The organism is Psychrobacter sp. T6-6, assembly GCF_052258185.1.
Classification (GTDB): Bacteria; Pseudomonadota; Gammaproteobacteria; order Pseudomonadales; family Moraxellaceae; genus Psychrobacter.
Genome location: NZ_JBQQEX010000001.1, coordinates 572,595 through 630,265 on the forward strand (window position 1 = coordinate 572,595; position 57,671 = coordinate 630,265).

52 protein-coding genes and 2 tRNA genes (2 of these 54 cut by a window edge) are annotated in these 57,671 nt (G+C 44.1%); 26 read left to right on the forward strand and 28 right to left on the reverse strand.

What is annotated here, in order from left to right:
- The 18 genes from ACTXGL_RS02455 to ACTXGL_RS02540 form a co-directional block, all read left to right on the forward strand.
- Positions 1-276: the 3' portion of a hypothetical protein gene (locus ACTXGL_RS02455; RefSeq protein WP_443524616.1), read on the forward strand. The gene continues 90 nt to the left of window position 1, outside the view; only the last 276 of its 366 coding nucleotides appear in the window; its start codon lies beyond the left edge, outside the window; it ends in the stop codon at positions 274-276.
- Between the two features lie 62 nt (positions 277-338).
- The gene (locus ACTXGL_RS02460) at positions 339-605 is read left to right on the forward strand and encodes a phage tail assembly protein T (RefSeq protein WP_443524618.1); all 267 of its coding nucleotides are present in this window, start codon (positions 339-341) and stop codon (positions 603-605) included.
- A gap of 61 nt (positions 606-666) precedes the next feature.
- Positions 667-1,053: a surface-adhesin E family protein gene (locus tag ACTXGL_RS02465; protein ID WP_443524619.1), complete on the forward strand. Its 387-nt coding sequence runs from the start codon at positions 667-669 to the stop codon at positions 1,051-1,053.
- 268 nt (positions 1,054-1,321) lie between these two features.
- Positions 1,322-1,525 carry a hypothetical protein gene (locus ACTXGL_RS02470; protein ID WP_443524621.1) on the forward strand — a complete coding sequence of 68 codons (204 nt, stop codon included), beginning with the start codon at positions 1,322-1,324 and terminating at the stop codon, positions 1,523-1,525.
- 24 nt (positions 1,526-1,549) lie between these two features.
- Positions 1,550-4,864: a M23 family metallopeptidase gene (locus tag ACTXGL_RS02475; protein WP_443524622.1), complete on the forward strand. Its 3,315-nt coding sequence runs from the start codon at positions 1,550-1,552 to the stop codon at positions 4,862-4,864.
- Positions 4,865-4,916: 52 nt separating this feature from the next.
- Positions 4,917-5,309: a hypothetical protein gene (locus ACTXGL_RS02480; RefSeq protein WP_443524624.1), complete on the forward strand. Its 393-nt coding sequence runs from the start codon at positions 4,917-4,919 to the stop codon at positions 5,307-5,309.
- Between the two features lie 57 nt (positions 5,310-5,366).
- Complete coding sequence (locus ACTXGL_RS02485) at positions 5,367-5,708, forward strand: phage tail protein (RefSeq protein WP_443524625.1); 342 nt, start codon at positions 5,367-5,369, stop codon at positions 5,706-5,708.
- Positions 5,709-5,717: 9 nt separating this feature from the next.
- Positions 5,718-6,590: a pyocin knob domain-containing protein gene (locus tag ACTXGL_RS02490; protein ID WP_443524626.1), complete on the forward strand. Its 873-nt coding sequence runs from the start codon at positions 5,718-5,720 to the stop codon at positions 6,588-6,590.
- Positions 6,591-6,592: 2 nt separating this feature from the next.
- Positions 6,593-7,405 carry a phage minor tail protein L gene (locus ACTXGL_RS02495; RefSeq protein ID WP_443524628.1) on the forward strand — a complete coding sequence of 271 codons (813 nt, stop codon included), beginning with the start codon at positions 6,593-6,595 and terminating at the stop codon, positions 7,403-7,405.
- Positions 7,406-7,416: 11 nt separating this feature from the next.
- A complete protein-coding gene (locus tag ACTXGL_RS02500) occupies positions 7,417-8,166 on the forward strand; it encodes a C40 family peptidase (protein ID WP_443524629.1) in 750 nt (249 codons plus the stop codon).
- A 7-nt stretch (positions 8,167-8,173) separates the two neighbouring features.
- Complete coding sequence (locus tag ACTXGL_RS02505; RefSeq protein ID WP_443524630.1) at positions 8,174-8,740, forward strand: tail assembly protein; 567 nt, start codon at positions 8,174-8,176, stop codon at positions 8,738-8,740.
- Entirely contained in the window at positions 8,740-12,396 is a 3,657-nt protein-coding gene (locus ACTXGL_RS02510) for a TipJ family phage tail tip protein (RefSeq protein ID WP_443524632.1), read from the forward strand. Before ACTXGL_RS02505 ends, ACTXGL_RS02510 begins: the two co-directional genes overlap by 1 nt.
- A 288-nt stretch (positions 12,397-12,684) precedes the next feature.
- Positions 12,685-13,335: a hypothetical protein gene (locus tag ACTXGL_RS02515; protein WP_443524634.1), complete on the forward strand. Its 651-nt coding sequence runs from the start codon at positions 12,685-12,687 to the stop codon at positions 13,333-13,335.
- A gap of 15 nt (positions 13,336-13,350) precedes the next feature.
- Positions 13,351-13,665 (forward strand): hypothetical protein, encoded by a 315-nt coding sequence (locus ACTXGL_RS02520; protein ID WP_443524636.1) that lies wholly within the window; start codon positions 13,351-13,353, stop codon positions 13,663-13,665.
- Positions 13,666-13,720: 55 nt separating this feature from the next.
- Positions 13,721-14,242 carry a hypothetical protein gene (locus ACTXGL_RS02525; RefSeq protein WP_443524637.1) on the forward strand — a complete coding sequence of 174 codons (522 nt, stop codon included), beginning with the start codon at positions 13,721-13,723 and terminating at the stop codon, positions 14,240-14,242.
- The gene (locus ACTXGL_RS02530; RefSeq protein ID WP_443524639.1) at positions 14,242-14,583 is read left to right on the forward strand and encodes a hypothetical protein; all 342 of its coding nucleotides are present in this window, start codon (positions 14,242-14,244) and stop codon (positions 14,581-14,583) included. Before ACTXGL_RS02525 ends, ACTXGL_RS02530 begins: the two co-directional genes overlap by 1 nt.
- A gap of 64 nt (positions 14,584-14,647) precedes the next feature.
- A complete protein-coding gene (locus ACTXGL_RS02535; protein ID WP_443524640.1) occupies positions 14,648-15,193 on the forward strand; it encodes an N-acetylmuramoyl-L-alanine amidase in 546 nt (181 codons plus the stop codon).
- Between the two features lie 101 nt (positions 15,194-15,294).
- A complete protein-coding gene (locus tag ACTXGL_RS02540; RefSeq protein ID WP_443524642.1) occupies positions 15,295-15,702 on the forward strand; it encodes a hypothetical protein in 408 nt (135 codons plus the stop codon).
- Positions 15,703-15,927: 225 nt separating this feature from the next.
- Here ACTXGL_RS02540 and ACTXGL_RS02545 read toward each other — a convergent pair whose 3' ends face one another.
- Positions 15,928-17,001 carry a serine/threonine-protein kinase gene (locus ACTXGL_RS02545; RefSeq protein ID WP_443524643.1) on the reverse strand — a complete coding sequence of 358 codons (1,074 nt, stop codon included), beginning with the start codon at positions 16,999-17,001 and terminating at the stop codon, positions 15,928-15,930.
- Positions 17,002-17,065: 64 nt separating this feature from the next.
- Between ACTXGL_RS02545 and ACTXGL_RS02550 the strand changes: the two genes are divergently transcribed.
- Positions 17,066-18,007: an ATP-binding protein gene (locus ACTXGL_RS02550; protein ID WP_443524645.1), complete on the forward strand. Its 942-nt coding sequence runs from the start codon at positions 17,066-17,068 to the stop codon at positions 18,005-18,007.
- 71 nt (positions 18,008-18,078) lie between these two features.
- On the opposite strand, the gene ACTXGL_RS02555 is transcribed toward ACTXGL_RS02550, so the two are convergent.
- From ACTXGL_RS02555 to gyrA, 6 genes are all read right to left on the reverse strand, one after another.
- Positions 18,079-19,215 carry a ribonuclease Z gene (locus ACTXGL_RS02555; RefSeq protein ID WP_443524647.1) on the reverse strand — a complete coding sequence of 379 codons (1,137 nt, stop codon included), beginning with the start codon at positions 19,213-19,215 and terminating at the stop codon, positions 18,079-18,081.
- A gap of 32 nt (positions 19,216-19,247) precedes the next feature.
- Complete coding sequence (locus ACTXGL_RS02560) at positions 19,248-19,520, reverse strand: hypothetical protein (protein ID WP_443524649.1); 273 nt, start codon at positions 19,518-19,520, stop codon at positions 19,248-19,250.
- A 127-nt stretch (positions 19,521-19,647) separates the two neighbouring features.
- Positions 19,648-20,316, reverse strand: coding sequence for a glutathione S-transferase (locus tag ACTXGL_RS02565; protein ID WP_443524650.1), 669 nt, complete (start codon positions 20,314-20,316; stop codon positions 19,648-19,650).
- A 286-nt stretch (positions 20,317-20,602) separates the two neighbouring features.
- Positions 20,603-21,673: an EamA family transporter RarD gene (gene rarD / locus ACTXGL_RS02570; RefSeq protein WP_443524652.1), complete on the reverse strand. Its 1,071-nt coding sequence runs from the start codon at positions 21,671-21,673 to the stop codon at positions 20,603-20,605.
- 240 nt (positions 21,674-21,913) lie between these two features.
- Complete coding sequence (rarD, locus tag ACTXGL_RS02575; RefSeq protein ID WP_443524654.1) at positions 21,914-22,984, reverse strand: EamA family transporter RarD; 1,071 nt, start codon at positions 22,982-22,984, stop codon at positions 21,914-21,916.
- Between the two features lie 142 nt (positions 22,985-23,126).
- Positions 23,127-25,913, reverse strand: a complete 2,787-nt coding sequence (gene gyrA, locus ACTXGL_RS02580) for a DNA gyrase subunit A (protein WP_443524656.1) — start codon at positions 25,911-25,913, stop codon at positions 23,127-23,129.
- 469 nt (positions 25,914-26,382) lie between these two features.
- On the opposite strand from gyrA, the gene ACTXGL_RS02585 reads away from it, so the two are divergent.
- Both ACTXGL_RS02585 and ACTXGL_RS02590 read left to right on the forward strand, forming a co-directional pair.
- Complete coding sequence (locus ACTXGL_RS02585) at positions 26,383-26,664, forward strand: hypothetical protein (RefSeq protein WP_443524658.1); 282 nt, start codon at positions 26,383-26,385, stop codon at positions 26,662-26,664.
- Positions 26,665-26,826: 162 nt separating this feature from the next.
- Entirely contained in the window at positions 26,827-27,684 is an 858-nt protein-coding gene (locus tag ACTXGL_RS02590) for a methyltransferase domain-containing protein (protein WP_443524659.1), read from the forward strand.
- Between the two features lie 64 nt (positions 27,685-27,748).
- Here the strand turns inward: ACTXGL_RS02590 and ACTXGL_RS02595 are convergent, their stop codons facing one another.
- The 7 genes from ACTXGL_RS02595 to ACTXGL_RS02625 form a co-directional block, all read right to left on the reverse strand.
- Positions 27,749-29,074 carry an ABC transporter ATP-binding protein gene (locus ACTXGL_RS02595; RefSeq protein ID WP_443524661.1) on the reverse strand — a complete coding sequence of 442 codons (1,326 nt, stop codon included), beginning with the start codon at positions 29,072-29,074 and terminating at the stop codon, positions 27,749-27,751.
- A 121-nt stretch (positions 29,075-29,195) separates the two neighbouring features.
- Positions 29,196-30,872, reverse strand: coding sequence for an ABC transporter permease (locus ACTXGL_RS02600; RefSeq protein WP_443524663.1), 1,677 nt, complete (start codon positions 30,870-30,872; stop codon positions 29,196-29,198).
- Between the two features lie 156 nt (positions 30,873-31,028).
- Complete coding sequence (locus tag ACTXGL_RS02605) at positions 31,029-32,156, reverse strand: extracellular solute-binding protein (protein WP_443524665.1); 1,128 nt, start codon at positions 32,154-32,156, stop codon at positions 31,029-31,031.
- A 263-nt stretch (positions 32,157-32,419) separates the two neighbouring features.
- Positions 32,420-33,142 carry a 16S rRNA (uracil(1498)-N(3))-methyltransferase gene (locus ACTXGL_RS02610; RefSeq protein WP_443524666.1) on the reverse strand — a complete coding sequence of 241 codons (723 nt, stop codon included), beginning with the start codon at positions 33,140-33,142 and terminating at the stop codon, positions 32,420-32,422.
- A gap of 81 nt (positions 33,143-33,223) precedes the next feature.
- A complete protein-coding gene (locus ACTXGL_RS02615; RefSeq protein WP_443524668.1) occupies positions 33,224-34,840 on the reverse strand; it encodes a 3-deoxy-D-manno-octulosonic acid transferase in 1,617 nt (538 codons plus the stop codon).
- A 145-nt stretch (positions 34,841-34,985) separates the two neighbouring features.
- Positions 34,986-36,485 (reverse strand): tetratricopeptide repeat protein, encoded by a 1,500-nt coding sequence (locus ACTXGL_RS02620; protein WP_443524669.1) that lies wholly within the window; start codon positions 36,483-36,485, stop codon positions 34,986-34,988.
- 108 nt (positions 36,486-36,593) lie between these two features.
- Positions 36,594-38,231 (reverse strand): cardiolipin synthase, encoded by a 1,638-nt coding sequence (locus ACTXGL_RS02625; protein WP_443524671.1) that lies wholly within the window; start codon positions 38,229-38,231, stop codon positions 36,594-36,596.
- Positions 38,232-38,512: 281 nt separating this feature from the next.
- Here ACTXGL_RS02625 and ACTXGL_RS02630 point away from each other — a divergent pair.
- The 3 genes from ACTXGL_RS02630 to ACTXGL_RS02640 all read left to right on the forward strand — a co-directional run bounded on the left by ACTXGL_RS02630 (position 38,513) and on the right by ACTXGL_RS02640 (position 39,660).
- Positions 38,513-38,588: transfer RNA gene (locus tag ACTXGL_RS02630), tRNA-Val, on the forward strand.
- 52 nt (positions 38,589-38,640) lie between these two features.
- Positions 38,641-38,717, forward strand: a tRNA-Asp gene (locus ACTXGL_RS02635).
- 460 nt (positions 38,718-39,177) lie between these two features.
- Positions 39,178-39,660, forward strand: a complete 483-nt coding sequence (locus ACTXGL_RS02640) for a hypothetical protein (RefSeq protein ID WP_443524673.1) — start codon at positions 39,178-39,180, stop codon at positions 39,658-39,660.
- 1,140 nt (positions 39,661-40,800) lie between these two features.
- Here ACTXGL_RS02640 and modB read toward each other — a convergent pair.
- From modB to surE, 12 genes are all read right to left on the reverse strand, one after another.
- Positions 40,801-41,502, reverse strand: coding sequence for a molybdate ABC transporter permease subunit (gene modB / locus ACTXGL_RS02645; protein ID WP_443524674.1), 702 nt, complete (start codon positions 41,500-41,502; stop codon positions 40,801-40,803).
- A gap of 46 nt (positions 41,503-41,548) precedes the next feature.
- On the reverse strand, positions 41,549-42,406 hold the full coding sequence (gene modA, locus ACTXGL_RS02650; RefSeq protein WP_443524676.1) for a molybdate ABC transporter substrate-binding protein: 858 nt from the start codon (positions 42,404-42,406) through the stop codon (positions 41,549-41,551).
- Positions 42,399-42,890 carry a molybdenum cofactor biosynthesis protein MoaE gene (locus ACTXGL_RS02655; protein ID WP_443524677.1) on the reverse strand — a complete coding sequence of 164 codons (492 nt, stop codon included), beginning with the start codon at positions 42,888-42,890 and terminating at the stop codon, positions 42,399-42,401. Before ACTXGL_RS02655 ends, modA begins: the two co-directional genes overlap by 8 nt.
- Before the next feature lie 53 nt (positions 42,891-42,943).
- Positions 42,944-43,225 carry a MoaD/ThiS family protein gene (locus ACTXGL_RS02660; RefSeq protein WP_443524679.1) on the reverse strand — a complete coding sequence of 94 codons (282 nt, stop codon included), beginning with the start codon at positions 43,223-43,225 and terminating at the stop codon, positions 42,944-42,946.
- 75 nt (positions 43,226-43,300) lie between these two features.
- Positions 43,301-43,807, reverse strand: a complete 507-nt coding sequence (gene moaC / locus ACTXGL_RS02665) for a cyclic pyranopterin monophosphate synthase MoaC (protein WP_443524681.1) — start codon at positions 43,805-43,807, stop codon at positions 43,301-43,303.
- Positions 43,808-43,846: 39 nt separating this feature from the next.
- The gene (gene mobA, locus ACTXGL_RS02670; protein WP_443524683.1) at positions 43,847-44,608 is read right to left on the reverse strand and encodes a molybdenum cofactor guanylyltransferase; all 762 of its coding nucleotides are present in this window, start codon (positions 44,606-44,608) and stop codon (positions 43,847-43,849) included.
- Positions 44,609-44,626: 18 nt separating this feature from the next.
- Positions 44,627-45,157, reverse strand: coding sequence for a molybdenum cofactor biosynthesis protein B (gene moaB / locus ACTXGL_RS02675; protein WP_443524685.1), 531 nt, complete (start codon positions 45,155-45,157; stop codon positions 44,627-44,629).
- Positions 45,158-45,281: 124 nt separating this feature from the next.
- Positions 45,282-46,379 (reverse strand): GTP 3',8-cyclase MoaA, encoded by a 1,098-nt coding sequence (gene moaA, locus ACTXGL_RS02680; protein WP_443524687.1) that lies wholly within the window; start codon positions 46,377-46,379, stop codon positions 45,282-45,284.
- Positions 46,380-46,502: 123 nt separating this feature from the next.
- Positions 46,503-47,798, reverse strand: coding sequence for a molybdopterin molybdotransferase MoeA (locus tag ACTXGL_RS02685; RefSeq protein ID WP_443524688.1), 1,296 nt, complete (start codon positions 47,796-47,798; stop codon positions 46,503-46,505).
- Positions 47,799-48,275: 477 nt separating this feature from the next.
- Positions 48,276-49,574: a lytic murein transglycosylase gene (locus tag ACTXGL_RS02690; protein ID WP_443524689.1), complete on the reverse strand. Its 1,299-nt coding sequence runs from the start codon at positions 49,572-49,574 to the stop codon at positions 48,276-48,278.
- 109 nt (positions 49,575-49,683) lie between these two features.
- The gene (locus tag ACTXGL_RS02695) at positions 49,684-50,472 is read right to left on the reverse strand and encodes a M23 family metallopeptidase (RefSeq protein WP_443524691.1); all 789 of its coding nucleotides are present in this window, start codon (positions 50,470-50,472) and stop codon (positions 49,684-49,686) included.
- Positions 50,473-50,695: 223 nt separating this feature from the next.
- Entirely contained in the window at positions 50,696-51,574 is an 879-nt protein-coding gene (gene surE / locus ACTXGL_RS02700; protein ID WP_443524693.1) for a 5'/3'-nucleotidase SurE, read from the reverse strand.
- Between the two features lie 631 nt (positions 51,575-52,205).
- Between surE and ACTXGL_RS02705 the strand changes: the two genes are divergently transcribed.
- Positions 52,206-52,640, forward strand: coding sequence for an MCR_0457 family protein (locus ACTXGL_RS02705; RefSeq protein ID WP_443524695.1), 435 nt, complete (start codon positions 52,206-52,208; stop codon positions 52,638-52,640).
- 462 nt (positions 52,641-53,102) lie between these two features.
- Positions 53,103-54,269: a D-alanyl-D-alanine carboxypeptidase family protein gene (locus tag ACTXGL_RS02710; RefSeq protein ID WP_319049978.1), complete on the forward strand. Its 1,167-nt coding sequence runs from the start codon at positions 53,103-53,105 to the stop codon at positions 54,267-54,269.
- Positions 54,270-54,589: 320 nt separating this feature from the next.
- Here ACTXGL_RS02710 and ACTXGL_RS02715 read toward each other — a convergent pair whose 3' ends face one another.
- Together ACTXGL_RS02715 and der are read right to left on the reverse strand one after the other, a co-directional pair.
- Positions 54,590-56,551 (reverse strand): sensor histidine kinase, encoded by a 1,962-nt coding sequence (locus ACTXGL_RS02715; RefSeq protein ID WP_443524696.1) that lies wholly within the window; start codon positions 56,549-56,551, stop codon positions 54,590-54,592.
- A 220-nt stretch (positions 56,552-56,771) separates the two neighbouring features.
- Positions 56,772-57,671, reverse strand: partial view of a ribosome biogenesis GTPase Der gene (der, locus tag ACTXGL_RS02720; RefSeq protein ID WP_319049976.1) — the 3' portion only. 522 nt of this gene lie beyond the right edge of the window; only the last 900 of its 1,422 coding nucleotides appear in the window; the start codon falls outside the window, past its right edge — the gene reads right to left on this strand; the stop codon is at positions 56,772-56,774.

Consider the following 57,671-nt stretch of genomic DNA (forward strand, 5'->3'; position numbering starts at 1 on the left):
GGCGATATCAATGTCAAAATTCATACGGTCGCCGAACGTGAAGAGTTCGAAAAAAAAGCATACTACTCTGATAGCGAACTTAAGCAATACCCACAGCGCGCTGTAACGTTTGCTTATGCGGTCGTAGATGATAAAGGCGAACGCTTATTTACTGACGAACAGATTCCAGAAATTAGCAAATGGCCAGCATATATCACGGTACCGGTGCATCAGAAATACAACGAGCTTAACAATATCGGTCCTGAAAAAATTGAGGCTGCCGCAAAAAACTCTTAAGCCGTCCCAATCGACGCTTCCTGTTTAAACTTGCTTTGCAGCTTGGCAAAACAGTCGCTGAATTGTCAGCGACTCTGTCAAACGATGAGCTCGTTGAGTGGATGGCTTACTACAGATTTGACCCTTGGGGTGGCTATCGTAGCGACGTGCAGACAGCCAGATTAGAGGCCGCAGCTTGCGGGTTCAAAGGGAATCTATCAGAAATACTGGCATTTGACCCTGATCCACTCCCACCCGATGAGATAGAACGTCGAGAACGGTCGGCACAAATCGCTAAATTAGAACGTGAAACTGCTCAGATGGCAGCAATGTTTGATATTGCTGAATAATTGCCCAACCTTTGCTGATAGGTTATAGTAAGTTTTTTCAAGTTATCTATAAGGGTTGGGTATGGGAATTAAGCATATATTAATGATTACTGCATTATTGGCTACCAGCACTATATCTATAGCTGAATCTAGTGATTGGGTAAAATTGAATGAAAATGAAGCTGGCAGTTTGTATGCTATGCCGCAGTCTATTTCTAAAGACGAGCTTGGGAATAAGTTGATTTGGCTCAAAGCTGTATATCATGAACCAAGAAATCGCGTTAAAAGCTTTAAATCTTTATATGTTTTTGATTGTGATATTAAGAAGCAAGGTATCAGCCATTCTATTGAGTATGATAAAAATGAGAGAGTCATTAATGAAGAAAGCATACCTAGCGTTATGGCACCAGTTCATACTCTCAATCCAGACGGCTTTTCCTATAAGCTTATGCAATCCATGTGTAAATAGTCAATGAAATATTCGCCTAAGAAGAAACTACCCATGCAGCAGCTTAACTGGGCGCAAGTATGGATAAATAACCTCATAGAAAACAACCAGTGGTGCCAATGCACTGCACCCCCTTACGGTTATTACGTATATTTGAATTTAGATTTTTAAATATCAAAAGCTCATTAAGTAATGGGCTTTTTATTATCAACCCACTGCTCAATGATTTGAAACTCCAAAAAAAGCCCTGTCAGAAATGATAGGGCTTTTTATTGTCTGGGATTTAACTATGAATATTTATCTAAGCTTCACTACTATTTTAACTATAGCTTTCATGAGTGGCTTAACTGTGGGTGTGGTTGTTTACCGCATTATTACAGCCCCAATGAGAAACAAAGATCGAATAAGTCTTGATGAAATGCGCATTTCTCTTGATAGGTTTGAAAAACGTAATCGTCCACCACCGCCGCTACCCAGAAGTCCAAATAAATAAATTATAAAATAAGTGGAGAAAACTATGGCAGTCTTATCCCGTCTTGAGATTATTTTGGCTGCCAACTCTGCCAGTTATACTCAATCCATCGCTGATGCACGATCGCAGACTAAAATAGCATTCAGTGATATGCGCGAATACGCGAATAAAATGGGTCCTGCTGTCAGTGCCTCTATTGGCGCAGCCGCAGCAGCCACCACTGCGCTGGTAGTAGAGCAAGTAGTACTAGCTAACGAGCTACAAGCCACCGCCAATGTCGCCAATTCATCTATCAAAGAAATACAACGCTATACCGTTGGCACTAAAAAAATGGGTATCGAACAAGATGCCCTAGGCGCTATATTTCAAGACACGTCAGACAAGATAGGTGATTTCCTATCGACTGGCGGTGGTGGTATGGCCGACTTTTTTGAAAACATTGCTCCACAAATCGGTGTCACTGCTGAGCAGTTCCGAGAGCTATCAGGCCCTCAAGCATTACAGTTATACTACGACAGCCTAGAGCGCGCCAATATCGGTCAAAACGAAATGACCTTTTATATGGAAGCCATGGCCAGTGACGCAACAATGTTGATACCACTGCTTGCTGATGGCGGAGCAGGGTTCGACGTCTGGGCAAGCGCTGCTGCCAATGCAGGCGCTGTGATGGATGAAAAAACCATTCGCGCAACCAAAGAGTTACAAGCGACCACTGATCTGCTAGAGCTATCTGTCGATGGCGCCAAGACACAGTTTGTCGCTGGATTCATACCCGTACTCAGTGACGCTGCTGGTGAATTGGTAGGCACTGCACACGCCGCAGACACTGCTAGATTGGCAGGTGAAAACCTTGGTAATGGTCTAAAATCTGTCTCAAAAATCGGTGTTGGCGTTGTCACTGTATTTGAAAGTATCGGTACGGCCCTTGGTGGATTCGCTGCTGGTGTTGGGCAACTCGGCAATGGCGTAGATTGGGACAGCCCTTTTGCATTTTTCCAGATGGGTCAAAACTTCTTAGACAACAATCAATCTGCCGCGCAAATCTTTGCACAAGTCCCAGCGGATATATCCAAACTATGGCTACAATCTGCTGATCAATTAGACCGTATCGACAAGCTAGGCACTGGCACAGCAAGCCAGACCATAAACTCAGTGATTGACCTAAACGAGCGCCAGGCTGAACTCAATCGCACGCTCAGCATGACCGGTCAGCAGTATCAAGCCCAGCAAGAAGCTGCTGAAGCATCAGCTAAGGCGTTAGAAAAGTCCACTAAAGCCACTGAAAAACAAGCTGCTGCTCAAGCACGACTGGTGGGCATTGCAGGCAATAGTGGTATTGGTACAGGGTCACACATTGATATACGCTACGCCAGCGGTGATGCACGACGTGGCTCCAAACCCACTCAAGATCATATCAATCGATTTGAAGTCAACGGCAAATCACTTGGCAGCCTAAGAAAAACAAGCGATTTTAATCTCAATCGCGTACATCCTGTAAGCGGTAAAGTAAAACCCCATTACGGCATCGATTATGATAGCGAAATTGGCGATAGCATCACGACCAAAGTACCTGTCAAAGACGTAAAAGCGTGGTATGACGGCAACGGCGGCGGGTATGTAACGACGGTAACCTTCGCCGATGGTGTAAAAATGAACCTTTTACACCAGACCGCAGCATCTAAAAACATCAAAGGCGGCGCAAGCGGCGGTAGCAAAAACCCCTACTCCCAAGCACAGGCGCAAGCCAATCAGTTGCTAGAACGTGAAAGCGCTCAAGCTGCGCGTATCGCAGAACAAGCCGCTGCCGAACAAGCGCGCATAGCTGAGCAGCAAGCCAACCAGCGCGAAGCCATCCGTCTTGAGTATGCGAATGAAGTTGTTCGTATTGAGATGCAACTTGCTAAGAAAATCGAGAAAATCAACGCAAGTGGCTTTAATGAAGACGAGCGCATCGCTTTTGTTAAAGACGCTGAGCAACGCGCCGCCATTGACATCGCAAATTACGAAGATACGCAAGCCAAGAAACTCGCGTCTTTTGGTGACTTTGCCCGTTCTGAACGTGACATGATCGCTCAAAATGCCATGTATCGAGCAGCACAAGTCGTTCGTGATGCTGAGATGACAGAGGACGCGCGCAATCAAGCGCTAAATCTAATCAAACAAAAGGCCCAATACGAACTTAACCAGCTTGATTTGACGCATGACCGCGAGATGCAATATGCCCAGCAAGCTGAGCAAACAGATGCTGAACGCATACGCAATCAGTACGCGCTTGAACGCCGCGAAATCCAACTAACCATCAACATGGATGAGCAGCTGCGCAAGGCAAAGATTGACGCACTCAATCAAGCTGAGCAATTGGCACTTGATGAGCGTCGCTATGCGTTTGAGAGTGAGTTACGTCAGTTAACTAACGTCGGTCAGTCAGAGCTTGCTGCTTTACGTCAAGATTATGCTAATCAACGACGTATGCTTGATGCCCGAACTGATATTGATGATGGTCAAAAATCTGATCTGCGTAATGCAATGGCCGGTGCTCAGATATACGATACTAACCAGATGCAGAAAAGCAGCCGTGACAGCTTTGGTGCACTGCAAGCTGAAATGAATGGCACGAGTCAGAACTACGCATTAGCCCAGCAGTATCAAAGTCGATTGGATAAGATCCAAGACGCTTTAGATAATGAAGTCATTGCTGTAAAACAAGCTGAAAAGGCTAAGTATGATTCGCGTCTAGCGTTTGAGACCGCAGCCACTCAGCTGACTATCACTAGCGCCGCAGCTGTTGCGGGTAATATGGCAAGTTCGTTTAAGACAATACTTGGTGAGCAGAATACATTTTACAGAATCAGCTTTGCCGCTCAGCAATCATTTGCGATGGCGTCCGCTGGTATTAACATGTACAAAGCATGGGGTGATGCAATGGCGGAGGGTGTCACCCTGAGCCAAAAATTTGCAAGCGCTGCAACTATTGCTGCTGAGTTTGGTAACATCATCAGTGCTGCATCAGCAATGACTTTGGATCTACCAGGGTATCAAACGGGTGGGTACACTGGTAACGCACCAGAAAATCAAATTGTTGGATTCGTTCATGGTCGCGAGCATGTCAGTGATGCGACTACCACACGCCGCTATCGTCCAGAGCTTGAAGCAATGAGTAACGGCACATATGAGCGTCGGTCCAACACACCCAATGTCAATGTTAGTGTGACGGTAACTATGGATGGCAAATCATCTGTACAGTCTGACAGTCAGTATGGCAAACAAATCGGACAAGGACTGGCAGCAGTCGTAAGTAGTGAAGTCACCAAAATGATGCGGCCCAATGGCATGTTAGACAGGCAGTACGCAAAGCGTTAGACGCTAGCAACAAAAGTCGGTATTATGATATTTTTCTAATATTGAGGACATCATGATTAAGACTTTATTTGCAGTGGCTGCTGTCGTCACGCTCAGCGCCTGCTCGACTAAGCCCGCAGTCAACCCAACGACCGTTACACCTAGCTTGTATAGTGCACCAACGACAGGGTCTGTACCCGTCACCATTACTCGTGATGGTGGTATTATTGGATCAGCGTGCGGTATTAATGTGCGCGTCGATGACAATCAGGTTGCAAAACTACGTGCATCTCAGTCGGTATCGTTATTTATACCCGCTGGTCGCCATATCTTCTCTATCCAAACGGGTAATATGTGCGGCGGTGTGCGCGATGCCATCGATGTCACGCTAAAACAAGGCGAACCAAAAAAGTATCGCATTGGATCAGATATGGGCAGCAACGTACAGCTACTGCCAACATTATAAACTACTTCAAATTAACCATAAGCCCACTTAATCGTGGGCTTTTTAGTGGGCAATGATATGGCAATCAAAACATTTAACTGGCAAATGGACATGGGCGCAGCGCTTGATACCCAATACCGAGTGAACCGTACACAGTTCGGAGATGGCTACGTTCAGCGCACGTCATCTGGCATCAATAATAAAGTCAAAAACTGGTCAGGCACCAAGACTGGAGACTTGGAGACGGTCATCAAACCAATCGAAGCATTTCTTGATGAACATGCAGGCGTCAAACCTTTCCTATGGACAGACCCGCATGGTAATACAAAACAATACACGTGTGCCGGCGCATCAACGCCTCAGCGCAAAGGCAACTTTTGGCAAATCACACTCAATTTTGAGCAATTTATGAGTGTTTAGGAGATATTTATGGCTATTCAAATTCCAAACCCCGGAACGGGTAACGGCAACACAGGTGATAATGAGTTTGTGATGTGGACTAAAGTTAAAGATAATTTTAACAATCAGACCCATGCTGCGAGTCGGTTGGTAGGTACAGAAGACGAGCAAATCCCTTCGTCTAAAGACACATTTAAAGCTGCTTTCCGAAAAATACAGCAGCTTACAGATGTTTCCGCAAATATAAATAGTATCGATAGCGGTGTTATCGGCTTATTTAGCGCATCGGCAACAAACGCTCCACCTCCCGACGCAGGTGAGCAGTTTTGGATTATCAGCACTATTGCGACATACTTAAGCAATAAAATTCAGATTGCATATGGTTATAATACCGCAGTAATAATGACTCGCTCTTTTTCTAGTTCAACATGGTCGAAATGGCTCAATGGCGGTACGAATCCAAGAAATTATAAGATTACAACAGCCGCAGGTGCTAATGTTGTCGTCATAGCAACTGGTGAGTTGCAGCGCTCAACATCATCTGAGCGTTATAAGGACATCATCGCTGATCTAGAGCTTGATGATGTGTCTTATGCTAATGCTATGCAGCTTGCACCGATTGTCTATCGCTCAACTGCTGATGCTGATAATCCTGAATATCATTACTACTCTTTTAGTGCTGAAGCTCTGGGCGCATATGACCCTGCGTTTGCGCTTTGGCGTGAGACAGAAACTGTGACCGACGCTGAAGGAAACGTCACTGAGCAGCCCCTTGACGAGCGACAAGCCGAGGGTATCAACCTAAACGCTATTGTCGCCTTTTTGCACGCCACAAACGTCAAGCAAGGCAAGTTGATTAGCGCATTAGAGGCTAAGGTCACGGCACTAGAAAAAGAGGTGTAATCATGCTCGAATCAGACTTACAGAAACTAAGTGTCACAGGGCTTGTCACGCTTTACGAACTTGATGCGACAAGCCTCGGTGCTGGCATAATGCGGTGGCATGGTCACATCTCGTTTGAGGACTGGCGATATCTATTTAAGTTTGCAAACAAAGCCGAGTTTGCAGACAGCAGTTACCAAGTAACTAATACTGGCACAGAGACCGTCATTCATCGTGACATCATCTGGCAGGGTCAAACCTATACACCAGTCAGCATACAGACTGATGGTCTTGAGATACGCGGTGACGGTACACCTTCCACCCCTAGCCTTGTCATGGGCAATAATATTGACGGTATCAATGGCGCTGTGACTGCGTTATGCGCATTTTATAGTGACTTTGTCGGTGCACAGCTCCGTGTAATACACGTACTTGCTAAGCATATAGACGCTGAGAACTTTAGTGCAGGCAATCCAACTGCGGACGCGCAGCAGTACACAGACCAGTACTGGACTGTCAATCAAAAAACCCACGAATCGCTTAGTGATCAAGACAGCTCAGTGGCGTTTGAACTATCAACACCTCTCACCGCACAGCGTAAGCAAATCCCTAGCCGTACCATTACAAAATACTGTGATTGGGCAGTCAAAGGTAAGTATCGCGGTGAATCCTGTGGTTATACGGGTACCGCAATATTTACAGCAGACGGTACACCTACTGATAATCCTGCGTTGGATAAATGCGGTGGCTGCTTAACGGATTGTAAACTGAGATTTGGTGAGCATGAGCCGCTGTCATTTGGTGGATTCCCCGCAGCATCACTACTAGGGCGCTGACAAGGACTGATATGTATATATTAAAAGACACACGCGCAGCGATATTCAATCATGCAGCCGCTTGCTATCCCAGTGAGTCCTGCGGTGTCATCGTCAACCGTGAATATATCGAATGCCAAAATATAGCGGATAGCGACAGCGAGTTTATTATCAATCCACATGATGTGGTCCGCGCTGAATCTATTGGTAAGATTGAGGCAATCGTCCATAGCCACCCAGATGGCAGTACCAAGCCCAGCACGTTTGACAGACTGCAAATGCCTAATCATGGGCTACCGTGGGTTATCGCAAGCTACCCTGACATTGATATAAAAGTCCACCAGCCTACTGAGTACATCGCCCCGCTTATCAATCGCGAATATATCCACGGTGTGCTTGATTGCTATAGCATTGTACGCGATTACTATACGCGCGAGCTGAATATTAAGCTCGATAACTTTGAGCGCACGGACCGCTGGTGGGAAGATTCGAGCAGCCAAGACTTGTACATCGATAACTTTAAATCGCAGGGCTTTGTCCAAGTCAGCGAGTTGCAGCGCCATGATGTAATTCTGTGCCGAGTACAGCCAACTGCTCATGTCAATCACGCGCTTATCTATCTCGGTGATGATGGACAGCTAGTCTCTGAGCAATCAGAGCCAGTCATCGCGGATCATTTGGTCTTACATCACCCGTACCGCCGTCGGTCACGACGTGAGATATACGGTAACGTCTGGCAAGAGCGAGCCACCATCATTGTGCGACACAAATCATTAATGTGAGGTCATTATGCTACGACGCATCGAACTACACGGCGTCTTAGCCGAAAAGTTTGGCAAATCTTTTGAGCTTGATGTCGAGTCGCCCCGCGAAGCCTGCGAGGCACTCAGCTACCAAATCGATGGCTTTAGAAGCTTTATGATGACCGCCCACGAGAGCGGTCTTTTTTTTGCCGTATTTTATGATGACAACAAGCACAGCATTAGCACCACTGAAGTTGAAATGAAAACTGGTGCCAAGGTGATTCGTATCGTCCCAAAAATCACTGGTGCAGGTGGTGATGCACTTGGATGGGTGCAAGTGATTGCCGGTGCAGCGTTAGTGGGCGCAGGTTTCTTCTTAGGACAGCCTGCACTAACCGCCGCAGGCGCAGGGATGATACTTGGCGGCGCCGCATCACTACTGATGCCCCGCCCTACTATTACTCCACAAGATCCCGATGGTAATAAACCCAGCTACGCATTTGGTGGTGCAGTTACTACCGTCGCCGAGGGCAATCCGGTGCCCTTGCTGTATGGTCGCCGTCATGTTGGCGGTGCTGTTATTAGCATGATGGTCGTCAATGAGGATACATAATGTCATTATCAGTAATCAAAGGCGCTAAAGCCGGTCAAGAAAAACCCCATCAGCCAAGTATCGCAAAAGACGATGTCGCATCTATCAGTAAAATTAAGATTATATACGCACTGTCCGATGGTGAAGTTAAAGGGTTAGCCGACGGCGCTGCTAGTATCATGCTAGACGGTACGCCACTGATTGGTGCAGATGGTACGCCCAACTTTGACAATGTCGAGTGGGAGATCCGTCACGGCACGGTTGACCAGACACACATCGCAGGGTTACCCAATCTCAGCAGCGAAATTGCTATTGGTACGATCTTACGTAGCGGCACGCCGTGGATTCGCACAATCACAAATACCCTGCTGTCTAGCACGAACATCAACGTATCATGGTCGCGTCTAAGTGAAACAACTGATAAAAACGACATCATCGGTACGACGGTTGATTACGCAATCGATGTGCAAACTGATGGGCATGGCTACGTTACGGTGCTTGACACCCGCATCAAAGCAAAAACGTCTGGTCGCTACCAACGCACCCATAACGTAAAACTGCCTGAAGCGACGCAAGGGTGGCAGATTCGCGTCCGAAAAATCACCGCTGATGGCGATAATGAGCAGACATTTAATCAGATGCAAATCGACAGCATCGCTGAGATTATCGATGCAAAGCTCCGCTATCCGCACACAGCATTGCTTTACTTATCATTTGATGCTCGTACTTTTAGCAATATGCCAAAAGTATCGGTCGACATGTTTGGTCGTTACCTAAAAGTACCTAGCAACTATGATGCAGAGACACGCACTAGCACGGGTCTATGGGACGGTACATTCAAAACGGCATACACAAATAACCCAGCATGGGTGTATTACGATTTGATCACTAATGATCGTTATGGACTTGGCGACAGGCTCAAACCATTTATGATCAATAAATGGGCCATCGCGCATATCGCGCGCGTCTGCGATGAGCCAGTTGACGACGGAAAAGGCGGCACCGAGCCACGCTTTACTTGTAATTTGTATTTGCAAGTTGATGAGCAAGCGTACCAAGTATTACAGCACATCGCTGGGATATTTCGCGGCATGTCGTTTTGGGACGGCTCACAAATCGTACTTGATGCAGATACCCCGCGCGATGCTGATTATGTCATCACCCGCGCCAACGTGGTCGGCGGGGCATTTAACAAGTCCGGCACATCGATAGATGACCGGCACACGCTGGTACAAGTTGCCTGGTCAAATCCTGACAACAACTACGAGACCGATTACGTGACCGTACGCAATGAGCGCGCGATTGCAAAATACGGCATTAATCCACTTGATATGCCCGCAGTCGGTTGTACAAGTGAGGGTCAAGCGTACCGCCACGGGCTAGCTGCTCTACTCTCTGAACAAAACCGCACTCAGACGGTCAACTTTGCAATGGGTCTGGATGGTCAACTACCAACAGTCGGCAGCCGTGTTGATATTGCGGATATGATGTTTACTGGCGCTAATAATGGCGGTCGTATCTCAGCAGTCAGTGCTGATCGTACTATCATCACTGTTGACCGTGACGACATCCCTGCAACGACAGGCGACCGTCTGACTGTCAATCTTGAGTCTGGCCGCGCCCAAACTCGTGAGATTTTGAGCGTATCTGGACGCAATATTACAGTAAAAGCCGAATTCGACCCCGTTGCTGCCGAAAATGTCTGGGCTATCGATAGCGATGAGCTACCGACGATGCCATTTATCGTACTGTCTATCACAGAAAATGAGGATAGAACGCAGTACAGCTATACCGCACTACAGTATGACGGTACGCTACAAGCTCAGATTGATAACGGTACTATTATTGAACCAACCCCACCAGCGCCACCGTTTAATCCATACATCATCCAAGCACCTGAAAGTGTCGCCGTGGCATCACGGCACCGCGAAGTACAAGCACAAACCGTCACAACACTGGTTATTACATGGGACCAGGTAAATGATGCCGTCGCTTATGATGTTGAATGGCGCAAAGACGATGGCGATTGGATCAAGCTACCACGCACCGGCAATATCAGTGTCGATATAGATGGTGTCTACAGTGGCAATTATCTAGCACGTGTGCGCGCTGTCTCAGCATTTGATGCGCTATCGAAACCGACAAAATCTACACTCACCGCTATCACTGGCAAAGCGGGCAAACCGCCTGTATTGGCAAACCTAAAAGTCACAGGTCTGCTATTTGGTATGCGTCTTGACTGGGCGTTTAGTGCGGGCAGCGGTGACACTGCGTATACAGAAATACAAGTTGGGTCAGCACCTGATGTCAATGTAACAGCACTTGGACAGTTTGCTTATAGTACAGACACTCATACCGTAAACGGCTTGCAAGGTAATTTATCACAGTCTTATCGCGCGCGTATTGTCGATAAATTAGGTAATACGAGCGATTGGTCAGCATGGGTAACAGGCACGACTGATGCTAGTGCTGATAAAGTCATGGACTTGATACAGGGTCAGATTGATGAGTCATCACTCAATGAAAGCCTTACGAGTAAAATCGGTAAAATCAGCGAGAATGAGGACGCGATTGGACAAGAAACAGAAGATCGCATCCAAGCGATTATCGACACCAAGAAAAAAGCAGATGATGCACAACTGGCAGCCACCAATGCAGCCCAGTTAGCAGGTAACAAAGGGGAGGTTATTTACCAATGGCAAACGCCAGCCGCAGCGAGACAGCTTGCACAAAATCTTTGGATTGACACAAACGGAGGTAAAAACACACCAAAGCGCTGGGACGGTAACGCATGGGTCGCTGTCACTGACAAAGCGGCTCTTGATGCTCAAGCAGCAGCCAACGCAGCACAACAAACAGCCAATGACGCACTAGGCAAAGCCAATAATGCTAACGACAGTATTATCACGATACTCGATGAGCAAGCTGAGATTAATAATGAGCTAGGCTTGCAGTATGAGTCGCTGCAAGGCGTGATTGCTGACTACAAACCAAGATACGCGGACGCAACAAAGTACGCGGATGCAAGTCGTTCGGTGCAATGGACATATTGGAAAACCGTAGCCCGTGATAACTATGCTGCTAACGAGCGTATTACCAATCTGCAATCTGAAGTCGCAGATAGTAATGCTCAGTTAGTCCAGCGTCTTGAAACGGAAGCAACAGCAACCAGTGCGATAGCAAGCGAAGTTACCACACTTGAGGCAACAGTCGGTGATAACACTGCAACGCTGCAAGAAACCAAGCAGGTTGTTGATGGTATTAGCAGTGAGTACACACTAAAGTTAGATATCGCAGGTAAGATTGTCGGCTTTGGGCTCGTCAACAATGCAGGTCAGCCAAGCGATTTCTCAATACGTGCTGATAAATTTTCGATAGCGCCACCCGCGAACGGAGTTGATAACCCATCATCACCATTTATGGTATTAACCACACCGCAAACTATCGATGGCATCACCGTCCCTGCTGGTACGTATATGCGTAATACTTATATAGCTAAATCGAGCATTGATCTAGCACAAATAAATACAGCATCTATCCAGTCACTATCCTCATTGTCAGCAACGATTGGTCACTTCAAATCAGCAGATACCGGCGCTCGTCTTGAGATAAAAGATAGCTTACTTAGTGTTTATGATGACAATAATGTCTTGCGCGTTCGACTGGGACTTTGGTAAGGAGTATTTATGAGTCAAGGTTTGCAAGTCTGGGATACTGATGGCTTTATGGTATTGGACACTTCGTCTCAAACGGTGAAAATACTTGGTGTTTTCAAAGTATCTAGCGACCCAGTTACGTTTAGCGACCCGTTGTTAGCTACTGAAACGCCATTTTACATAGTATCTCCTGAATATAGGCATACAGGAGATACTACTAACTTAAACGTAGAATTCAACGGCAGTACATGTACTGTGACTAACTCAAGTACATACAATAATAGAACTATCTACGTGGGAGTGTATTAGATGGCAACGGGATTTGAAGTAATTGATGACCAGGGGCGCAAGCAGGTGCTTGATACGCACCCGCTTTTAAGTTTTAGTCACAAACTTTTTTCCAACAGCAGCAACGTAGGTGATTTATATCCTGACCCAAGACCTATCTACGCATGGCGTCCTGACAACAATCAGATAATGACCCAGAATTACTTTAAAGGCCGTAGAGTAGTTTTGGAAGATGGTGAGACCTATACTACAAACCGCATGCAAGGCTTCGGTACTATGCATGCTTTTACAAGCTCTGAACCTGTTTCTGATGAAAACTACGGTCTAGAAGTTTACGATGCGTCAGGCACTATAGTGTTCAACAGCAGCCAGAAACCTCTGAAGATATTAGACATTATCAATATACCTGACGTTAGACAGTCTAGAACGACAGTTTCAGGCAGAGTGACCCATTGGCGAAAGTCATACAGCAGCAAGACCGCAGCGATTGTACTAGTGCGGCAACCCCTGTGGGCAAGTGGCTCAGACTTTAAGACTTCAGGAGTCGCTCTTCGAGACTCATTCATTGCACTGGAAGAGACAGTGGAGCACAGAGATGGCGAGTTGGCTGATAGATGGATAGGTAACACTTTCGCGCTATACGCTCTGGTGATTGATGTGACTAACTTTTAATAAAAAGGGACTAATATGAAATATCTTTACGTAGTATTCGCACTATTAGTATCTAGCTTGTCTCATGCAGAGGTAGGACTATTCACAGAACATACCATGACCGAGGTTCTCGATGCTCATGTCGATACAGTACAAAAGAATTATCAAAATAACATCCATAGACTATCACCTTACAATGGTATCGTTGGTGTAAAACTAAAAAACAAGAAGTACGAAGTTTCAAGTGGCTATAGCTATAGAAGAGACAGCGACGTCAAAGAAGGGTTTGGTTATGATTATAGCGGTGTCTTCATAAAGCTTAAATATTATCATTGTCTGTACGACTGCTAAATAACCAATCCCGCCACCTAAGGCGGTTTTTTTACGACTAAAATTTGAGGGCGTTATGGACATCAAACAAACAGTATTACGCGCATTAGCTTTTAATAACTGGCTGTGCAAATCAGAGTCGCTGCAAAAAACAAGCAAGCATTTTAGTGAGTTACGACGCTACTTAGCAATGACGATTACGTTCGCTGAGTTCGTCAACTTTGCATATACAACAGGGTTTAGCTTAGTTTTTATATACTTTAAAACGATTGGAAAGGGCAAGACAGCACTACAAAGCTATGCGGTTTTCGATGACATATCAGTATGGTGGTTCGTTGCATTCTTAACGCTTGGAATACTACAGCTGATATCAATGCTGATCCCGTCGCTAAGAGCGAGTAAGGCAAGTGGTTTGTGTATGATAGCATCATCGGCGGCATGGGGTATTGTGATGGGCGCTTTCTACGCATCACAGCTTTATATGATAACGTCTGCGACTGTTTTTACTGGTATTTGGGCAGGAGCTATGTTTTTTGCGGGTAATAAGAGAATCAAGAGCGCAATTATAAAAGAGCGAGCAATCACTAAGGAGACGTAATGAGCTTAGTATCAGAAGTGATAACCTCATTCACTCCACAGGTGATCTTCGGTATGTTTGGTGGGTTTGTTGGTGGAATATATGGCATCAACAAAAAGGGATATGATGCAAAAATATCATTAATTCTAATATTTACGGCAATCGTAGCAGGCAGCGCGATTGCTGAAGTGCTGCAAAAGAAGTTCGGACTGACTTACCTTTTGCCGCTTTGTTTAATATCAATTCCAGCAGGTGCATTTTCGGGATATCTGATGGTAGCGCTAGACGTAGTTAGCCCTAAGTTTGCTGCGAAAGTTGCAGATAAAATCGGCGAAAAGGTCGTTGAAAATATAGATAAATAATAATTCGCATTAAACATAGCCCCAATTTTGGGGCTTTTTTAATGCCTAAAACAAGGTAAACATTATGTCAAAAGTAGTCATTACAGCGGGTCATTCAAACACAGACCCAGGCGCAGTCAACGGAAACGTAACCGAAGCGGAAATCGCAACTGATATGCGTAACATCGTCGCGTATTGCCTTAAGGATCTTGGTATCGAAGCAATCACCGACGGTAATGGTAGTGAGAACGACACGCTGCGCAGCGCCATTAAACTCATTCCACAAGGCGATCTAGCTATTGAGTTTCACTGCAACGCTTTTCATAGTCCAAAAGCGGGTGGCGTTGAAGCTTTGGCCCAACCTAAAGACAAAGTCATTTGTAGAAATCTGTGCACTGCTGTCAGTGAAGTGCTTGGAATCCCTACTCGCGGCAACGACGGCGGGTTTAAACCAGAAAATAGCGGACAACACTCAAGACTGGGTTATGTACGCGGCGGCGGTATCATATTAGAGTTGTTTTTTATCTCTAATCCGAATGAGCTAGCAGCTTATAAAGCTAGCAAATGGGCACTGGCACGTGAGCTTGCGGATGTCATCGCTGAGCACGTCGGCGTTAGCTGCAAACCGTAAAGCTGGAGCCAAAACCATTTAAACCAATCAAAATACTCTTAGAAATAGCATGGCACTATTGGCATTGGCTCGTAATAGCTTTACTCATAGTTGCTATCGCGGTGTTATCTATATTCTATGTGCAGCGTGGCCACGCGATTGACACCATCAAAGTGCAACATGAGCTTGTCTTAGCGACTGAGCGTGCAAATTACGAGTCAAACGTTCGGCAAATAGAGCAGCAAAACTTCCAAGGAGTCATCAATGCAGTCAATCAAAGCACAGTACGACAAAAGCAAATTGCTGATAAGTATGACAGTATTGTCGTTATCAATGACAGCTTGTCAGACAGTATCATCAACATTGAAACCAGTCTCATCAATGCCAATCGAACCGCCGTCATCGATTACACCAAGTCAGTCAACGGACTATTTGCGGAATGCTCAGCTAGATATCTTGAGATGGCAAAAAACGCAGCTCGAGAACAAGAAGAAGCTAGACGACTCCGCGAAGCTTGGCCAACCCGATAATTAAATATGTCGCAGTTTTTGACGCAGTTTGCATTAAAACCATTTAAACCAATCAAAATGATTTATTTTAACTATATGATTTTATTATATTAATTTTTTATTGATTTATATTAAACTATAGCAAAAAGAGTTCGAGTCTCTCCAGCCCCACCATTTTCGGATAGTACATCTTAGACCAAATATCAAAACCTGCTTTTTAGCAGGTTTTTTTGTGTCTGTAATTTACTACTCACCATTACAATCTTTTAAAGCCTCCAATATAGCCTCCATGCTCTGATATCGTTTCTCTACTCGCTTCGCCAGCATCTTATCAACAATGCTTTGATAGTGAATGTACGCTATTGGCAGCCTAATAATAGGTTGTTGGCAGTGCTGCATGGCCCAATCTGTCATCGGTTGCTGACTTTTAGAATTTATACTAAATGGTCGCGCGCCCGTCAACATCTCAACCATCATGATACCAAACGCGTAAATATCACTTTGTATGGTTGCCTTTTGCCCTTGCCAACGCTCAGGCGCTAAGTATGCTGGTGTGCCGCTAGCAGAATTTATTGCGTTTGGTTGATCACTTCTCTGGGCTAATGCAAAATCCGTCAGTAGTAAGTCAGCTGCTTTATGGTCGCTACCAGCATTATCCTTCGGGATGTTGCTAATATTGCTAAGCAAAAAATTACTGGGTTTAATATCATTATGCAACCAACCAGCTGTGTGTAGACTGAGGATGAGCTGAGCGGACTGTACAAGCAAATGATGCTTTTGCTCGTCAGTTAGAAATGAGTGGCGCTGATGATTGAGCAGCTTGGCTAGGCTAGCATTTTCATAATACGGCATAACCAATACCGTTAATCGCTGAGGCTGCTCCAACGCTTGGATATCTATATCGTAATTGTCAAATACAGATGGTGTGATAGTAGTAGATTGAATCTTCTGCGAAACACTTAGCGATTGTAATACGCTTATTTCATGAGTTAGATCTGAGATATTTTGTGGCACATCTGAAGTGCTGGATATTTCCCATTTGATCATCACCCTGCCATACTGTAAATGTTGGGCGCGCGTTAGACCTTGATAGCAGTTTTGCTGCCTGCTCTGCCTGATATGTTGCGTGTCGCTCTCTTGAGTCTGCTCTGTGCTTCCCTCTCTGTATTGTTGACTAATACGCTGATGCACTATTTTACTATATGCTCGCTCTGACAATGCTTGGGTGATGACTGGCAATAGTTGCCCAGACTTCGCTTGCAAGGCTTGTTTAATAGGCGAATTACTGGCACTATTTTGCACAGTGTTGTTATCTATCATATTGCACCGCCCCAATCACGCCACCATCTTATTACCAAACCGCCACTTTACCACTAGAGTTATTATGTCACAGTCTACCCAATATGCCCTGCCCGCCCCCTTGTTAGAGTTGCTCGGTCAGTATTTACAAGAGCACGTCACGCCTACCATTGAGATTGACCCTGATCAACTGGCGTATCGCTGGGTTGGTGGACGTACTGGTCACCTGCAGCCTTTATCAGTCAATCTGTTTTTGAGTTTAGATGACTTGCAAGGTATCGATACGCAAAAATCAAAACTGGTACAGAACACGCGCCAATTTTTAAGAGATTATCCCGCCAATCACGTCTTGATGACAGGCACACGCGGTGCCGGTAAATCTTCCCTTATTCGCGCCTTGCTACAAGCGTATCATAGCGAAGGGTTGCGTATTATTGAGATTGCGCGTGATGATCTACAAGTACTGGATAAGATTCGCACGGCTATTAACGAGCTGCCAGCAAACTCGAACTGTCGCTATATCGTCTACTGTGATGACTTGGCGTTCAATGGTCAAGATGAAAGTTACCGCGCGCTAAAAAGCGTGCTGGATGGCGCGCTAGACTCTGAGCAAGACAAACTACTGGTCTATGCCACCAGTAATCGCCGTCGTCTGCTCCCTCAAATGATGAAAGACAATCTTGATATTTACAATGGTCAGACCGACGAGGTCAATCCCTACGAGACTATTGATGAGACTGTGTCATTGTCAGATCGATTCGGCTTATCATTGACCTTTCATCCTATGGATCAACAGACCTATTTACAGATTGTTCAACATTACCTGAATTTAGAACAACGGAAAATCTCGGCACATACTGATCATGATGTGGAGGTGACTGCAGATGATGGCAGCTTGGCCAACAAGATAAGAATGGATGCTCTGCGCTGGGCGTCTGAACGTGGTGGGCGCTCAGGACGAGTGGCTTATCAATTTAGCCGTTACTGGAGCGGTAAAATACAATTGGCGCTTGAGGACCACAAATAAACAATAGCTGCTAATCCATACCTGTAACACCTTACCTATAAAGTCATGCCTATAAAGTTATGTCTATGAAATCATAACTGATTGCTGCGTGCAGAACCCACATACTGTACGCGGTTATCTTGTTTGTCGTCTATTAAGGTGGCAGCACCATCGACCGTATATTGTGCAAAATCTGCCGCCATCCATAGATTACCTTTATAGACACTTTGCGCATCTAAGCGGGTATAGGCCATATTTGGCGTTTCGCTCTCTGGGTTATCAAAGCTCTGATAACGAGCGCTAAAATGGGTCAAAATCAGATTCTGCACACCTATCTTTTGCGCGAAGGTACCCACTATATGCGCGCTACTATGCATAGGGTCAAACTCTAGATTTCTGGCTTGAATAGCCATTAAAACCTCATGCGTATAAGTGGCTTCGTGCACCAACAGATCTGTATCAGCAACAGCATCACTCAGGCATTCTGGTGTATCGTTATCACCCGCCACCACTACTTTTGTACGCTGCATATCATTATGAACATAATCTGCTGAGCGCAATTGCTGACCGTCCTCGGTGATAACATCGCAGCCTTGTTGTAATTTGCCCCATAGTGCACTTGCTGGAATACCATTCTCTTTGAGTTTATCAGTATTCAATAGTCGGCGACTGATGGTCTGAGTGATACCAAACCCATAAGACGGCACGCGATGCGATAGCGGGTAGACCTCTATCATAATCTGCTGCTGTCCATCTAACTCTAGCGTCACTTTACCTTTGTCACTCTCTTGTGAGAGTAAGTCTTCTATCGACACAAAATCGAGCGTAAATGGTAGGTATAGCTCAGTCGTTGAGACGATAGCCTCAAGCAAGGTAGCAATCGCATTGGGTGCAATAAGCGTTAGCGGATCACGGCGTCCTGACATCGCAGCACTCGCCAGCAATCCTGGTAGACCATAGCAGTGATCGCCATGGACATGAGTGATGCAGATAGCAGTCAATTGACGTAAGGACAGCTTGGTATGTAGCAGCTGCTGCTGTGTGCCTTCACCGCAATCAATGAGTAGCCAAGGACGTGATTTTTTATTTTGATTGCTACTATGCTGCGGCTTGCCTTGCTGCTGCGAACCAGAGTTATGAACATTCAAGCACTCAATTGCCAATGCAGTTACATTACGCTGTTTGGTTGGCGCCCCGGCAGAGGTTCCCAAAAAGGTTAGTTTTAGCATAGATGATGCCTTTTATTTGTCAGGGACATTTATTATGACCGCTGACATATCATGGTTCGTTGAGCCTCAATCATTTGCCCACCATTTGCGGTACACTCATTGACCATGTTGGACTCATAAGATTTCCAACCACCATAAAAACTGGCGGCACATAGAATAACAACCAGTAGCTTTTGTGACCATGCCTTGATAGATACCTGCTGGCTGTCGATAGCTTGTCTATCTTGCATATTCTGTCCTGATGGCTGATTGTAGTTAATGTTTTTGCTTAGATCTGTATGATTCGGTCTATTGGAATCTGTCATTGTTTTATCCTAAAAAAGGCTTTGCTTAAAAATAAACAAAACCTTTTATCTAAATATCTACTCGAGTAATAAGCCAAGTACTGAGCAGTGCTTATTGATGATACCAATTTGATAATACCAGCATCATCTAAAAATTAAGACGACCGCCTTTTTCTTCGGCACGCTTAAAGGCATCTCGTTCTTCACAACGTTGTAGCCACGTTAAGATATTGGCATATTTACTCTTATTGAGACCTGCGCCCGCGTTTGCGCCTACGACAGCAAGGTGCATCTGAATATCAGCAGCACTAAACTCACTACCTGCGAACCAATGGTTTTTGCTCAAGTGCTGTTCCATCATGTTCAGCATTTTGTCCAAACCATTTCCGATCATGTTCTTTTCGACCTGACCTTGGATTTTTTTGCTAATCGGTTTGATCAACATAGGTGACTGACTCACAACCTTTGTAAACACTAGACGCATAACCAACAACGGCATCAGCGAGGCTTCTGCAAAATGTAGCCAAAACGTATAGGCTTCCCACGCCGCTTCGTCACTATCGTCAGGCTTGAACTGTTTTTCTTTGTCATAGTGCTTAATCAAATACTCAATAATGAATCCCGATTCAAGCAATACGCGATCGTCTACTTCTAGCATTGGCGCACTACCGATTGGGTGCACTTTTTTTAGACTATCAGGGGCGCGGTATGCTTTATTGCGCTCATAGCAAGTCAATTGATAATCGGCGTTTAGCTCTTCTAGAAGCCAAATGATACGAAACGAGCGTGAGTTTGCTAAATGATGAAGATGTAACATAAACCGTCCTAGTCATATATTGTTTTGGGTCAGCCCTGAGGTTTAGGAGATACGTTCTTAGAGACAGCCTTTTAGATACCGTCACTTAGAGACAGTTTCTCAAACATAATCTCTTAAACATAATTTCTTAAACATAGTGCAGCGCCCTTAATTAAGCGCAGCAGCATCTTCCTCGATAATAGCTTAATTTAGTGCCCTTTGACACAGCAAGTTTGTAGAGTAATAGCAAAAAATCTTACCTACCAAGTCAGTTCTATTGACTGCGATAGTGCTATATTCATTAGCATTACGATAGATTTAGCGCTTCAATCTTGCGCGTCATCTTATCTATCTTTTGCTGATACTTCTTAATTTGACGGAATCGATGCGCAATCAGTACGCCCTTGATACGGCGGTTTTTAAGACGACGACGCGGCGGAAAACTACCCACTTGTGGCTCATTGTAGCCATGTAGGCGATTGTCACGTTTGCGCGCCAGATAACCAAGTGCGCTATCCGCAATCATAATAAGCAATGCGATAAAAATCATGCTATACATCAGGATGGAACCGCCTTCATGTAAGTTACGGTCCAAAATTGCAATCGAGAATATAAATAGAAATACTGGCTCAAGGTAGCATAAAGTCCCAAATAGTGAGACAGGTAGTTTTTGACTCGCGACCATCGTCAATGACATCGCCGCAGTGCTAATGATGCCGAGCAGAGGCAACAGGTACCAAAGCTTATGGTTGGTGATTGCCACCTCAAAACCACCATTCATATACAGCGCGACCAATACCACTGGCAATAACAATACAAGGTCTGAAATCAAGCCAGTAATAGGCGGTACTGCCAACTTGCGACGTAGCAGATAGTATGGTGGATAGCCCAAGCAAACAAATAAAGTCGCCCAAGAGATCGCACCATATGCAAAGATATCGTAAGCGATACCGAGACCTGCACACACAATGGCAGCCCACTGAAGTAGACTCATATCTTCGTTGTAAAAGAACCTGCCGACAACAATCATAATCATAGGATATAGGAAGTAACCTAACGTGACCTCAAGTCCCAACCCATTGACTGGCGCCCACATAAATATCCAGATCTGCGCGCCCAAAATCGGTGTGGGTAATATAAACAACAGCCACTCTTTGGCGTTCTTTAAAGTTTTTAGATAATCAAAAATGTGCTGCCATTGCTTTAGTACGCTGACCAGCAGCACCAGACTAAAAAACATCGTAAGCACACGCCATGAAGCGACTTGCGTACCTGATAAGGGTTGCAGTAGCAAACCAAATAAGAACAGCAAAGAGTATAAAAAGTTTGCAGCCACCGCAGTGATCGTACCCTGCGAGGTTTGGTTAGTAGTCAACATCACAACAGCCTTTAGAGATTGGGGCACATCCTTGGCAATTTTAAAAAAAAACAAAAGCCTCAGACGAGAACGTCTGAGGCTTTTGCATATAAGGTCGTAGCGCAATCTAAGTTGAACGCTTTTGATGTGTTAGGCTTACATCATGGGGCGCATTATGTCAAAGTCAGAATAGATAAGCAATGCCAGTATGCATCTAGTAGATTAACTTATATATTGAGTAAATTTAATGCAGATAAATAATTATTTTGCATCAAGTTTTTCGATTTTTTGCTGTATCTTATTCATCTTTTTTTGGTAGTGACGAATCTTGCGAAAACGATGGGCTTTTAGTACGCCATCGATACGCTGATTGATAAAATGACGACGCGGCGGAAAGCCTCCTACCTGTGGCTCTCTATATCCATGCAGATGATCATCTCGGCGACGAGCCAGATACCCTGCCACACTATCAGCCATCATAACCAGTAGCGCAAGCGTAATCATACCGTACATAAAGAGCGAACCACCTTCTTCAAGGCTTTGACTCAGAACCGTAATGGACAACACAAATAATAGCATCGGCTCTATATAGCTCAGTGCACCAAATAGTGACACTGGCAACTTACTACTCGCGACCATCGTCAGTGACATTGCCATCGCACTAAAAGCACCCAGCAACGGCAGCAAATACCAAAACTTTATGTTCTGTGCTGCCACACTAAAACCACCTGTCATGTAGAGTATGATGAGCACCACGGGTGTCAATAATGCCAAATCAAACAGTAAGCCCGTGATGGGTGGTACAGAGAGGGTACGCCGAAGTAGATAATACGGCGGATAACCCAAACACACAAACAGCGTCACCCAAGACACCGAACCGTATTGAAACACATCATAGCCAATACCTAACGCTGCAAATATCGCCGCCACACACTGCAAAGTACTCATGTGCTCATGGTAAAAAAACCGACCAAGCACGATCATCATCAATGGTAATAAAAAATAGCCTAGTGTCACATCCAAGCCAAAGCCATTAACTGGCGCCCACATAAACAGCCATATCTGGCCGCCTAGAATTGGGGCAGGCAATGTAAATATGAGCCACTCTTTGGGTGTCTTTAGTGTTTTTATATACTCAAAGACATGCTGCCACTGCTTGGTTAGACTGAGCAATATCACCAAGCTTAGTAGCATCATCAGTACCCGCCATGACGCCACCTGTGTCCCTGACAAGGGCAACATGAATAGCCCAAACAAAAACATCATCGAGAACAAAAAGCTTGATGATACGGATGCAATCGTTCCCTGAAAAGTTTGATTGGTCGTGAGCATAACAACAGCCTTAAAAATAGAACCCTGTGTAAATTGTTGAGAAAAATAAATCAAAAAAACAAAAGCCTCCGACGAGAACGTCAGAGGCTTTTTTCTAGAAAAATGATGTAAAACTAGACTGAAAAGCTAATTACTATAAGTATTATTTGTCATCATTTAGCGTATGGTCATTTGCAATGTCGATAGCATCATTGGCATCGGTCATTGCGGTATTGTCAGTGGTCGCATCAATATCTATTTGCTCCTGACCTTCTACCTCAAATGTACCGTCTTCTCTCATGGCATCAACTAACTCATCGTCGCTCTCTTCGTGCTCAACACGTGCCATAGCGACCAGCTTCTCATCTTTTGATAGACGGATAAGCGTGACACCCTGTGTATTACGACCAGAGCTGGCGACATGCTCAACTGGGGTACGTACGAGCGTTCCTTTATCAGAGATCAAAATAATATCATCGGTAGAGTCAACCTTGGTCGCTCGTACTAGTGCGCCATTACGCTCGCTGGTCTTGATTGCAATCACACCGCCGCCACCACGGTTTTGTGTGTTGAACTCTTCGACAAAGGTACGTTTGCCAAAGCCATTTTCACAAGCAATCAGGATTTCACGTACATCATCTTCGATAACCACCAATGATTTGATAAATTCATCGGTCGCCAAACGCATACCGCGAACGCCTTTTGCTGTACGGCCCATCGCGCGAGCATCGTTTTCATCAAAGCGAATCGCTTTACCGCTCGACGCAAACAACATGACTTCTTGGCTACCATTGGTAATGCGCGCGCTAACCAACTTATCACCATCTTCTAATCCAACCGCAATCAAACCGTTCGAGCGAATATTGGCAAATTGCTTCAGCTCTACCCGCTTCACCGTACCATTGGCCGTGGCAAAGAAGACAAATGGCGCTTCTGCTTCATTACTGTCTTCTGATGATTCATTATCTACTAATAAATCGTCATCTTTTACCGGTGACTCTTCTACTATTTTTGGAATCGGTAGTATGGTCGTTACGGTCTCATCACTGTTTAGACCAATCAGGTTGACCAATGGACGACCACGAGCACCGCGACTGGCGATCGGTACTTCAAACCCGCGTAAGCTGAACACACGACCACTGTCAGTGAAACATAATACTGTCGAATGCGTTGATGTCACGACCAGATGATCGATTACATCATCTTCCTTCATCGCCGTGGCAGACTTGCCTTTACCGCCACGCTTTTGTGCCACGTAATCATCAATCGGTTGAGTTTTGGCATAACCCGTACGCGATACCGTCATGACAACGGTTTGCTCAGGGATAAGGTCTTCACGACTAAAGTCCATACGTGAATCAATAATATCGGTGCGGCGCTCATCACCGAAGTTATCACGAATCTCAATCATCTCATTAGAGATAATGGTCATTAGCTTATCAAAATCACCTAAAATAGACTCTAGATGAGCAATTTCACGTAGCAAGTCTTGGTATTCTTCAGTCAATTTATCTTGCTCAAGCCCAGTCAAGCGATGCAATTGCATATCTAAAATCGCATTGACCTGCTCAAGTGACAAGCGATAACGCTCCTCGCCTTCAATTAAACCAAACGGCGCTTTTGGATCTTCGCCTTCGATGAACTCAGGACGTACTGACTGGCTACCCGCAGCGGTAAGCATCGCAACGACGCTACCTGAACCCCACGTGTTATTTAATAAGCTTTCACGTGCAAGGCCACGGTTTGCAGACGCTTTAATCGTTGCAATAATCTCATCAATATTGGCTAGAGCAACGGTCAGGCCTTCGAGCAAATGACCACGGACGCGTGCTTTGTTTAATTCATAAATCGTGCGGCGTGTCACTACTTCTTGACGATGGCGGACAAACGCAGCGATAAGCTGACGCAGAGTCAATAGCTTTGGCTGACCATTATCGAGCGCCACCATATTGATACTAAAGCTAGACTCTAGCGGCGTCTGTAAGAACAAATTATTAACGATAACTTCAGCGGTTTCGCCGCGACGTAAGTCAATAGCGATACGCATACCGTCTTTGTCAGACTCATCACGAATCTCGCTAATACCTTCGATTTTCTTATCACGAACCAGCTCAGCAATACGCTCGATCAGTTTGGCTTTGTTTGCTTGATAAGGAACTTCGGTAAATACGATACGCTCGCGATCACGGTTGACCCCAGAGTTGCTCATTGGCTCGATATGATAGCGACCACGGATATGCAGGCGACCTTTACCCGTACGATAAGCGTCTAAAATGCCCGCACGACCATAAATAATGCCGCCCGTGGGGAAATCAGGACCTGAGATATGTGACATCAACTCTTCGGCTGAGACTTGAGGGTTTTCGGCATACGCTAGACAAGCATTAATCACTTCGGTCAAATTATGCGGTGCCATGTTGGTTGCCATACCAACGGCAATACCCGTCGCACCATTGACCAATAGATTAGGAATACGCGCTGGCATCACACTTGGCATGCGCTCAGAACCGTCGTAGTTGTCTTCCCAATCGACCGTATCTTTGTCCAAATCCGCTAGCATCTGATGGGTCAGCTTGGTCATACGTACTTCGGTATAACGCATAGCAGCCGGAGGATCATCATCGATCGAGCCAAAGTTACCTTGACCATCAACCATTGGATAGCGCAAGCTAAAGTCCTGCGCCATACGTACGATGGCATCATATACCGCGCTATCACCATGCGGATGATATTTACCGATGACATCACCCACTACACGTGCGGACTTCTTGTATGGCTTATTGTAGTCGTTAGATAGCACATGCATGGCATACATCACGCGGCGATGGACAGGTTTGAACCCGTCACGCACATCAGGTAGCGCACGCGAGACAATCACGCTCATCGCATAATCCAGATAGGACTGCTTCAGTTCATCTACGATACCAATAGGACTGACCGACTCGCTCATATACACTCCTTCACTCATATCCACGCTATTAATTTTGCAGGCTTTATAGATAGCGTATTTGCCTCATTAAATACTGATAAGAACCAATAAACATAACAAGCAAAGCAACACTATAAAGCGTGAAAAATATTGGGAAAATGATGATATTTTTGATAATAAATAAAAGAAGCTATTTTAGCACAAATTTGCTGATTTAGGGGTTCTGAGCGTCATTAAAATCAAGCAAAACAGCCTACTAACCCCAATATTTCAAGTAATCAATATCCTCTAAAAATATATTACTAACAGGGACGTTTTGATTGGCTAATTTTGCTGTTTTTGGCCCATTTAGCCTGTTTGAATGGTTGTCGAGTAAATCGAAAACACGCTCTAGACAAAAAAAATTTAAACGCTACACTAACTCATCTTCTACAGTAAGGCATGTTGAACACGTCCTACTTAAATAACGACCTAACAGGCTACTTATATTATGGATATCATTCTTGCGATTATTTGGATTTTAGCAATGGTGCTATATAGCTTTTCGAGTGATTATGTTGCCAGCTTTCCCAATCATAACAATCGTGCCGTACCTTATGTCCGCTGGGGAGCACTTTTTGTTGCTATGGCTTTATCCGCGTACTTGGCACAAGCCTACCAAGAAAACCTACAAGGTAGTGGTATGTGGGTGTTTGTTATCGTCGTATTTATCATCATTGTTTTATCGAAATTCGTTTTTAAATGGGTTATTAATAGACGTTTAAAACGCTAGTTCATATTGAATATTTTTCTTATAGTCAAAGAAATCTAAAACAGCTACAAGGCAGCCGACCGCAGATTGTACACATAGTACCTCTAGGGAGGGTAACATCGTAGCGGTTTAGTAGTTCGCTGATTATCCTCCAAACCTCTTAATTATTGATCTAAATACCTTATGCCAATTAAACATCAAGACAGCCACCCTGACCCAACCCACGCTACAACATCAGAGATCGAGCGAACAGATCGTAGCTTCGATACTATTGCTGATCATTTTGAAAAAAAGGTCTATGGTGGGCTAAAAGGTGAGATTCGACTGGCGGTACTGCGCCGTGATATCTTTGAATATAGCGCGCAAGTGAGTGAGGCGCTTGGGCGACCTTTACGTATCTTGGATGTAGGTGCAGGGCTTGCACAGGTTGCGATAGAGCTCGCCACCCAAGGTCATAGCGTAGTCATCAATGACATATCAGCAAATATGCTCGAAAAAGCAAAAGCGAGTGCAGATCAGATTGAGCAAAAATTAGACATCGCTTGGTATGTCTGTCCCTATCAAGCGCTTGAGGAAAAGCTGGCCCACATAGAAACAGAAAAGTTTGATTTAATCATGTGTCATGCGCTACTGGAGTGGCTCGCAGAGCCAGCAGCGGTCATGAACTTTTTTAATCAGTATTTGACAGATGATGGCGCGTTATCTTTGTGCTTTTATAACCCAGCCAGCTTTGATTATCGTAACCTGATTATGGGGAATTTTAATTTACTTGATAATAATGACTATAAGGCAGACAATAAAAAAAGCCTGACACCCAACCATCCGGTTGCCAAAGAAGAGGTTGAGCAGTGGTTAGAGGCTCATCAATATCAAACCGTGCGCAGCAGTGGTCTGCGAGTTTTTCATGATTATGCCCCGCTCAAACGCGGTGGGCATAACGACCCAGATGCAGTGATACGAATGGAGTTACGTTACTCACAACTAGAGCCGTACAAGTGGCTTGGACGATATTTACATATTTTGGCAGCAAAGCACGCTTAATTAGTGTCTGGTGATATCAATGACAAAAGCCATTATTTCTTATAAATAATAGCTTTGATATTTGCTAGACACCTTCATCGACTCTTGATGATCTATCATATTCTGACCACGTGGTCGCATTGATGTCTTTTTCATCAAATACGACCACATGCTCTAACAACGGCAAAATTCCAATATGTGAGCCAATCGCATGATTGTGGTGACTGGCAACCAACGACAGGACAGTCTGCCCATCATCTAGTTGCAATCGGTACAAATAATTAGCACCGCGAAAGACGCGTCCCACCACCAAGGCTGTCTGCGTACTGTCATCATCATGAATAATGTCATCAGGACGTACCAGCACTTTGATCGGTGTGCCGTTTGGATAGTCATACTCGCAGTACTGCGGCTGCCCCGAGTCATCATAGACTTCCATACGGCGATAAATATTGCCCAGTGCTGTTTTTACATGCCCTTCTTTGATGATACCGTCTATCATCGCACCTTCACCAACGAACTCCGCGACAAAAGGACTAACAGGCTCATGATACAACTCGCTTGGAGTCGCCCACTGTACCAGTCTACCTTTATCCATAACCCCGACTTTGTCTGCTAAGGCAAATGCTTCGTTCTGATCATGAGTGACCAATATCGCTGTGGTATTGGTGCTTTTAAGAATATCGCGGACATTCATTGCCAGCGATTCGCGTAATACCACATCTAGGTTAGAGAACGGTTCATCAAGTAGTAGTAGTTTTGGTTTGGGTGCAAGCGCCCTTGCAAGAGCCACACGCTGCTGCTGCCCGCCAGACAGCTCATTTGGACGTTTGTCCGCATGTTCAGTTAACTCAACTAAGCTCAGCATTTCTGCTACTCGAGCTTTTTTATCAGCAGCTGACCATTTATTGAGACCAAAGGCGATATTTTTGGCCACGCTTAGATGACCGAAAAGCGCATAATCTTGAAACACCATCCCCATACCACGTTTGGCTGGTGCCACGGCAAATGAGTGCCGAGTGGTTTTTTCAGTCAAGCGCTGGTTGTTTAAGTGAATGGTACCGCCGCGGCTTTGCTCTAGTCCTGCAATCGCTCGTAATGCTGTCGTCTTTCCGCAACCACTATAACCCAAAAAGCAGCCAATCTCTCCTTGCTCAAGCATCAACGACATACCATTGACGACGATAGTATCGTCATAGCCGACGATTAGGTTTTGCACACTAAAATAAGGGTTGCCAGCGAGAGTTCTCTCATTGTCTTGGCGTACGCTATTGGTTTGTTCTAAAGGCTCGCTGGGCTGCCCCGGCAATGTCCGAGCTTGGGTGATTGGTGATTTTTTGGCAGGGATGATGTCTACCCCAGCCTTGACTGACTTAGGATCTGATGAGTCGTTGATTGAGTCAGTATACATAGACAATCCCAGTTCGCTATTGGTAAGTACAGTTTTAGGTAAACAGTAAAATAATAATATCAGTTGCGCTAAGCGCTATCGAATATAGCAGGTTTTTAAGCAGCGGTTAGCTTTGTTGCTATTAGCTATGTTTGTCACTTTGACGCAATAGTATCCAGACAGGTAGTAAACCAACCAGCACAATTAATAGACTGGGTAGTGCTGCCCGTCCCCACATACCCTCGCTCGTCATTTCAAACACTCTCACTGCAAGCGTATCCCAGCCCTGACGCCGCGTCATCAACGTAATTGGCATCTCTTTCATCACTTCCACAAACCCCATCAGCAATGCCGTGAGCACACCAGGGCTAAGCACAGGTAACATCACATGACGCCAGCGCTGATAAGCGCTATCGCTTAGTAGCTTTGCCGCCGCCTCTTGATTGACAGTTAATCGTTGCAGCTGCCTGTCTACTGGCTGAAAGCTCACCGTCATAAAACGTGTCGATAATGCCAGTAGCATCACGATGACACTACCAGACAACACTTGCTGCGAGGTAATACCAAAGGCAATCATTTGATTATCAAGCCACGCAATAGGAATAAATATACCTACCGCCAACACCGTACCAGGTACCACATAACCTAAATTGGCCAACGTGGTCATAAGCTTGGTCGACTTATCAGAATACTGCCGTTTGATCCACGCGATAATAATCGCCAAAAAGGCAATAAAAAGCGTGGTCATACTAGCAATCATGAGGCTATTGGTCACAAAATCAATATAGCGCGCATCAAAATCTTGGCGGAAATTCAGCGCTGTCCAATAAACCAGCTGTAAAACTGGCACCAAAAACGCCACCAAAAATATAACGGTACATAGTAGCGTCATACCTATTTTGGCAGGCTTGCTAGCATCAAAGCGTTGATTACTGCCTTGCGTCAGTGAGCTACCACGCTTGGCCTGCCAATACTGCTCAAACAATACCACGATAAAGATCACACCGATGAGCAACGCGGCCAGCTGCGCCGCCGTAGTCAAACTAAAAAAGCCAAACCACGCCTTATAAATCGCTGTGGTAAAGGTGTCAACATTGAATACTGACACCGCCCCAAAATCTGCCAAGGTCTCCATACTTGCCAGCAACAATCCGCCAATGATCCACGGTAATGCCTGCGGCAATGCCAACCGAAAAAACACTCGGCTCCGGCTCAAGCCCAGCATCTGCCCTGCTTCAATCGCTCGTCTGCCTTGAGACAAAAACGCCTGACGGGCTAACAAATAAACGTAAGGATAGAACGCCAGCGACAAGACTAAACCTGCACCCCATACATTACGTACTGACGGAATCGCGGTGCTGATACCAAAATCACGTAACCCTGTCTGGAGCGGCCCACTAAAATCAACAATACCGATAGTAACAAATGCCAATACGTAGGCAGGTATCGCTAGCGGTAGCATCAATGCCCACGAAAAAAATCGCTGACCAGGGAAGCGGTACATACTGGTCACCCAAGCAAGAGCCGTACCAATAGTGCCCGAGATAATCGTCACCATAAGCAATAAAATTGCAGTGTTTTTGAGCACTTGAGGCAGTACATAGTCTGCCATATGTGCCCAAATATCTGCAACTGGCTGAGTCCACGATAACAGCACGATCAAAATTGGCACCAGCATAAACAACGAAATCAGCCCTAAGACTGATTTCGATATAATACGTTTACGAAGGGCGTGGTCTTGGCTGATAGCCTGCTCGTCATCGACACTGTCATGGACGGTATCGTTCTGAGTAAGGGACGTATCTGGCGTTGTGATCATATTCTCATTACCATGTCATACTCATCGAGACCTTATAAACTAATACCAAACTCAAAATTATCATTGCTTTGACAACTTACTCTTCATGACTTGTCTATAAAACTATTCGTCAAGACATATATTTTTGAGCTTGGTATATCGATTATTGGTAGCCTCTTATTTATAGCCCGCTTTGTCCATCATCTGGATAGCTTGGGTTTGTAGCTCACCGAATTTCTGTACATTGATATCGTCTTTCTTGAACTCACCCCACGATCTGAGCATCTCTGACTCATCAACCCCTTCTTTAACTGGGAATTCTTTGTCTGAGCTGGCGTACAGACCTTGTGCCTCATCAGATGACAGCCACTCTATAAGCTTAAGCGTACCATCTGGATTGTCCGAGCCTGCAACCACGCCAGCGCCTGAGATATTAACGTGCGTGCCCGTGGTGTCTTGGTTTGCCCAGAATATCTTAACAGGGAAGTTTGGTTGTTCGTCCAATAGACGACCATAGTAGTAGCTATTGGCAATACCAACTTCACACTGCCCAGCAGCAATCGCCTCTAACATGCTGGTATCATCACTGAATACATCAGTCGCTAGATTATCGACCCAACCACGGATGACGGCTTCAGTTTTCTCTTCACCCAAATGCTCCATCATGCTGGCCACAAGTGACTGGTTGTATACTTTTTTAGAAGTACGCAAGCATAACTTGCCTTTCCATTTAGGATCGGCCAAATCAGCATAAGTAGATAATTGGTCAGCAGTGACTTTGCTTGGATCATAAAAGATCGTACGCGCACGTAGCGACAAACCTGTCCACTGACCTTTTGGATCACGATACTTTGCAGGGACATTTGCTTCTAGCACAGACGACGCTACTGGTTGCAGCAACCCTTGCTCTGCCGCCTGCCATAGGTTACCCGCATCTACGGTCAATAGCATGTCAGCTGGGGTATTTTGACCTTCCGCTTTTAGACGCGCCATGAGTGGGCCTGTTTGGTCTGTGACCAACTCAACCTTTACCCCTGTCTGCTCGGTATAACGATCTAGTAGTGGTTTGATGAGCTGTTCGTTACGTGAAGAATAAATAGTAATCGTTTGGCCATCTGCGCTAGTAGCACCATCATCGTTAGCTACTTGTTGTTCAGTACCAGCTGCTGGCGCTTCTACTTCTGCGCTCTCTTCTGTAGTAGATGAATTGCTACAGCCGGCTAACCCCAACATCATGCCAAATACGGCCGCAGGTAAAACAAGCTTCGTAGACATAAGGTTAGCGCTGATGGTATTCAATGACATGGTTTTCCCCATAATAGTGCTATAAAAAAGGTACAACAAATGGTAAAAAAAATGGCTATAAAACCCTTAAATATCAGGAATCACAAGACCATAATATGTGAGAACAACATACTAATGGAAATGATAGTAGTTATCAATACATTTATTGAACTCAGAAACACACCCATTATTGACCTTGAGTGCTATTTATAGATAGCAATTATAGATGCCAATAATTTTCGTTGGAGACTCGATTTAAAAATCTTTAGAGACGTGGTATTAGATTAGAGCAGCCACTGTCCTAAGATAGCATTGACTGCGGCTTCTGTACGCAATATGCGTGGTCCTATATGCACAGGCATACAGCCCTGCGCCGCGAGTAACGCAATCTCATAGTCAATCCAGCCGCCCTCAGCACCGATGCATACTAAACTTGGTAGTCCTAGAGATGAGTTACTCTGTAGCCATTCAGAAAATGACTGCTCTCCATAAGGGTGCGCAACGATCGCTTGATTAGTCATCAGACGTGGCAAGGTATCTTCGACGAACGGCTTAAAGCGCTTTTGTAACGTAATCCTAGGCGCAATCGTATCAACCCCTTGCTGTAGTCCTTCTAATACAAACTCATCGAGGCGCTCAAGCATCGGACTTTGCCAATAGCTTTTTTGTGTGCGGTAGCTATTAATCAGAACAATATTACGTACGCCAAGCGCCGTCATATCGATGATTAGACGCCGTAGCACTTTAGGACGTGGCAAGGCTAAAACAACTGTCACATCTGGTTTGGCAGGCGGTATAACGTCGAGCTGAACATTGCACAGTTGAATACGGTCAGGTGCCATATTCTCAATGGTAGCTGTACCCAAATGACCACCGAGCTGTCCGATTTTTAGCGTGTCACCGACTTTTGCACCCAATACTTTATTGACATGATTGACTTGTGCCATAGCATCAATTTTTGCTTTGTCTGTCGAGAAGTTCTCAGCAGGTAACAGTATACAGTTCATAGCATCTCTTGGTTTAGCTTCTTAATAACTGGTGCTCTAATGGCTGGTTTTTTGATCGTTAGCTTTATGAATAGCCAGCTCTTATACAGCCTGTTCTCGAATAGCGTATTGCTCGATGACATCTTCGATCATCGCAAATTGACGGAGCAATACTGCTTGCTGCTGCGCGGTTGTTTTCTCACCAACCTGCCCTACCGCTGCTGCTAACGACAAGTCGCTTAACCAGCGCTCTAACTGTTGATAAATAAGTGCAGTGTCATCTGTACTGCCAGTATTGTTGGCAGTATGGTGATTAGAGGGCTTTTTATTGCTATTTAATGTCTGTTGATTTGTAGTGCGTTGTGCCGTTTCGGATGACTCATTCATTACAACCGAACGATAACACTCGTTGTTTGGTTGATATAAAGCACCTACCTCTGCTAGCTTATCGACCACACTTTGGCAAGACTGGGTATAGCGCCCCATGATGACAGGCGTTGCCACGCTAGCCGGCTCAACTGGATTATGACCGCCTATATCTACCAATGACCCTCCCACCAGTGCAACAGTTGCCAGCGTATACCATGTCATCATCTCACCCATACTGTCTGCCAAATAAACTTGCGTGTCTGCACCAATCGGCTCATCGTTACTGCGACGAGCCATAGTGAGCCCAGTCTTTTGAATCAGTTCTGCGACCGCATCAAAGCGTTCAGGATGTCTAGGAACAATAATTAGTAAGCTCTCAGCCAGTGCTGATTGTGACAATAGCTGTTGATGCAAGGATATTGCCGCCGCCTCTTCGCCCTCATGCGTACTCGCTGCGACCCACACTGGTCTACCGACTGTGGCAAACTCTTTTGCCAGCTGATTTTTTTGATATTCTATATGTGCATACACCTCTGCTGTATCGGCGTCCTGATCGTCAATATTGATAGTATTACTATTGGCTTTGGGTGTATTGATGACCCACTTTAGTGACCCTGCCACGCGAATTTGTGCACTATCAGCCCCCAATTGTCTGAAACGTTTCGCAGAATCGCTATCTTGTGCAATGATGAGAGCAAGGTTTTTCATCATGCTGGTGCTGACCGCCGCAATTTTTTGATAGCTTTTGAAAGAAGAAGACGATAGGCGACCATTGACTAAGACGCTAGGTATCTGGTGCTGAGCCAGCTTGGTCAAGATATTGGCCCACAGCTCGGTCTCTACAAATAGCGCAGCGATAGGCTGTACATGAGCCAAAAACGTCTCAATGACAGTGGGGCTATCGACGGGTACATAGCTGTGACTCATGCGACCTTGGGCAATCTCGTCTACAAAACGACTGGCACCGCGAGCAAACCCCGTCTGTGTGGTATTAGTCAGCCATATCTGATAACCATTCGCCATTAGCATATCTAACAAAGGCGCAACGGTATTGGTTTCACCAAGCGAGACCGCATGGCACCAAATAACGCCTTTATGATCTTTATCCATAGCTATTGGGGGCGATGGGTATTGCTTACCAAAACGTTGAGCCACTTCTTGCTGGTAGTTGTCGCGTTTATGAGAGCGACGCCACACTTGCAAGCGGTACAGTGGCTTTAGCAAACTGATCAGGAATTGATAATAAAACGGCGTCTGGTACACCACCTTTTCAGTCAATGGCTGACTGTCTGGTAGCATAGTGTCCGCCGGGTTCGAAGCGTTGTCAGATGAGGAATGTGATGATGGCATTGAGCAGCCTAAATTAGTAATGGATCAAACAATAGGAGGGTAAATGTGAAAACGCGCCAATTTTACCTGAAATCAGCGCGTAACAATAAGCTTTTAAACGGTTACTGAAAAACGGTTACTAAAAAAAGAGCACTAAAAACAGCTACTAGACAATAATCAAAATCAATAATGCGATTAGGATCACGGCGCCAAATAATAACTGATAACGTTTAGTACTGTGCTGCTCTTGTTTTTGGGTTGTGATCAATGCTTGCGCTTGCTCCCATTGGCGTACTAGATTGGCAGCTTCCATATGCCCGTTATCTGAGGCTTGCTCCAACCAGTATTTACCATTAGCCATATCTTGAGGGACACCTACTCCTTGGTAATACAGTTTACTGAGTAAGCGCTGTGCACGGCTATCGTTTTTGCTAGCGGCTTGCTTCACCCAATCCACAGCCGCTTTTTTATCGCTTTCATTATCTGCCGTCAGTCCTTCGCCCAACAACTGATACATTGCCAAACGCAGCATAGCAGCCGTATTGCCAGTCTCGGCCGCTACTTGCAGGGTTTGCAGCGCTTTATTCTTTGCTTCGACATGATCATCTGAAAAAACAATTTGGCTGCGAGGTTTGTCCTGCTTGGCAATATGCTGCTCAAACTGATCGAGCACTTTGCACGCTTTTTGGTATTCAGTCACACCTACTGTTTGTGGTACCTCAATCTCATCCAATTCTATGAGCAATTGCGTAAACATCTCTGGGGTTGGCGAAGTTTTTGCGGATGCTATAGATTTGGTGACTGGCGATGTCACTTCAGTCACTTCACTCAGCTCAGGTCGCACATGGTTCTCTACCGGTAACGGTGCAGCGCTCATCGATGTTTCAGAGGTCGTAGCGATAGCAGAAGCTGTCTCTGTGTCGGCTACTACCCTGTCAGCTTGAGTTACCGGATGACTGACAGGTGCCTTTTTTAACTGCTCATGGAGATTGGCTGCTGCACTTGTTTCAGCATGTGCATTTGGCGTTATCGGTGATTGTACGCTTTGGGTCGCATCGGGCGTTGCTACTTCATTCGTATGATAACTCGATGGATCAGAGAGGTCTGGCAGTCTTGTCTTAACTGCTTGGTACAACCCACTAGCAATCTGCCCACCTTGTACTGCATCAAACGGACGATCAATATGACCAAACAAACGCAGTCCTATCGGCTCCAGTGCAAAAAATAAAGGCCTAGCATCAGTAGCCGCATTATTATCATTATAGCCAACCGCCATATGCTGATAAAAGTCATCAGTGATGAGTGGCAACTCAGAATAGCGCTTACGTAGCTCAAACTGACCATACCAATGGGGCCTGCTTTGCCACTGCTGCGCCAATACCCGTCCTGCATAAAATGCCAAAAATACCAAAAAATTACGGTAGTACTCATCGACTAATAACGTCGACTCATCCCATATGCCGCTCTTAACCATATCACGGCGTACCTGAGACAATAACGTATCGATACGTTGCAAACTCTCAAGTGACTCATCCAGCACACAAGCATGTAGCTCTGTCTCGTATGCGATACCGCCTGCGACAGGGCGTCCAGCCAAAAAATCCTGCCAGTAGCCTGCTGCCATATAATCCAGCGGCGTTAAGGGCGATGCAGACGATACAGACATAGACAGGCGAGTCCTTTTAGTAGATTAACTGATCGTAGAGACGAGACAGCTAGCGTGATCACACGATTAAAAATCTGAATAGCTTACCTTAACCCAAAAACCAAAGCGCTACAATAACGGACTGAACAAGCGTACGACATTATCAAACAAGCGCTTTGAGCCGTGGCGCTGCTGCCACTCTTCACTATTCAAGATACGACAGTTTTGCAAGTAGACCTCTTGGCAGTCAGCCACTTGGGCCACCATCTCTGGTGTATAAATCGCCAGACTGACTTCCATATTCAAATAAAAGCTGCGCATATCAATATTGACCGTGCCAAATAGACAATAATCGTCATCGATAACCACGGTCTTGGCATGTAATAAACCGCCTCGAAACAGTGCAATGGTTACGCCAGCATCGAGCAGCTCTTGGTAATAGGCCTGTGACGCATGCTGTACAAGGAAGGAATCAACCTTTTCAGGGACGATAAGGGTCACGTCTACCCCGCGTTTAGCCGCTATCGTCAATGCACCTGATAGGGATTCATCAGGTACAAAGTATGGCGTGGTGATGCGAATGCGTTTGTTGGCACGATGGACGACTGTGACCAACGTGTTATATATCACGTGAGCGGTCAGCTGCGGGGCTGAAGGTATTAACTGCGCCAATACCTTATCGACAACAGGCATCTTTGGTATCACAATGGAGGTAGCACCAATCTCTGGTTGCTCATGCTCATCAATAGTATCGTCCAGCACCTTCACTCGACTATTCAAGTCATTGATGGTTGGGTCCATCACGTACAGCTTACGCGTATAGTTATTGACTCGCTGATGCAGCTGGGCAAGATTATCGTTATTTTCAGCGCCGATATCTGTCACGATAACCTTGGCCATCGCTGTATTAATACTGATAGCCTGTTGACTGGTGGTTCGTATCGCCACATCAATCCACTGTCCAACGTTTTTATTTTGTTTAAAAAACCGTGGATCAACCAAATTAAAGCTGCCGATATAACCAATATGTTCATCAATGACGACCATTTTGCGATGATTACGCAAATCAGAGCGCTTAAACAATGTCTTGAACAGCCCTACTGGCAATGACTGATGAACAAAAACACCCGCCTTTTCTAAGCGGCGATGCTCACTGCTGTTGATAAAGCTAAAACTACCCACACTATCGGCCAATATATGACATTCCACCCCGCGCTGCGCCGCTACAGATAGCGCCTCTATTACCTCTAATACTTGTCCTTTTGGATATACAATATAAAACTCCATAAAGACAAGGCGCTTTGCTGCATGGATATCCTCTATCAAGCGCTGGAAAATCAAAGCAGGATCTGTCAATAACTGCATCTGATGATTGGGGTATATTCCAAGCCCTGTCCAGCGCGTTCCAATTTGACTGACGCCGCGGTATTTGATTGGCAATAGCTCCTGACCTTTATCGAACACCAAATGCGCGCGGCGTGCCATATCATTCATCACGATACTTGCTTGATCCACACGCTCACGATAGCGTCGCCCGATCATCGGCTCGCCCAGTAATATGTATGCAATCAGACCGAATACAGGCACCGTATAAAGCATGGCAATCCAAGCAATGGATACCCCAATGTTACGCTGTACTGACACCACGCGTAACGTCATGACGATCATAAGCACAATGTGCAATATCAGACCCAGACCTGCAAAGTCGCCCAACGACCAGTTGGTGAAGGTCTGTCCAATAGTAAAAGTATTTATGCTGACCTCCATCAATGATGCTCAAAAACAAAGTAACCGTAGTATAGTAGCTTTTCATTATCAAACAACAGCTAACGATAATTAATGGGTTATGAAAAATGCCAATAAATATCGGCCTTATGCTGTTGTTTTTAATAATATTAAAAAATTATTATGAATTATTTCATAAAATAGTCAAAATAACGTTTGACAGCCATGTGTAAATCTATATAATACACACCCACAGCAGCAGAGCTTAGTGACAAACTTAGAGCTCAGTTGATGTTGAATAAATTGCATTGCAATTGTTCGAAGGGTGATTAGCTCAGTTGGTAGAGCGTCTGCCTTACACGCAGAATGTCGGCGGTTCGAATCCGTCATCACCCACCACTTCTTAGCAAGTGGGCTCCTTAAATAAGAGCAAGAAGCTAAGACGACCTAAGCAGCGGTAGTTCAGTTGGTTAGAATACCGGCCTGTCACGCCGGGGGTCGCGGGTTCGAGTCCCGTCCGCTGCGCCATATTTAAAACGAATTTAGACCGTTAGGTTTAAGCAAGTTTCGCCTCAAACATTAGATTGTTTGGGGTTTTTTTGTGTCTATAAAATAATTTATTATTATTATAGCTTTCATATTTTATGCCTTCCCGTTAGGAGCAACTTACTACTGATTGTCATATATGATATAAAACAATCAACAGACGCTTTATCTTGAAGAATGAGCGACTTCTTTAGCTTAACGTGGCAAAATGATGATTTGATCACAGCTGATAAAACCTCCCAAACTTTAATCGCTATAACAAGCATAATGTTGATTAATGCAATAACAGCAGTCTTATTAGCAAATGCAACAGATTCGTTAGGTATAGCACTACCAACAAATATAGCTATATTGTTTAGCAACATAGTCTTTATTGACATTATAATGATAAATACAGCGCATACTGGTAGATTCAATTGATAATAGTACTCAAAGGACAGCTATGTTCTGGATATATATATTACTCTTGTTAATGGTTCTAGTTGGTATTTATACTATTTCTGCACTGATTTTCGATTTTTATATACTGATCAATGGTAGAAGAATTTGGGCTGAGATATTAGAAGTTAATACTGTTGAAAAATCAGTCTCAGGGCTAGAAAATTACAGTTTATTTGATTTGAGGATAAAGTATTCTTATACCATAAATAGTAAAGAGTATACTTCTACTAGTATCAACGCTTTTTTTGACTTTACTAGAGAAAATAAAACAGATATTTTAGAAAATATAAAAATTACTGACAACCATATAGAAATCTATGTATTAAAATCATTTCCACAAATTTCTATGACAAGCCCTCTCAAAGTAAACAAGAAAATCTTAGCTATTGCTATAACTATAGGTATCATCCTTCCAAGCATTTTGAGTTATCTTCTCATAGAGAATCAAACTATTTTTGATATATTATTAAGTGTTCTCAATTAGACTAACGTTAATGCCTGAAGAGTTGTATTTTATTGGAAACGATAGTCATAGATGCATAAGAGAGCTCTCTGTCGGAGAAATTTTCAATGCATAATGATCTGATTTATGAAGCTTATATTGGATTTTTGCTAAAGTCTCTATTGTGGGTAGGAATCATATTTTTATTAATTGTTGCATTAATTATTATTATAGATACGATATTCGTTTTATTTGCTTCACGCCACAAAGCTATGGTTATTAGAGCTGATATCGCACCTTTAGGAAGAGAAAATAGATTGGGTAATCCTCATGTCATACTCATCTTTTATGAATTTGACTATAAAGGCAAAACTTATAAGTGTACTAATCTAAATTCATTTAAGAATAATTATAGAAAAAATTTAATCTAGATTATAGCGACTCAAATTATGTACGAGATATTTCTTCTGTATAGTATGTTTTTATCTTCTTTACTAATTACAGTTTTTATAGCAGGGTGTTTCTTGATAGATGCCCTTATTTGTCTATTTGGAGAAAAAATTAATTGTAAAGTTGTTTCATATAATATCTCACCTTTTGGCGAAAAGTTTTATCTAGGACAATGGCACTCTATCAGTGTTACCTATGAATACGAGGTATCAGAAGAAAATTATAAGAACAGCTTACTTAACTCTACAAATTCTGTAATGAGGCTAAGTTATGAAAGTGCCAATGCAAGATTACTAAAATGTATGGATAAAAGTAAGATTTATGTTATTAGGTCGTTTCCTAATATATCGATGATAATGCCTTTTAGTCAGGATCTTAGATATTATCTAGGATTGATATTTAGTGTCTCATGCCTATTATTTTCAGGTTTAAAAATTTTGTAGATGACATAAAAATTATTAAAACATGATTGGTTTAGCCTTTCACGTCGAAAATCTCAAGTAGTAACTCTGTTCGCTACACCATTTCTTGTAAACAGCTAAAACGAATTTAAACTTTAAGCAAGTTTCGCCTCAAACATTAGATTGTTTGAGGTTTTTTTGTGTCTATATTTCTTGTCTTCTATATTTTCTTTAATATCCATGTTCCTTTCAATGTGAGTATTTCTCGATAAGCCTCTATTTTGCATTAGTGATAGTTATAATCATCCAACGGGCGTATATCTGTTTATGACTATGGACGCTGACTCATGCGGCTGACACTGGCAATCAACGCTACCATCACCACGCCCATAATAATCAAGATACCCGACATCATGTGCGCCGCCTCATAGTTGAGTGCTTCTACTTGTTCATATATCGCAATCGATACGACCTTAGTTTCACCAGAGATACTGCCCCCAATCATCAGTACGACACCAAATTCGCCAATGGTATGAGCGAAGCTAACTAAGCTGCCCAAAATGATACCCACGCGCGCTTGCGGTAGGGAGATTTTGATAAATCGGCGCAATCGACTAGGTTCTAACAGATGCGCGACTTCCATCACACTTTGGGGAATACGCAAAAACTGTGCATATACTGGCTGTATATAAAAAGGCAATGAGTAAATAATCGAACCAACCACCAATCCTTCAAAAGTAAAAATCAACGGACTGATGTTATGCTCAACGAGCCACTTACCGATACCAGCATTGGGACTTAGGAGGAGGAGTAAATAGAAACCAATGACGGTAGGTGGCAGCACTAGTGGCATAGCAATAATGCCCATGAGGACTACTTTGAGACGTCCCATAGCTTGTCTACGGCTGGGTTTTGCCAGCCAATAAGCGATAGGCGTGGCAAATAGCAATAGACATAAGGTCGTAACAGTAGCGAGCTTGATACTCACCCAAAATGGACTGAGCATATCTGACATAAGAGACGGGTCGATCATATAATGTCACTGCTCGTTTTATAGGTAGAATGTCTAGTCTAACGAATTAATTGATAGACAGATAGCCTGCTTGTGAGAAGTGTCGTTGCCCCACCTCCGAGCGCAAGTAGCTTATAAACGCTGCGGCAGCAGTTGTATTATTGATGATAATGCCATCTTGTAGAATAGGTGGATAGGCTGCGGGTGGTAAAATGACAAACTGCTCAGGTTTGGCTTGTATTGCGACAAGCTGAGACTGCGCCACAAAACCATAGTCTACATTACCTGTGTGCGCATATTGAAATGCTTGCCCGATATTCTCTGCCTGTATCAAACGTTTTTTAGCACTTAATGTGTCATACATCTTCTGTGATTGTAGATAGGCTTTTGCCGCGGCGCCATAAGGGGCAAGATCAGGATTAGCAATGGCTATCTTGCCGTTACTGGTAAAGTTGGCACGGCTAAATACCTCACTAAGTGGGGTTGGCGTGATACTACTCAAAGGTTCTGTGACACTATAGAGTGCTAACTGCCCTCTGGTATAGGTAAACGGACGCACTGACTCACTGGCTTTATTTGCGATGCTTTCATCAGCAAGCTTTGCTGGAAATTCCTGATTGGCGGACAAAAATATATCATAAGGTGCGCCTGCCCTAATCTGAGCATACAGCTTGCCAGAGGAGGCATAAGTGACGTCAATATCTAAGGCGTCTTGTCCAGAGACACTATTATCTGCCTGATAACTATCAACGATGCTAGGTAGCACATCAGATAGATTGGCAGCCGCAGCGATACGCAGCGTTTTGTCTTGCTCAGTCGTATCAGTCGCTGACTTGGCCCCACTATCTTGTGTACAAGCGCTTAGTGCGAGCAGCAGACAGGTAAACACTCCGGCAGCAGCTACTGACTTGACCACTTTAACCATTATTGCTTAGCCACTTGGACGAGTCGTCTTCGTAATACTCTTGCTTCCAGACGGGAATATCTGCTTTTATGGTATCTAATATCCAGCGACACGCATCAAATGCAGGATAACGATGTGCTGACACTACCCCTACCCATACAGCCACATCACCAATGTCTAAGGCTCCGATACGGTGTATCGCTATGGCATGAGTAATCTCAAAGCGTTTTTTGGCCTCTTCTATAATGGCACGGCCTTGGTTAATGGCCAAATCTTCGTAACCATAATAGGTAAGACGATCTACGCTTGTAGCATTATTATGATTGCGCACCCGTCCTTCAAAGCAGACAAACGCACCGCAGCTGTCATTGTCTAGCGTACTTTTGAGCTTATCTTCATCAATAGCAATGTCTAGTAATGCAAAGCCATCGCGCTCAGCGATAAGATAAGCCTCATCAGCGCTACGTTTAATAGTCATTGAATGGTCATGGACGTTATCTGTCATATCTTGTCTCTTTTGTGCTAATAGCGGCGTTGTCGCCACTCATAAATATAAACCTAACCACCAGCAACTGGGGTGATGAACACCACGCTATCACCATCATTTATGTGATCTGTCCACTTAGCAAAGTAGTCGTTCACAGCGACGCGTAGGTCTGCCTGCGGACGGCTAAAGCGATACTTTTGATTGAGCTGTTCGTACAGTTCGGTCAATGAAGTATTCTGCTGCACTTTTACTGTTTCTTGCTGACGATTGGCTTCATCTGCCAAACTGGCAAAATAGATGACATTGATATCCATCATTGACTCAATATCAGCTTTTGTATCGATAGCACTCATAACCCTCTCCTCTCTTTACAAGCTTCCTTGCTTAATAGTCAATATTTCTTTGAACATGAGCTCATTGTTTTTGTATTAAGCATGACTATAATCTGACTTACCGCCTGTCTTGTTGACTAGATGAATATCATCTATAACGATGTCATGCGATAGCGCTTTAGTCATATCATAGATGGTCAAACAGGCAACGCTCACTGCGGTTAGTGCTTCCATCTCCACTCCTGTTTTGTGCGTGACTTTAACAGTAGCGCTTACCATAATGCTGCTAAGTGCATCATGGTACGTAAAAGCAAGACTGATCTTATCCAATGGCAGTGGATGACAAAGCGGTATCAGATCATAGGTACGTTTGGCCGCCATGATACCAGCGATATGTGCAGTTTGGGTGATGCTGCCTTTTTTGGTCATACCATCAGCCGCTTTGATCTGCGCATAAATCTCATCAGGAAAACGAACTTGCCCAGTAGCATTGGCTTCTCGCGTTGTTGCCGTCTTGCCGCTGACATCAACCATAGTAATGTCGCCGTTACCGTCTAAATGCGATAAAGCAGATTGCTGATTTTTTTGTCCACTGTTACTCATTGATATAGCCTTTTCTTAGTAATCTCTTTATTAGTATTTTTATTCTTTTGGTAGAGCGGCACATGCCTGCTTAAAATCTTTAGGCGTATTAAAGTTGGTTAAATGCTGCCATTCTACAATAAATGGCACAGCCTCCACCCTCGGCTGAATAAATGGCATCACTCGACGCTGACCACTATCAATATAGGCTTTTAGATCAGGCTCGATATCTAAACGGTATAAACCCAGTAGTGGATAAAAATGACTGTTATCTTCTAAACAAATGACTTGTTTATCGACAGCTTGTGTATTAATGACTTGGTGCACCGATTGCTGTAATGTCAACCACAGATCGATTGCAGGTATTAAGCTGTCACAGCTAATAACCAGCAACCATGATTCATTTTTATTTTTTGATACATGTGAATCTTGTAATCTAAGCAGTACTTGCAGTGCTGATTCAATAGCGACTAGAGCGCCGCCAGTGTTGATCGTATCGTCGCATTTACTGGCATTACTATTAGAACTATAGTCAGCAATATGCATAACAGGCGAATTGGGGTTTCCTAGATTTATATCTGAACCAATTTGAAAACTACGTCCATTATCTGCAATCAAAATAGGAATTTGTAACTTGCTTGCTTGACGGACATGGTAATCCAATAACTGCTCACCTGACGGTAGCGTCAACATAGCCTTAGCCGTTCCCATACGTCTAGATGCACCGCCTGCCAAGATAACCACACCTGCCAAACCATCCAGATTATTTGAGCAATCTGTTACTACTCTATTACCTTTCAGACTTGATTGTATATCACTCATAGGTCAATTATTTATAACTCAATCATGGCTAGGATTTTGTGCCAAAAAATGTGGCACAAAATTACATGGGCGCGTACGGCTGTCAAATTGCTCTTTTAAGATATTTTCCCAACCAGTACGGCAGGCACCAGATGAGCCTGGTAGACAGAATATACCTGTACCGTTTGCCATACCAGCTACTGCTCTTGACTGCACCGTAGACATCCCAATCTCATCTTTTGAAATCAGACGGAACATTTCACCAAAACCATCAATAGACTTGTCAAATAGTACGCTTACGGCTTCTGGCATACTGTCTCTGATAAAGAACCCTGTACCGCCAGTCGTAATGACCGCGTGCACGTCTGCACTGGCAATCCAACCACTAATCACGGCGCGAATTTGGTAAATATCATCAGTGATTAATTGGCGGTCTGCCAAATGATGCCCTGCTTCGGTCAAGCTGTCTACCAAGTACTGACCTGAGGTATCTTCTGCAAGCGTACGGCTATCAGAAACGGTCAATACAGCAATATTGAGCGGTGTAAATTGTGCAGCAGGCTTACTCATAAAAGATCCTTTCTAAATATGATTTTATAGTTATATCAAAATGGTTTTAATAAAATATTCAGGGTAAAAAACAGCTTGAGCAAAGAATAATTAATCGAGTATTAGTATAAAAAGCTAACTTATTCTAGCCACCGATTATCGATAGATTGTGCATGATACCACTGTTGGAGTCATGAAGATGATGGTGTTCAGGCTTGATCGGCATAAAGCTATGTAAGGTATTCACCAGTCCTTGAATATCGTCTTGCTGTAAGTATGGACGAATATCATAATTACCCTGGTCAAATAAACACAAATGCACCTTACCTTGACTACTGACTCGCAGGCGGTTGCAAGTATCGCAAAAATGCGCAGCATAAGGCGCAATCATACCAATACGCCCGGCATAGTCAGGGTGACTGTACTCAACTGCTGGACCATCGGCACTGCCACGCTCATGCGGCTGCCATCCATTCTCTAATAAATAATCAGTGATAATATCAGATTGAGCATGCTGCGCAAAAAACAAATCGCTATTGTCGCTGGTCTGCATAAACTCAATGAAGCGGTACGTGACCTGCCTGTCTTTTACGTAATCGATAGCTGTAATGAGGTTTTCAAAGGCAGTCTCCGCCATCAAAACGCTATTTATTTTGAGCTTGATATCGGTCGTTTCTAACAACGTATCCATGTCAGCCAATATCTGCGGCAAGGTATCAAAGCCAGTCATCTTATGAAAGGTAGCGGCATCAAAACTGTCCATGCTGATATTAAGCTGATCAAGTCCGGCTGCTTGCCAGCTGGCTAAGTGCTTACCTAACTTATAACCATTACTGGTCATTGCTACTGTTTCGATGCCGTCCGTTTGCTTAATCGTTTCGATGATTTCGACAACATCACGACGAATAGAGGGCTCACCACCAGTGATTCTTACTTTCTTGGTACCTACTTGCGCAAAGCCGCGCACCAATGTCGCAATTTCAGAAATACTCAGCTCATCGTCAGGACGTTTACCTTGGTAGCCATTAGGCAAACAATACTCACAGCGAAAATTACAAAAATCGGTGATCGATAGGCGCAGATAGGTCAGACGTCGCGAAAACCCATCGGTCAAAGGTTGATGAGCGTGTATTTGATCCGTCGGTGCTACTAGCGCTGACTGTGTATAGCTGTCTGCAAACGCTGGCGCTGACACAGGAGAGTATAGTTGCGGACTGTCTATTTGGATGTGGTCATCATTCATATTTCACTGCCATCAGTATTGCTTGTCATAAGCGTTACTTTATTATTCGTGTTTAGCATGCCATTACTATGTTGTTTTTTTCACTGTATTCAATCAGCTTATATCAAATTAGCAAACGCCAAGCTAGCGATGTAGCCAAGGAAATGGTTGTACAACAACGTCACTACCCGCTATCACGTTACTGCTGTCTTTGTCCAAAACAACAAAACAATTGGCACGGCTTAGCTGCTTAATCCTGTGCGATTGCTGATTAGAGAAGCATTCAACTTGATAGTTACCTGCATCATCTTGAGACAATATACCGCGCTGAAAGTCTTTACGACCAGGAGATTTTCTGATGTCATTGGTAAGCATCGCTTTGATAGTTAGCGGCATAGGCTGCTCTGATACAGTAGCACCCGACATCTGCCATAGTGCAGGTATGACGAACTGTAGCGTACCCACAACCGTAGAGAGTGGATTACCGGGTAGTCCAAAATATAATACAGGCTTATCAAGACTCTTGTTCAACTCACCAAATACAAAAGGCTTACCCGGCTTCATTGCCACTTTGTAATGGTTAATCTGCCCAAGTGTCTCGATCACCGTCGTCAAAAAGTCATAGTCACCAACTGAGACGCCTGCTGTCGATATCAGCACATCACAGTGTTGCATCGCTTCATGGACAGCGGCTGTGGTCTTGTCTAGATTATCAGGAATAATGCCATAGTCGCGAATAACAATTGGTAAATCTGACAGTAGACTTTTGAGCGTTGGGGTATTTGAATTATATATTTGTGCTAGGCTTTGCAGCCCATCACCGATAGTCACGAGCTCATCGCCTGTTGCGAGTACACCGATAACAAGTGGCTGAAACACCTCCACTTGGTCGATACCTAAATTGGCAAGTAAGCTGATATCAGCAGAGTTGAGGCGCTTACCTATCTTTAGAACGGCTTCGCCAGACTCAATCTCTTCGCCCTGCGCGCGGATGTTATTGTTGATTTTAGCCGTTTGTGTGAGCGTAATGTTATAGGGCTGCGACTTATCGATGGTATCTCTGATATCAGCAAAGTTGGTATTTTCTTGCATGACAACCGTATTGCAGCTATCAGGTACAACTGCTCCCGTAAAAATACGGACACCCTGCCCTGCTGCTGTCACACCAGTATAAGCACTACCCGCCTGAGACTCACCAATGATTTCGATAGTATTACCGTCTGATAGATCGCTACCATCAGCAATGGCATAGCCATCCATAGCAGAAAGGTTCTGTCTGGGCACATCGAAAGGTGAGGTAATATCTTGCGCCAGTATGTGGTTGCGACTGCCTAATAAATCGCAAGTATTGATGGCTCTTTTTTGTAGCGGAAAATCCGTATTATTATAATCGTTGATACGCAGCTTTATTGCCGCTTGTAATTCTTCCATGGTAATCATAAAGGCACGCTCTTTTGATCGTTCTAATTATTTTTTATAAAATACATATACATACTATCAATAGCTGCAATTATTACTATCGACAGCTCTAACTAAAAGCAGTTATTAAAGATAAAGATGTTATTAAATATAAAGCTCTTAAAGATGCAGTATCTAGAGTCTATCACCCAAAGTATCAACTTTCTTGTATTAACCTTGTCCTGATAAGTTTTGAAAAAACGAGCATATGTCGTTAATTAGAGTACCCTCAACATTCAATGCTCGTAACCACATCTATTGCAGTAATGAGGTATGGCAAGATCAAACATAGACTGGAGCAAAAAAAGCACCTTGGCAAGGTGCTTTTTGTAGAGCAAGGCAAAATGGGGGTCTGGGAGCTGATAGGTAACTATTAGCGAACTAATGGATAATCAAGAGCGATTAAAAACAATTCGCAAAAGTTGCTTTTATCCAGTATATCAATACCGCCAGTGTCCCTCACCAGCCAGCCAATGAAGATGCACTGTTTTGAGTGATAAATCCGTCTGCGGTTCGCCCATTGTCTGCCTGCCAGCGCTGAAATGCCATACGCGTATTGGTACCCACGATACCATCAGCGCCCTTGGTATCATAACCCATGCTGGTCAAACGACGTTGTAGATTCGTGACTTGCGCGGTAGATAATGGACGCTCATAACGGGGCCATGATTTTTGCAACCCACTCTGTCCATCAATCGTTTTGCCCAGCAGACTCACCCCTAATGCATAGCTCGATGAGTTATTGTACACTCTAATCACATCAAAGTTGGGACTTAGGAGTAGCACTGGACCATCTTTACCAGCTGGCAACCACAGCTCCATCTCGGTATTGGCATCTAGGTACACATCAGCGATCGTATCTACACCCATTGCCGCCCATCTAGCTGCAGGTTGTTTGCTACCAGCGACCGAGTAGTCAAATGACGCTGGCACGGTTGCCTCATAAAAAGGCGCTAGACCACGAACCCAACCTGAGTTACTAAGATAGTTGGCCGTAGAAGCTAATGCATCGCCTGTTGCCCATGGATTGCGGTGACCATTATTATCACCATCCACACCTTGTTTGAGCCACGTCTCAGGAATGAACTGTGTCTGTCCCATACCACCTGCCCAAGAGCCATCGAGCTGTGACCATGAGACATCACCGCGCTGTAGCAGCGTTGCTAGCGATAGCAGCTGGGCCTCAGCAAAGGCTTGACGACGACCATCATAGGCAAGACTGGCAAGCGAGCTTGACAAATCACTGTTGCCAGTGACCGCGCCATATGATGACTCCATACCCCATATCGCTGCAATAATCTCGGCATCAACACCATACTGCGACTCTAGCTGCGACAAAAACGCACGCTGCTCTGCAAATTTACGCTTGCCGACGCTGACACGTCCACTTGATACCGCAGAGTCTACATACTCCCACGGCATTTTAGAAAACTCAGGCTGCCCTGAGTCTAGCGAGATAACCTGCTGATTCAGATATGCCGAATCCAACATCCGGCGAATAACCTGAGCATCATAGCCTGCTGATATCGCGCGCATAGAAAAGTCTGACTTCCAATCAGAAAAACTACTATAACTAGGCTTTGGGGCGGGCTGCGGCTTGACAACTGGTGCAGGTGTCGGCCTTACCTGAACAGTTTGAGTCTGAGTGATCTCAACACCGCCTTGACGGACAGGCTTTTTTTGCATTGCTTGTTGACTTGTACACCCGACCATTACTAATGCTGGCATCAGGGTGAGGTATTGTTTTTTTAATTTCATAAAAATCTCAAATATGAATAAATGAATGACTCAAAGTCGCCTAGCCATCAGCAACAATGCCTCAATGTTAATGTATTAATAATGATATCTTAGTACTGATATATTAGTACTAACGATCAAGTACCGTACGCGGATCTATCGGATTACCATTCAAGCGAACTTGGAACTCTAAGCCGACTTGATTGGTTTGACCACTGCTGCCCATATTGGCAATGCGTTGACCACGCTGTACCGTATCCCCTTCTTTTACAAGCAATTGGCTATTATGCGCGTAGGCAGTGATATAGTCATCACTATGACGAATCATAATCAAATTGCCATATTCTGGTAGACCGTTACCTGAGTAAAGCACTGTTCCTGATTGGCTGGCAAGTACTGGATCACCAATGTTTCCAGCAAACCACATACCCATGTTGCCTGCCGCAGGATCAATGTTGCGAGTCACTGGATTGCGAGTAGGATAGTCATAGCCAGAGGTCGAACTGGCAGTTGCTCCGTACGCTGGCGTTGGCGCCGCCGTCACAGGAGGCGTATAAGTAGGTTGCGGCTGTGCTGGTCTGCTGTAGCTATTATTGCTAGCCGTCGTTGCCGCACTGCCCTGCCATAGCTTGAGCCACTGCCCACTATAAATCGTATATTTACTATCTAGGTTATTTAGTGCGCCAATTTGACGATAGTTGAGACGATAGCGCGCCGCAATTTGGCTGACCGTATCGCCGCGCTGTACGCGATGATAGTTAGGGACGCCTTGCGCGTTGGTTATGATCTTGGGGCCAGCTTGATTAGGTGATTGATAAGTCGGCTTAGTTGCACAGCCCACCACAGACAAGGTAGCAACTGCCATTGTGCCAATCAACGCCGCTTTGGCAAGGTGCGATCCGGTCGTAATTTTTTTCATACAAGGTTCCTGTTCTTTGTATTGCTGATCTATTGTTTTATCATCCAAAAGCTTTTGACATCACTAAAAGCTCTTTTGGTATTTTGACTGCACACTACACTTAGCCATCCATCAAATGACTTATATCACTAACACAGTAGATGGTAAAGTAACCATGATGGCTATTTATATGGTTTGAATTACATCGTATCGAGCTTATGGCTTTATTGCCTAACTTATAGCTTTAGTGCCTAAACAGCGTCGAAAACTGAGCCAATGCCACCGTCGGCGTATGGTGCAGACGTACTGGCGATAAACTGACATACCCTGCCACTACAGCCTGATCATCTGTCATCACCGGCGTAGCGATATCTCCGCACTTGCCGTCACTTCCAAACCCGCCATCTTTGGGTCTTGATAACGGAGCGACAGTATCTAGAGGCGATTCTTCCATACACTCGTCGTTTTTACGTTTTCGTAAAGACAGCCAGTATGCATCCCGGCCACGCGGATCAATCATATGACGTACAGGCTGAGCAATCTGTTTGTGTGCCAATGAGGTTATCTTTCGACCTCTAATGTCATCTGCGCTACCCACATCAGGGATATTAACGTTTAATACATGATAGGGCAAACTTTTGAGAGTATCTAAAATCGGTGTATCAGTAAGCAGTTTGACGATTTCATTGGCTGCTACCTTATAATCGTCTGCTGATTCTTGCCCGCCATCTTTTACGCCGCCACCTACCAAAGACGTCGCGATAGCAGGTATTCCAAAGAGCTGTGCTGTCAACGCCGCACCAAAGGTCCCAGAAAACATCACATCTTGACCTAAGTTTGCTCCTGAATTGATACCCGTAATGACGCAATCAAAGTCCATATCACGGTGTAGCTCATGCAGTGCCAAGTGAATACAGTCAGCAGGGGTTCCGTTTACTGCTACAAACCCTGATGGTAATTGATGCGTATGTAATGGTTTTGAGACACTCAGTGCGCTAGCATAGCCACTTTGTTCGTCGTTTGGGGCAACCACTAAGACCTCACCAATAGTCGATAGTGCTTGAAACAAAGCCAATAATCCTGGCGCATGCACCCCATCATCATTACTAATCAAAAATTTCATATCAGCTCGTTATGTTTGTATCAGACGTTCTATCTGCCCGTGGTTTTGTTACCGTACCATATCTTTATTGATGCAAAAATTGCAACTATAAATGAGATAAAATTTAACGCTTCCATCTTAAAAGCCTTGCCATATCATTATATGGTCAACCCTCTATAAAAGAGTGCTAGCGTTAACTGCACTTGAAGTATTCAATATATATCTATACTAGACACCTGCACTTAGTTACCTTATACCTCTTCCACTTGTATCTCATCTAAATGACGTCAACCATCGTAAGATAGCTCACTTTAATTGCTCGAGTGATTATATCTTAATAATGTACTCTGAAATCCCCGGTTTTCACTAGAAAATGTATTGCGTTTTTTGTCGATAACTGTGCTATTGCTATCAAACCAAACTGAGAAAAAAGTAGGAACAAACAGTGCGTTACAATACGCAACACCATACAACAATACAAACTGATGCATTTATACTGAGGTGACCTCGTTGGTATATGCTACTGATATGTTTCTATAAAGTGCCCTCGGCTCACAAGATATCTACACATAAATCAATATTTTATGTGACTTTTGTTTTTTTACCCATTAACATATCACCATCAAATAAAGATAAGCGAGTGTAATACTGAATGAAGAATCAATCGATATTATCTATAGCTTCTGTAATAGCAAAGACTGCCTCAAAAATCGGGCTTGCAGGACTGATAACGTCTGTTGCCATGCTGTCTCAAGCGTCTAATGCTGCAAACAATCCTGCGACCACTATTCCGTTAGATCTGTCTGGCATTAATATCACTAAGCATGAAATCGCTGTGATGCAGGTACTATCAGAGATCTGTCCATCAATGCTGAACGGTAAGCAAAAACAACGTTTTTATAAGTCATACACTGTACAACTGCACGAATTAATGCCAACTCTAGAAGATCCAAAAGCAGCCATTCAATATCTGTCAACGCAGCAAGACTACCGTCAGATATTACAAGGTATCCGTAGCTGGACAATGGGCTTCTCAAAGCAAGAAAACAAAGCTCTGTGCGAAGATTTAGCAGACGCTGAATATTAATAGAGTGTATTAGCAGATAAAATAACGGCGTTAATCATTAGCTATTAATTTTTAGCAGTCATTATAGAAGATAATGATATAGACTATATCGTGTGGTTTATATCATACAAAGCTTGCCGTAACGCCATTTATAAATCACAGATGGCACGGCAGGCTTTTTTGTGGTTATCACATTTATGACAAGCGCAAACCAGTTATACTTCAACAAAAGCAAGCACTTGATTAGTATTCATTTTTCTTTTTATTCTTGTCTTACTTTTTTGCATTTATCGATTCCCCATCGGTTGGCATTTTGCTAAGATAAGGCGTTAATTTTATGTCTATCGTGCCGTCGTCCCTATTTTTGTAGATACATGATTTTAGACATGATGTCTAAGGTATATTGCCTAAAATAATATATGAAAATTGGTACTGAGCATAAGCGATAGATACATTTGGTTCCATGATGCGGTGTAACGATATATGACAGTAAAGCGTGTGAAAAATCAGCTGGTACAGTTGGTAGTGGGTGTAAGTATCTCAATGAGTGCAGTGATGGCAAACGCAGCCATACAGCCGCCTGAGATGGATAATACCGCCTATGTATTGATGGATTATAATACTGGTGAGATTTTGGCTCAAAAGAATGCTAATGAAGCGCTACCGCCAGCGTCTCTAACCAAGATGATGACCAGTTACATCATTGAGCAGCGCCTAGCATCGGGTGACCTCAAAGAAGACGACCAAGTGCTCATGAGTCCAAATGCATGGTGCCGTGGTAGTAGCAGCCAGTCTTGTATGTATGTTCCAGTTAATAAGACAGCCAGCGTTATCGACATGCTACGCGGTATCATTATCCAATCAGGTAATGATGCTTCAAAAGCAATGGCTGAGCATATTGCTGGTAGCGAAACATCTTTTGCTATTTTGATGAATGAGCAAGCGCAGAAGATTGGTATGGAAAATACCAACTTCGTCAATGCAACCGGTATGCCTGATGAGGGTCATTTAGCATCAGCCTTAGATTTGTCTAAACTTGCCCGCGCTATTATCAAAAATAGTGGCGATTACTATAGTATTTATGCCGAAAAAGAGTTTACCTACAATGGCATCACCCAAGGTAACCGTAACGCTCTGCTCATCACTGACCCAACTGTTGATGGTCTAAAAACAGGTCATACGGATGCTGCAGGCTATTGCTTAGTGGCCTCTAGTAACCGCGACGGTATGCGTCTAATTTCTGTCATTATGGGCACTAAGAGCCAACAAGCGCGTGCGGATCAATCGCGTGAACTACTCAATTGGGGTTTTGGTCACTTCACCACAGTCACTAAAGCACCTGCTGGTCAGTTTGTCAGCAAAATTCCAGTATGGTTTGGGGAAGCGGATGAGATAGAGCTGGCTACTGGCGATAATTTACAGATCCTAACCAGCAAAACACAAAAAAATAAAATCACTACAGTAGTCGATATTCCTGAGAGTTTAGAAGCACCTATCAAAAAAGGTCAAGAAATCGGTAAGATGATGGCGGTTATTGATGGTAAAGCGGTGGCGTCCGTTCCTGTTATCGCGACCAGTGATATCGAACAGTCGGGATTCTTCAGCCGTACTTGGCAACATGTTGTACGCTGGGCAAAGAATCTTTTTTAAGCGTTACCCTATCTTTATAGAACGTAGTTTATCTTTATAGGACATACTTTATTCTTTTAGAAGTTGCTCTCTTTATAGACAACAACATAAATAATAACGCTAACAACGTATGAATCAGTAAAGACCCCTTAACAAAAAGACGCCTCAACATTGGGCGTCTTTTTTTGTACTAGAAAACGTTTGCTTAATCGCTAGCAAACATAGTAGCGGTAGGAAACTCTATACGAGTATTATTGCTGGTCAATCATATCTAGCGTACTACCGACCACACCATACGAATTTGACAGAGCCAATCACCAATCATGTATTGAGCTGTCGCATTACGTCCATACCAACCAGCGCTTTAATAAATCGCTCAGTGCCTTGTCTTTATAGTTGGAACGATGGCAGTAGTCAATACCAGCTGCTTTTAGTCCGTATTCAAAACTGTCAACATAGCGCGCTCGGTGCGGTGGATACCAATATACCAATAGAGTGCGCTGCGTACCCTCTTCACTTTCGTACTGACGAATACTCTTGGCTAGCAGCTCAGCTTTCTCTACAAATACATCCTCAGCAAACATCACCATATCAACTTTTTGGGTTCTAACCTCATTTATCACCTGCTGCGGACACTGGTGACAAATAATAGTAGCTCCTAGATACTCCAGCTCACTTAATAGAGCACCTGCCTCCTGATAATAGTAATAAACAATGGTCAGTCCAGATAAAAGGCGCTGCTGACGGGACTGCTGCTGGTTTGGCATTGCTACAGTAAGCGTAAACTCAGTGCCTGAGCCCAATGTACTATCAACTTCGATTGTAGCGCCCATAAGCTGCGCTATTTGCTTCACAACAGGCAAACCTATACCTGAGCCTTCATATTGACGTGTTTGTGATGAGTCCACCTGAAAAAACGGATTGAAGATATCTTCAATATGATCACTATCAATACCGATACCGGTATCTTTTACGCTGATTTTCCAGCGATTGCTCTTATCAAAATGAGTCAATTGCGACGATATAGTGACCTGTCCGGTAGGGGTAAACTTGATAGCGTTATTGAGCAGGATCGATAGTATCTGTTGAATTTTGGCCGAATCCCCATGCAAGCTATAGTCTATGTGATGGATATTGCTAATAAGCTCTAAGCCTTTTTGACTGGTAATAGGCTCAAATTTCACTAATAGATCAGAGATTAATTGTAGCGGGTTAAATTCATTGGTATGAATTCTTATTTGACCCTTTTGTATCTGATTGAGCTGAATAATATGGTCGAGCGATAAGACCAATTTATCACTCCCATCACTGATGATTTCAACAGCATCTTTCTGCTCTCTGGTTAGACTCTCATAATCCAACAACTGCAGGCCACCCACAATCGCATTGAGCGATGTTTTTAGCTCATGGGTGATCATGCTCTGAAAATTATGCAGCTGTACATCAAGCGAGACATCCTTGTTATGTAGCTGCTGCTCAAAAGCCGCTAATGTCTCATACCCTATTTTAGCCTCTTGTAGTCGACCAAATAGTATGACTAATGCTTTTTTTATTTGCGTAAGCTCTTGGAAATTGAAGCGCTGCGGGATGATCGGTAGCTGCTCTAACTCCGAGTTTTTTGTGATGGTTTGGCAGATATCTGTCAATGCTTCGATATCTTTGACAGGCCAGTTAAGCTTTCTAAAGATATATAAAGCAAATATAACAATCAGTACGACGGTTGTGAGCCATAACCATAAGACACTTTGGAACCAGTGCAGCCGTAGCAACTTTACGTCCATTGTAATGTTGATATAGCCAATCAGCGCACTGTTTTTGGCAGAGTCATCAGTCAACTGACTCGTACTTGGCGCGTTCGCCATACTTTCTGACAAAGTGCTGGCTATTTGTCGGTCAGATGCTGCATTATCAGCACCTGCCTCATTGTCATCTTCATACTTACTCACGACTGGATAATTAAAGCTGACAGTATCGGCAAATAAAGCATTTCGCCAGTCATCAAGGGACTGGTTCACATCGCTGATCGGTTTAGAGGTTGAATAGAAGACAATACTTTGAATCGTAGGTTCGTTTTCTAGCAAAACATTGACTTGATCAGCCACAATATCTGCACCATCTGCTGTCGATGCACTAGTCGTCAATAGCGAAGCCAACTGCTGGATATGCTGCTGCTTTTCTTGGTAATGATGCACCAACCCATAACTAAAAGGCAGCACAAATCCTGCTAGCACGGCCAAAGTTACGGCCTGCCCAACAGAGCGCCAGATAAGCATAGAAATGGTTTGAGACGAACGGTTGTTCATATCACTCTACTGAGTAAAGAAAACTTTTACTTATAGTACAGGTATTTGGAAGATGTTATAAGCGAAAGATTGAGGTAATTTATGACTGCGTTGACCGGACGGATGCAGCACCATTGCTAAATAATGCTTGATACTCATTTTACCATGTATAGTGACACGGTAAAATGAGTAACTGTTAGACAACGCAATGAATCAAACAGAAGAGTTAGATAAAAAGTTACTAACGAGACTTTTTGTCTTTTGTGGTGAATTTCTTTGCACGATTACGCTCACGTTGGCGCAACTGCTGTGTTTTTGCCTTGGTTGGCGTATCGCTTTTATTAGCATATGGGTTGTCATTTTGCTTGAAAATAACATTGAGCGGTGTGCCTTCAAGTTTGAACACCTGACGGAACTGGTTCTCTAAATAACGCTGATAGCTCTTAGGGAGTGCACTTGTCTGGTTACCATGAATAACGATAACTGGTGGATTGTGACCACCAATATGTGCATAGCGCAACTTGATACGACGACCAGCAACAGTTGGTGGCGGATTGGCCGTAACCGCATCTTGTAAGATTTGCGTCAAGCGATTGGTTGACACTTCAAACATTGAAGACTTATACGCACGCAAAATAGAGGGGTATAGATTGCCAACGCCAGTACCATGAAGCGCTGATATTAAATGCACTTTTACGTAGGGAATAAAGTTAAAACGACGATCCATCTCAAGCTTGATATAATCTCTTTGATCTGGCGTCAGGCCGTCCCATTTATTGATCGCTACTACCAAAGCGCGACCGGCATCCAAGGCATAACCAATCATGTGTAAGTCTTGGTCAACGATACCTTCGTGCGCATCAATCACAATCACAGTCACGTTAGAGTCTTCGATTGCTTGCAACGTCTTGATGACGGAGAACTTCTCTACTTTTTCATCAATTTTACCGCGGCGACGCACACCAGCAGTATCAATCAATACGTAGTCTCTGCCTTCGCGCTGATAAGGGATGTAAATACTGTCACGTGTGGTACCTGGCATATCGTACACCACTACTCGGTCTTCACCCAGCAAACGGTTCACTAGGGTTGATTTACCGACGTTTGGACGACCGATAATCGCAAGCTTTAAGCCTCTTGG

Excerpts from the sequence above, each read along its gene's own strand:
- ACTXGL_RS02535 (WP_443524640.1), top strand. The coding sequence starts at position 14,648 with ATGTCAAAAGTAGTCATTACAGCGGGTCATTCAAACACAGACCCAGGC.
- ACTXGL_RS02555 (WP_443524647.1), bottom strand. The coding sequence starts at position 19,215 with ATGCTAAAACTAACCTTTTTGGGAACCTCTGCCGGGGCGCCAACCAAA.
- ACTXGL_RS02690 (WP_443524689.1), bottom strand. The coding sequence starts at position 49,574 with ATGAAATTAAAAAAACAATACCTCACCCTGATGCCAGCATTAGTAATG.
- ACTXGL_RS02485 (WP_443524625.1), top strand. The coding sequence starts at position 5,367 with ATGGCAATCAAAACATTTAACTGGCAAATGGACATGGGCGCAGCGCTT.
- ACTXGL_RS02710 (WP_319049978.1), top strand. The coding sequence starts at position 53,103 with ATGACAGTAAAGCGTGTGAAAAATCAGCTGGTACAGTTGGTAGTGGGT.
- ACTXGL_RS02640 (WP_443524673.1), top strand. The coding sequence starts at position 39,178 with ATGTTCTGGATATATATATTACTCTTGTTAATGGTTCTAGTTGGTATT.
- ACTXGL_RS02560 (WP_443524649.1), bottom strand. The coding sequence starts at position 19,520 with ATGACAGATTCCAATAGACCGAATCATACAGATCTAAGCAAAAACATT.
- ACTXGL_RS02495 (WP_443524628.1), top strand. The coding sequence starts at position 6,593 with ATGCTCGAATCAGACTTACAGAAACTAAGTGTCACAGGGCTTGTCACG.
- ACTXGL_RS02490 (WP_443524626.1), top strand. The coding sequence starts at position 5,718 with ATGGCTATTCAAATTCCAAACCCCGGAACGGGTAACGGCAACACAGGT.
- ACTXGL_RS02530 (WP_443524639.1), top strand. The coding sequence starts at position 14,242 with ATGAGCTTAGTATCAGAAGTGATAACCTCATTCACTCCACAGGTGATC.
- ACTXGL_RS02590 (WP_443524659.1), top strand. The coding sequence starts at position 26,827 with ATGCCAATTAAACATCAAGACAGCCACCCTGACCCAACCCACGCTACA.
- modB (WP_443524674.1), bottom strand. The coding sequence starts at position 41,502 with ATGATCGACCCGTCTCTTATGTCAGATATGCTCAGTCCATTTTGGGTG.
- ACTXGL_RS02515 (WP_443524634.1), top strand. The coding sequence starts at position 12,685 with ATGGCAACGGGATTTGAAGTAATTGATGACCAGGGGCGCAAGCAGGTG.
- ACTXGL_RS02480 (WP_443524624.1), top strand. The coding sequence starts at position 4,917 with ATGATTAAGACTTTATTTGCAGTGGCTGCTGTCGTCACGCTCAGCGCC.
- ACTXGL_RS02600 (WP_443524663.1), bottom strand. The coding sequence starts at position 30,872 with ATGATCACAACGCCAGATACGTCCCTTACTCAGAACGATACCGTCCAT.
- ACTXGL_RS02715 (WP_443524696.1), bottom strand. The coding sequence starts at position 56,551 with ATGAACAACCGTTCGTCTCAAACCATTTCTATGCTTATCTGGCGCTCT.
- ACTXGL_RS02610 (WP_443524666.1), bottom strand. The coding sequence starts at position 33,142 with ATGAACTGTATACTGTTACCTGCTGAGAACTTCTCGACAGACAAAGCA.
- ACTXGL_RS02470 (WP_443524621.1), top strand. The coding sequence starts at position 1,322 with ATGAATATTTATCTAAGCTTCACTACTATTTTAACTATAGCTTTCATG.
- mobA (WP_443524683.1), bottom strand. The coding sequence starts at position 44,608 with ATGAGTGATATACAATCAAGTCTGAAAGGTAATAGAGTAGTAACAGAT.
- ACTXGL_RS02475 (WP_443524622.1), top strand. The coding sequence starts at position 1,550 with ATGGCAGTCTTATCCCGTCTTGAGATTATTTTGGCTGCCAACTCTGCC.
- ACTXGL_RS02695 (WP_443524691.1), bottom strand. The coding sequence starts at position 50,472 with ATGAAAAAAATTACGACCGGATCGCACCTTGCCAAAGCGGCGTTGATT.
- ACTXGL_RS02595 (WP_443524661.1), bottom strand. The coding sequence starts at position 29,074 with ATGTATACTGACTCAATCAACGACTCATCAGATCCTAAGTCAGTCAAG.
- moaC (WP_443524681.1), bottom strand. The coding sequence starts at position 43,807 with ATGAGTAACAGTGGACAAAAAAATCAGCAATCTGCTTTATCGCATTTA.
- ACTXGL_RS02545 (WP_443524643.1), bottom strand. The coding sequence starts at position 17,001 with ATGATAGATAACAACACTGTGCAAAATAGTGCCAGTAATTCGCCTATT.
- ACTXGL_RS02510 (WP_443524632.1), top strand. The coding sequence starts at position 8,740 with ATGTCATTATCAGTAATCAAAGGCGCTAAAGCCGGTCAAGAAAAACCC.
- moaA (WP_443524687.1), bottom strand. The coding sequence starts at position 46,379 with ATGAATGATGACCACATCCAAATAGACAGTCCGCAACTATACTCTCCT.
- ACTXGL_RS02660 (WP_443524679.1), bottom strand. The coding sequence starts at position 43,225 with ATGAGTGCTATCGATACAAAAGCTGATATTGAGTCAATGATGGATATC.
- ACTXGL_RS02505 (WP_443524630.1), top strand. The coding sequence starts at position 8,174 with ATGCTACGACGCATCGAACTACACGGCGTCTTAGCCGAAAAGTTTGGC.
- gyrA (WP_443524656.1), bottom strand. The coding sequence starts at position 25,913 with ATGAGCGAGTCGGTCAGTCCTATTGGTATCGTAGATGAACTGAAGCAG.
- rarD (WP_443524652.1), bottom strand. The coding sequence starts at position 21,673 with ATGTTGACTACTAACCAAACCTCGCAGGGTACGATCACTGCGGTGGCT.
- ACTXGL_RS02565 (WP_443524650.1), bottom strand. The coding sequence starts at position 20,316 with ATGTTACATCTTCATCATTTAGCAAACTCACGCTCGTTTCGTATCATT.
- ACTXGL_RS02500 (WP_443524629.1), top strand. The coding sequence starts at position 7,417 with ATGTATATATTAAAAGACACACGCGCAGCGATATTCAATCATGCAGCC.
- ACTXGL_RS02685 (WP_443524688.1), bottom strand. The coding sequence starts at position 47,798 with ATGATTACCATGGAAGAATTACAAGCGGCAATAAAGCTGCGTATCAAC.
- ACTXGL_RS02620 (WP_443524669.1), bottom strand. The coding sequence starts at position 36,485 with ATGTCTGTATCGTCTGCATCGCCCTTAACGCCGCTGGATTATATGGCA.
- modA (WP_443524676.1), bottom strand. The coding sequence starts at position 42,406 with ATGGTTAAAGTGGTCAAGTCAGTAGCTGCTGCCGGAGTGTTTACCTGT.
- ACTXGL_RS02655 (WP_443524677.1), bottom strand. The coding sequence starts at position 42,890 with ATGACAGATAACGTCCATGACCATTCAATGACTATTAAACGTAGCGCT.
- ACTXGL_RS02465 (WP_443524619.1), top strand. The coding sequence starts at position 667 with ATGGGAATTAAGCATATATTAATGATTACTGCATTATTGGCTACCAGC.
- ACTXGL_RS02520 (WP_443524636.1), top strand. The coding sequence starts at position 13,351 with ATGAAATATCTTTACGTAGTATTCGCACTATTAGTATCTAGCTTGTCT.
- rarD (WP_443524654.1), bottom strand. The coding sequence starts at position 22,984 with ATGCTCACGACCAATCAAACTTTTCAGGGAACGATTGCATCCGTATCA.
- ACTXGL_RS02625 (WP_443524671.1), bottom strand. The coding sequence starts at position 38,231 with ATGGAGGTCAGCATAAATACTTTTACTATTGGACAGACCTTCACCAAC.
- surE (WP_443524693.1), bottom strand. The coding sequence starts at position 51,574 with ATGAAATTTTTGATTAGTAATGATGATGGGGTGCATGCGCCAGGATTA.
- ACTXGL_RS02525 (WP_443524637.1), top strand. The coding sequence starts at position 13,721 with ATGGACATCAAACAAACAGTATTACGCGCATTAGCTTTTAATAACTGG.
- moaB (WP_443524685.1), bottom strand. The coding sequence starts at position 45,157 with ATGAGTAAGCCTGCTGCACAATTTACACCGCTCAATATTGCTGTATTG.
- ACTXGL_RS02550 (WP_443524645.1), top strand. The coding sequence starts at position 17,066 with ATGTCACAGTCTACCCAATATGCCCTGCCCGCCCCCTTGTTAGAGTTG.
- ACTXGL_RS02705 (WP_443524695.1), top strand. The coding sequence starts at position 52,206 with ATGAAGAATCAATCGATATTATCTATAGCTTCTGTAATAGCAAAGACT.
- ACTXGL_RS02615 (WP_443524668.1), bottom strand. The coding sequence starts at position 34,840 with ATGCCATCATCACATTCCTCATCTGACAACGCTTCGAACCCGGCGGAC.
- ACTXGL_RS02585 (WP_443524658.1), top strand. The coding sequence starts at position 26,383 with ATGGATATCATTCTTGCGATTATTTGGATTTTAGCAATGGTGCTATAT.
- ACTXGL_RS02605 (WP_443524665.1), bottom strand. The coding sequence starts at position 32,156 with ATGTCATTGAATACCATCAGCGCTAACCTTATGTCTACGAAGCTTGTT.